Annotated in this window: 47 protein-coding genes and 1 pseudogene (1 of these 48 running past the window's edge); 17 read left to right on the forward strand and 31 right to left on the reverse strand. The window is 69.8% G+C overall.

Going from position 1 to position 57,671, the window contains the following annotated elements:
• Nucleotides 1-798: molybdopterin oxidoreductase family protein (locus tag ACRDSK_RS00005; RefSeq protein ID WP_431437705.1), on the reverse strand; the 798-nt coding region annotated here is incomplete at its 3' end.
• Nucleotides 799-982: 184 nt separating this feature from the next.
• Between ACRDSK_RS00005 and ACRDSK_RS00010 the strand changes: the two are divergent.
• A pseudogene (locus ACRDSK_RS00010) lies at nucleotides 983-1,198 on the forward strand (transposase); the annotation flags it as partial.
• Nucleotides 1,199-1,502: 304 nt separating this feature from the next.
• On the opposite strand, the gene ACRDSK_RS00015 reads toward ACRDSK_RS00010, so the two are convergent.
• Nucleotides 1,503-2,528 (reverse strand): LacI family DNA-binding transcriptional regulator, encoded by a 1,026-nt coding sequence (locus ACRDSK_RS00015; RefSeq protein WP_431437706.1) that lies wholly within the window; start codon nucleotides 2,526-2,528, stop codon nucleotides 1,503-1,505.
• 301 nt (nucleotides 2,529-2,829) lie between these two features.
• On the opposite strand from ACRDSK_RS00015, the gene ACRDSK_RS00020 reads away from it, so the two are divergent.
• Nucleotides 2,830-6,012: a family 78 glycoside hydrolase catalytic domain gene (locus tag ACRDSK_RS00020; RefSeq protein ID WP_431437707.1), complete on the forward strand. Its 3,183-nt coding sequence runs from the start codon at nucleotides 2,830-2,832 to the stop codon at nucleotides 6,010-6,012.
• A gap of 341 nt (nucleotides 6,013-6,353) precedes the next feature.
• On the opposite strand, the gene ACRDSK_RS00025 is transcribed toward ACRDSK_RS00020, so the two are convergent.
• The gene (locus tag ACRDSK_RS00025; RefSeq protein ID WP_431437708.1) at nucleotides 6,354-7,253 is read right to left on the reverse strand and encodes a proteasome assembly chaperone family protein; all 900 of its coding nucleotides are present in this window, start codon (nucleotides 7,251-7,253) and stop codon (nucleotides 6,354-6,356) included.
• Between the two features lie 195 nt (nucleotides 7,254-7,448).
• On the opposite strand from ACRDSK_RS00025, the gene ACRDSK_RS00030 reads away from it, so the two are divergent.
• Both ACRDSK_RS00030 and ACRDSK_RS00035 read left to right on the forward strand, forming a co-directional pair.
• On the forward strand, nucleotides 7,449-9,194 hold the full coding sequence (locus ACRDSK_RS00030) for a substrate-binding and VWA domain-containing protein (RefSeq protein WP_431437710.1): 1,746 nt from the start codon (nucleotides 7,449-7,451) through the stop codon (nucleotides 9,192-9,194).
• Nucleotides 9,195-9,284: 90 nt separating this feature from the next.
• Nucleotides 9,285-9,476: a hypothetical protein gene (locus ACRDSK_RS00035; RefSeq protein ID WP_431437711.1), complete on the forward strand. Its 192-nt coding sequence runs from the start codon at nucleotides 9,285-9,287 to the stop codon at nucleotides 9,474-9,476.
• Nucleotides 9,477-10,254: 778 nt separating this feature from the next.
• Here the strand turns inward: ACRDSK_RS00035 and ACRDSK_RS00040 are convergent.
• Nucleotides 10,255-10,914 (reverse strand): SRPBCC domain-containing protein, encoded by a 660-nt coding sequence (locus ACRDSK_RS00040; protein ID WP_431437712.1) that lies wholly within the window; start codon nucleotides 10,912-10,914, stop codon nucleotides 10,255-10,257.
• Nucleotides 10,911-11,267 (reverse strand): ArsR/SmtB family transcription factor, encoded by a 357-nt coding sequence (locus ACRDSK_RS00045; protein ID WP_431437713.1) that lies wholly within the window; start codon nucleotides 11,265-11,267, stop codon nucleotides 10,911-10,913. The genes ACRDSK_RS00040 and ACRDSK_RS00045 overlap by 4 nt, the downstream gene beginning before the upstream one ends.
• 74 nt (nucleotides 11,268-11,341) lie before the next feature.
• On the opposite strand from ACRDSK_RS00045, the gene ACRDSK_RS00050 reads away from it, so the two are divergent.
• Both ACRDSK_RS00050 and ACRDSK_RS00055 read left to right on the forward strand, forming a co-directional pair.
• On the forward strand, nucleotides 11,342-11,518 hold the full coding sequence (locus ACRDSK_RS00050) for a hypothetical protein (protein WP_431437714.1): 177 nt from the start codon (nucleotides 11,342-11,344) through the stop codon (nucleotides 11,516-11,518).
• A complete protein-coding gene (locus ACRDSK_RS00055; protein ID WP_431437715.1) occupies nucleotides 11,506-12,057 on the forward strand; it encodes a hypothetical protein in 552 nt (183 codons plus the stop codon). Before ACRDSK_RS00050 ends, ACRDSK_RS00055 begins: the two co-directional genes overlap by 13 nt.
• Nucleotides 12,058-12,670: 613 nt before the next feature.
• Here the strand turns inward: ACRDSK_RS00055 and ACRDSK_RS00060 are convergent.
• Nucleotides 12,671-14,041: an alpha/beta fold hydrolase gene (locus ACRDSK_RS00060; RefSeq protein ID WP_431437716.1), complete on the reverse strand. Its 1,371-nt coding sequence runs from the start codon at nucleotides 14,039-14,041 to the stop codon at nucleotides 12,671-12,673.
• A 103-nt stretch (nucleotides 14,042-14,144) separates the two neighbouring features.
• Nucleotides 14,145-14,960 (reverse strand): helix-turn-helix transcriptional regulator, encoded by an 816-nt coding sequence (locus ACRDSK_RS00065; RefSeq protein ID WP_431437718.1) that lies wholly within the window; start codon nucleotides 14,958-14,960, stop codon nucleotides 14,145-14,147.
• A gap of 279 nt (nucleotides 14,961-15,239) precedes the next feature.
• On the opposite strand from ACRDSK_RS00065, the gene ACRDSK_RS00070 reads away from it, so the two are divergent.
• The 3 genes from ACRDSK_RS00070 (at nucleotide 15,240) to ACRDSK_RS00080 (ending at nucleotide 16,538) form a co-directional block, all read left to right on the forward strand.
• A complete protein-coding gene (locus ACRDSK_RS00070) occupies nucleotides 15,240-15,701 on the forward strand; it encodes an FCD domain-containing protein (protein WP_431437719.1) in 462 nt (153 codons plus the stop codon).
• A 103-nt stretch (nucleotides 15,702-15,804) separates the two neighbouring features.
• Complete coding sequence (locus tag ACRDSK_RS00075; protein WP_431437720.1) at nucleotides 15,805-15,927, forward strand: hypothetical protein; 123 nt, start codon at nucleotides 15,805-15,807, stop codon at nucleotides 15,925-15,927.
• A 161-nt stretch (nucleotides 15,928-16,088) separates the two neighbouring features.
• Nucleotides 16,089-16,538: a hypothetical protein gene (locus ACRDSK_RS00080; RefSeq protein ID WP_431437721.1), complete on the forward strand. Its 450-nt coding sequence runs from the start codon at nucleotides 16,089-16,091 to the stop codon at nucleotides 16,536-16,538.
• A 61-nt stretch (nucleotides 16,539-16,599) separates the two neighbouring features.
• Here the strand turns inward: ACRDSK_RS00080 and ACRDSK_RS00085 are convergent, their stop codons facing one another.
• Nucleotides 16,600-18,198 (reverse strand): hypothetical protein, encoded by a 1,599-nt coding sequence (locus ACRDSK_RS00085; RefSeq protein ID WP_431437722.1) that lies wholly within the window; start codon nucleotides 18,196-18,198, stop codon nucleotides 16,600-16,602.
• Between the two features lie 200 nt (nucleotides 18,199-18,398).
• On the opposite strand from ACRDSK_RS00085, the gene ACRDSK_RS00090 reads away from it, so the two are divergent.
• Entirely contained in the window at nucleotides 18,399-18,677 is a 279-nt protein-coding gene (locus tag ACRDSK_RS00090; RefSeq protein ID WP_431437831.1) for a hypothetical protein, read from the forward strand.
• A gap of 21 nt (nucleotides 18,678-18,698) precedes the next feature.
• Here ACRDSK_RS00090 and qcrB read toward each other — a convergent pair whose 3' ends face one another.
• The gene (gene qcrB / locus ACRDSK_RS00095; protein ID WP_431437723.1) at nucleotides 18,699-20,264 is read right to left on the reverse strand and encodes a cytochrome bc1 complex cytochrome b subunit; all 1,566 of its coding nucleotides are present in this window, start codon (nucleotides 20,262-20,264) and stop codon (nucleotides 18,699-18,701) included.
• Between the two features lie 255 nt (nucleotides 20,265-20,519).
• Here qcrB and ACRDSK_RS00100 point away from each other — a divergent pair, with 255 nt between their 5' ends.
• On the forward strand, nucleotides 20,520-21,257 hold the full coding sequence (locus tag ACRDSK_RS00100) for an MBL fold metallo-hydrolase (protein ID WP_431437724.1): 738 nt from the start codon (nucleotides 20,520-20,522) through the stop codon (nucleotides 21,255-21,257).
• Between the two features lie 170 nt (nucleotides 21,258-21,427).
• Here ACRDSK_RS00100 and ACRDSK_RS00105 read toward each other — a convergent pair whose 3' ends face one another.
• From ACRDSK_RS00105 to ACRDSK_RS00115, 3 genes are read right to left on the reverse strand one after another with little or no spacing between them, the layout of a single operon-like run.
• Nucleotides 21,428-22,228, reverse strand: a complete 801-nt coding sequence (locus ACRDSK_RS00105) for an ABC transporter permease (protein ID WP_431437725.1) — start codon at nucleotides 22,226-22,228, stop codon at nucleotides 21,428-21,430.
• The gene (locus tag ACRDSK_RS00110; RefSeq protein ID WP_431437726.1) at nucleotides 22,225-23,598 is read right to left on the reverse strand and encodes an ABC transporter permease subunit; all 1,374 of its coding nucleotides are present in this window, start codon (nucleotides 23,596-23,598) and stop codon (nucleotides 22,225-22,227) included. Before ACRDSK_RS00110 ends, ACRDSK_RS00105 begins: the two co-directional genes overlap by 4 nt.
• Nucleotides 23,595-24,509, reverse strand: coding sequence for an ABC transporter ATP-binding protein (locus tag ACRDSK_RS00115; protein WP_431437727.1), 915 nt, complete (start codon nucleotides 24,507-24,509; stop codon nucleotides 23,595-23,597). The genes ACRDSK_RS00110 and ACRDSK_RS00115 overlap by 4 nt, the downstream gene beginning before the upstream one ends.
• A gap of 145 nt (nucleotides 24,510-24,654) precedes the next feature.
• On the opposite strand from ACRDSK_RS00115, the gene ACRDSK_RS00120 reads away from it, so the two are divergent.
• Together ACRDSK_RS00120 and ACRDSK_RS00125 are read left to right on the forward strand one after the other, a co-directional pair.
• Nucleotides 24,655-25,611, forward strand: coding sequence for a sensor histidine kinase (locus ACRDSK_RS00120; protein ID WP_431437728.1), 957 nt, complete (start codon nucleotides 24,655-24,657; stop codon nucleotides 25,609-25,611).
• Entirely contained in the window at nucleotides 25,608-26,267 is a 660-nt protein-coding gene (locus ACRDSK_RS00125; protein ID WP_431437729.1) for a response regulator, read from the forward strand. Before ACRDSK_RS00120 ends, ACRDSK_RS00125 begins: the two co-directional genes overlap by 4 nt.
• A 417-nt stretch (nucleotides 26,268-26,684) precedes the next feature.
• Here ACRDSK_RS00125 and ACRDSK_RS00130 read toward each other — a convergent pair whose 3' ends face one another.
• The 3 genes from ACRDSK_RS00130 to ACRDSK_RS00140 are packed head-to-tail and all read right to left on the reverse strand — an operon-like array spanning nucleotide 26,685 to nucleotide 28,355.
• Nucleotides 26,685-27,458 carry a WXG100 family type VII secretion target gene (locus ACRDSK_RS00130; protein WP_431437730.1) on the reverse strand — a complete coding sequence of 258 codons (774 nt, stop codon included), beginning with the start codon at nucleotides 27,456-27,458 and terminating at the stop codon, nucleotides 26,685-26,687.
• On the reverse strand, nucleotides 27,458-27,775 hold the full coding sequence (locus tag ACRDSK_RS00135) for a hypothetical protein (protein WP_431437731.1): 318 nt from the start codon (nucleotides 27,773-27,775) through the stop codon (nucleotides 27,458-27,460). The genes ACRDSK_RS00130 and ACRDSK_RS00135 overlap by 1 nt, the downstream gene beginning before the upstream one ends.
• Before the next feature lie 19 nt (nucleotides 27,776-27,794).
• Nucleotides 27,795-28,355, reverse strand: a complete 561-nt coding sequence (locus tag ACRDSK_RS00140; protein ID WP_431437732.1) for a hypothetical protein — start codon at nucleotides 28,353-28,355, stop codon at nucleotides 27,795-27,797.
• A gap of 389 nt (nucleotides 28,356-28,744) precedes the next feature.
• On the opposite strand from ACRDSK_RS00140, the gene ACRDSK_RS00145 reads away from it, so the two are divergent.
• On the forward strand, nucleotides 28,745-31,516 hold the full coding sequence (locus ACRDSK_RS00145) for a BTAD domain-containing putative transcriptional regulator (RefSeq protein WP_431437733.1): 2,772 nt from the start codon (nucleotides 28,745-28,747) through the stop codon (nucleotides 31,514-31,516).
• Nucleotides 31,517-31,712: 196 nt separating this feature from the next.
• Here the strand turns inward: ACRDSK_RS00145 and ACRDSK_RS00150 are convergent, their stop codons facing one another.
• From ACRDSK_RS00150 to sbnA, 7 genes are all read right to left on the reverse strand, one after another.
• Nucleotides 31,713-32,720 (reverse strand): pyridoxal-phosphate dependent enzyme, encoded by a 1,008-nt coding sequence (locus ACRDSK_RS00150; RefSeq protein ID WP_431437734.1) that lies wholly within the window; start codon nucleotides 32,718-32,720, stop codon nucleotides 31,713-31,715.
• A 198-nt stretch (nucleotides 32,721-32,918) separates the two neighbouring features.
• Nucleotides 32,919-33,905: an enolase C-terminal domain-like protein gene (locus tag ACRDSK_RS00155; RefSeq protein WP_431437735.1), complete on the reverse strand. Its 987-nt coding sequence runs from the start codon at nucleotides 33,903-33,905 to the stop codon at nucleotides 32,919-32,921.
• The gene (locus ACRDSK_RS00160) at nucleotides 33,883-34,668 is read right to left on the reverse strand and encodes an AzlC family ABC transporter permease (RefSeq protein WP_431437736.1); all 786 of its coding nucleotides are present in this window, start codon (nucleotides 34,666-34,668) and stop codon (nucleotides 33,883-33,885) included. The genes ACRDSK_RS00155 and ACRDSK_RS00160 overlap by 23 nt, the downstream gene beginning before the upstream one ends.
• The gene (locus tag ACRDSK_RS00165) at nucleotides 34,665-34,988 is read right to left on the reverse strand and encodes an AzlD domain-containing protein (protein WP_431437737.1); all 324 of its coding nucleotides are present in this window, start codon (nucleotides 34,986-34,988) and stop codon (nucleotides 34,665-34,667) included. Before ACRDSK_RS00165 ends, ACRDSK_RS00160 begins: the two co-directional genes overlap by 4 nt.
• Nucleotides 34,989-35,015: 27 nt before the next feature.
• Nucleotides 35,016-41,522: an amino acid adenylation domain-containing protein gene (locus tag ACRDSK_RS00170; protein WP_431437738.1), complete on the reverse strand. Its 6,507-nt coding sequence runs from the start codon at nucleotides 41,520-41,522 to the stop codon at nucleotides 35,016-35,018.
• Nucleotides 41,523-41,532: 10 nt separating this feature from the next.
• On the reverse strand, nucleotides 41,533-44,580 hold the full coding sequence (locus ACRDSK_RS00175) for an amino acid adenylation domain-containing protein (RefSeq protein WP_431437739.1): 3,048 nt from the start codon (nucleotides 44,578-44,580) through the stop codon (nucleotides 41,533-41,535).
• Nucleotides 44,577-45,587 carry a 2,3-diaminopropionate biosynthesis protein SbnA gene (gene sbnA / locus ACRDSK_RS00180; RefSeq protein WP_431437833.1) on the reverse strand — a complete coding sequence of 337 codons (1,011 nt, stop codon included), beginning with the start codon at nucleotides 45,585-45,587 and terminating at the stop codon, nucleotides 44,577-44,579. Before sbnA ends, ACRDSK_RS00175 begins: the two co-directional genes overlap by 4 nt.
• A gap of 242 nt (nucleotides 45,588-45,829) precedes the next feature.
• Here sbnA and sbnB point away from each other — a divergent pair, with 242 nt between their 5' ends.
• On the forward strand, nucleotides 45,830-46,849 hold the full coding sequence (gene sbnB, locus ACRDSK_RS00185; RefSeq protein ID WP_431437740.1) for a 2,3-diaminopropionate biosynthesis protein SbnB: 1,020 nt from the start codon (nucleotides 45,830-45,832) through the stop codon (nucleotides 46,847-46,849).
• A gap of 19 nt (nucleotides 46,850-46,868) precedes the next feature.
• Here sbnB and ACRDSK_RS00190 read toward each other — a convergent pair whose 3' ends face one another.
• Genes ACRDSK_RS00190 through ACRDSK_RS00210 form a run of 5 tightly spaced genes read right to left on the reverse strand, consistent with a single transcriptional unit; the run spans nucleotide 46,869 to nucleotide 52,005 of the window.
• A complete protein-coding gene (locus ACRDSK_RS00190) occupies nucleotides 46,869-48,224 on the reverse strand; it encodes a cytochrome P450 (RefSeq protein ID WP_431437741.1) in 1,356 nt (451 codons plus the stop codon).
• A gap of 51 nt (nucleotides 48,225-48,275) precedes the next feature.
• Complete coding sequence (locus ACRDSK_RS00195; RefSeq protein ID WP_431437743.1) at nucleotides 48,276-49,607, reverse strand: MFS transporter; 1,332 nt, start codon at nucleotides 49,605-49,607, stop codon at nucleotides 48,276-48,278.
• Nucleotides 49,608-49,623: 16 nt separating this feature from the next.
• Nucleotides 49,624-50,106: a hypothetical protein gene (locus ACRDSK_RS00200; protein WP_431437744.1), complete on the reverse strand. Its 483-nt coding sequence runs from the start codon at nucleotides 50,104-50,106 to the stop codon at nucleotides 49,624-49,626.
• A gap of 1 nt (nucleotide 50,107) precedes the next feature.
• Nucleotides 50,108-51,001, reverse strand: coding sequence for a 3-hydroxybutyryl-CoA dehydrogenase (locus ACRDSK_RS00205; RefSeq protein WP_431437745.1), 894 nt, complete (start codon nucleotides 50,999-51,001; stop codon nucleotides 50,108-50,110).
• A 5-nt stretch (nucleotides 51,002-51,006) separates the two neighbouring features.
• Nucleotides 51,007-52,005, reverse strand: a complete 999-nt coding sequence (locus ACRDSK_RS00210; RefSeq protein WP_431437746.1) for a 3-oxoacyl-ACP synthase III family protein — start codon at nucleotides 52,003-52,005, stop codon at nucleotides 51,007-51,009.
• Between the two features lie 204 nt (nucleotides 52,006-52,209).
• Between ACRDSK_RS00210 and ACRDSK_RS00215 the strand changes: the two genes are divergently transcribed.
• The gene (locus ACRDSK_RS00215) at nucleotides 52,210-53,163 is read left to right on the forward strand and encodes an MBL fold metallo-hydrolase (protein WP_431437748.1); all 954 of its coding nucleotides are present in this window, start codon (nucleotides 52,210-52,212) and stop codon (nucleotides 53,161-53,163) included.
• 36 nt (nucleotides 53,164-53,199) lie between these two features.
• Here ACRDSK_RS00215 and ACRDSK_RS00220 read toward each other — a convergent pair whose 3' ends face one another.
• From ACRDSK_RS00220 to ACRDSK_RS00235, 4 genes are read right to left on the reverse strand one after another with little or no spacing between them, the layout of a single operon-like run.
• Nucleotides 53,200-53,805, reverse strand: a complete 606-nt coding sequence (locus tag ACRDSK_RS00220; protein ID WP_431437749.1) for a response regulator transcription factor — start codon at nucleotides 53,803-53,805, stop codon at nucleotides 53,200-53,202.
• Entirely contained in the window at nucleotides 53,802-54,995 is a 1,194-nt protein-coding gene (locus ACRDSK_RS00225; protein WP_431437750.1) for a sensor histidine kinase, read from the reverse strand. The genes ACRDSK_RS00220 and ACRDSK_RS00225 overlap by 4 nt, the downstream gene beginning before the upstream one ends.
• On the reverse strand, nucleotides 54,992-55,804 hold the full coding sequence (locus ACRDSK_RS00230; protein ID WP_431437751.1) for an ABC transporter permease: 813 nt from the start codon (nucleotides 55,802-55,804) through the stop codon (nucleotides 54,992-54,994). Before ACRDSK_RS00230 ends, ACRDSK_RS00225 begins: the two co-directional genes overlap by 4 nt.
• A complete protein-coding gene (locus ACRDSK_RS00235) occupies nucleotides 55,801-56,736 on the reverse strand; it encodes an ABC transporter ATP-binding protein (protein ID WP_431437752.1) in 936 nt (311 codons plus the stop codon). Before ACRDSK_RS00235 ends, ACRDSK_RS00230 begins: the two co-directional genes overlap by 4 nt.
• Nucleotides 56,737-56,994: 258 nt before the next feature.
• Here ACRDSK_RS00235 and ACRDSK_RS00240 point away from each other — a divergent pair, with 258 nt between their 5' ends.
• Nucleotides 56,995-57,671, forward strand: the 5' portion of a protein-coding gene (locus ACRDSK_RS00240) for a cytochrome P450 family protein (RefSeq protein ID WP_431437753.1). The gene runs 514 nt beyond the window's last position; only the first 677 of its 1,191 coding nucleotides appear in the window; its start codon is at nucleotides 56,995-56,997; its stop codon lies off the right edge, out of view.

Raw genomic sequence — 57,671 nt, forward strand, 5'->3', positions numbered from 1 at the left:
GCGCTGGTCGGCCGCGGCGACGCCGGTGACGCGCTCGACCCGCTCCGGCCACCAACCGGCCGCGACCCGCCAGGCGGCGGCGAACCCGGCGGTCCGCCGATCGAGGTAGTCGTGGTCGAGGTGGCCGTCGGCGACGACCGCGTGCAGGATCCCCAGCGCCAGTGCGAGGTCCGTCCCGGGCGCGGGTTGGAGATGCAACGCGGCGGCTTCGGCGGTGGCCGAGCGGCGCGGGTCCACGACGACCAACTCGGCGTCCGCGAGGTGCTGCATCAACGGCGGCATGGTCTCGGCCGGGTTCGCGCCGGCCAGCAGCACGACGTCCGCGCCGGCAAGGTCAGACACCGGGAACGGCAGGCCCCGGTCCAGGCCGAACGCTCGGTTGCCCGCCGCCGCGGCCGAGGACATGCAGAACCGGCCGTTGTAGTCGATCCGCGAGGTGCGCAGCGCCACCCGGGCGAACTTGCCGAGGAGGTAGGCCTTCTCGTTGGTCAGCCCGCCACCGCCGAACACCGCGACGGCGTCGGGGCCGTGGCCGACCCGTAGCTCGGCGACGCGGGCGGCGATCAGATCGAGCGCGTCGTCCCAGGTCGCCTCGCGCAGCTCCCCGTCCGTGCGGACCAGCGGGGTCGTCAGCCGGCCCGGCGAGTCGAGCAGCGTGGCGGCGGTCCAGCCCTTCTGGCAAAGCCTGCCGCGGCTGGTCGGGAACTCCCGCGGCGCGACCCGGGCCTGGTCGGACCGCGTGTCGAGTCGCATCGCGCACTGCAGCGCGCAGTACGGGCAATGGGTGTCCACCGGCATGCGCCCGACCGTATGGAGCGTGTGTTACCGCGTGATGCGGCTATGTTTCCGGCGCGCGACATTGCCTGCGCAGCGATGCGGGACCGGCGGTGAGACACGCGGGAAGGGCGGTCGATGAGCCTGGTGGGGCGGCAGCTGGCGGGGACGTGGCTGGCGGCACCGAGCTGCTGCGCACGGGCCGCCACCGGGCAGCCCCTGGCAACGCGGCACGAACGGCCTGCTGCGCCAATACTTCCCTAAGGGCACCGACCTGTCCCGATGGGACATCGACGAGATCGAGGCCGTCGCCGCGGCACTGAACAGCAGGCCCCGCAAGACACTCGGCTGGAAGACACCCACCGAAGCATTCGTCGAACACCTACGATCAATCCAACAATCCGGTGTTGCGACAACCGATTGAATCCAGCTTGGGTGCCGTGATCGGAATGAATGATCGTGCCGCTGGGGTTCGGGAGGCTATCGCCGCGCGGACGTCGTTGGGCGTGCGCGTAGCGAGCGCGCCGGAGGTCGTCGCGGCACGCCTTGCGGAGAATGACAGCGCCCTCGAGATGCAGGTTGTCGCCCGTGCGTACCTGGGCGGGGGAGACGGTAGGCCCGTTGTCATTGCTCGCCGGGATGGGTCCGGGCTCGTGCTGGCCTGGAGGTTTCTCGGCCGCGTTTGCGGTCTCCGAGTGTTGCGAGGTCTGCCTGTGCCGGGCGGGCACTCACGGCCGTGGTGGGGTGGTGGTGCGGCGCGCTACCAGGGTGGGAGAGAGCTTGATCTGTGCGGATGGTCGTCGCCGGTCGGTGATGCGGTCCAGGAGCAGTCGCGCGGCGTTGGCGCCGATCTGGTGGCCGGCCTGGTCGACGCTGGTCAGCGAGATGGGGCCGAGGGCGGCGAAGGCGGTGTTGTCGTATCCGGCCACCGAGATGTCGTGCGGAACGGAGACGCCGGCCTCGGCGAGGGCCTCGAGCACGCCCATGGCGACCACGTCCGCACCCGCGAAGACGGCCGTGGGTCGGTCGGGACGGTCCAGCAGCTGCCGTGCGCCGAGGTAGCCGCCTTCCTGGGTGTAGGTGGTGGACACAATGTCGATCTCGAGGCCGCGGGCCCGCATCGCCTCCCGGTAGCCCGCGGCGCGGATGGCGTTGGGCATCTCCGCGAGGCGGGTCGGGTTGGTCTCGTGGTGTTCGATGTGGGCGATCCGGCGGTGTCCGAGATCGGCGAGGTGGTTGACGACGAGTGTGGCGCCCGCGGTGTCGTCGTCGGTCACCGTGTCGTAGACGGGGGAGCGACCGTGGCGGCCGATCACGACGGTCGGCACGAGGCCGGCGATGTGCTCGAGGCGAGCCGCTGGTGAGATCGGGGCGATCAGGGCCATGGCGTCCATGCCGCGATCGATCATCGCCTCGGTGACCCGGGCCTCCGCGTCCTCGCCGTTGCAGCCCGGTCCCAGCAGGACTTGGTAGTCGGTGTCGCGCAGCGATTCGGTCAGCCCGTCGAGGATCTCGGGAAAGAAGGGGTTGCGGATGTCGGGCAGCATCACGCCGATGGTGTAGGTCTGCCCGCGCATTCCCCTGGCCGCAGCGCGCGGCCGGTAGCCAAGTTCGGCGATCGCCTTCCGCACCTTCGCTTGCATGGTGGGGCTGGTCCCATACGCGTTTCGCAGCACCTTGGACACGGCAGTCGTGGAGACCTGGGCTTGCCTGGCGACGTCGATAATCGTGATCCGCCGAGACGCTGGCTGCACCTTCGGTCCTCCAACGCGCGGGGAACGTTTTCCGCAGTCTACGGCGCATCATCTTGACGCTGCGCCGAATCGGCTCCTAGAGTCGTACAACACGGTGTAAAACGTTACCCACTCCTCCCATCTCAACGAGCCCGCACTCTAAGCCGTCCTCGAAGTGAAACGTTTCAGGTCCAGCAAACGATGCTGACCTGCATCCAGGAGATCTTCAGCGGACAGTCCACTCCCGACAAGGTGCTCGCCGCGATGGACGCCGAGTACCGAGCCGGCGCCTGATCGCCGGCCACGGAAGGCAGGAGTACCGATGCTGCCCACCAAGCGTTTCCTTCGTGCCCTGGCCGGTGCGAGCCTCGTCCTCGCCGTGGCCGTGCCCATCTCGGCGGTCGACGCCCAGGCCGCTCCCGCCTCGCACGGCCGCACTGGTGACGTGGCCGTCGTCCAACTGCGCGTGGACGGTCGCGAGGACTCGCCGCAAGGCCTCGGCGACCCACAACCGACACTGAGCTGGCAGCTGGCCGAGACGAAGCAGGCCAGGTCACACCCGTGCTACCGGCCAGGCGTCCGCATGGCATGCCCGGCCGACCGGCAAACGGGCTACGAGGTGGAGGCGGCGCGGACGGCGCGCGAGCTGGCGACCGGCCACCTGATCTGGGACACAGGCCGCATCCACGGCGCCGAGCAGCAGGTGACCTTCGGCTCGCGGCTCGGATCGCGGGCCATGGTCGCCTGGCGGGTGCGGGTGTGGGATGCGCACTCCCAACCATCCCGCTGGTCCAGCCCGGCCACGTGGTCGGTCGGACTGCTCGAGCAAAGCGACTGGGGCGACGCCCGGTGGATCGACTACCCGGACCGGGCCGAGAACCAGCCGCTGCCCATCTTCGCCCGCCAGTTCGCCGTCCCGCGTGGCAAGCGAGTGGCTGACGCCCGCCTCTACCTGTCCGGCGTCGGACTGCACCACGCCACGATCAACGGCACAGAGCTGACCGACGAGGTCCTGGCACCCGGGAACTCGAATTACCAGCTCTCCAGCGAGTACCGCACCTACGACCTCACGCGCGTGGTGCGCAGCGGCGGCAACACGATCGGTGTCGAGCTCGGCAACGGCACCGCGTACGTGCGGCGCAGCGTGACGAACCCCGCCATCGGACGCACCGCGCCGTACTCGTGGTGGCAGAGTCAGCTCAAGGGGAACGGCACGCTGGCGGCCGACACTGCCGCCGGCGCGACCGCCGCCACCCTCGACACCGTGACCGGCTACCACATCGGCGGCAGCATCAACGTCGACACCGGTGGTGGCGGTGACCGTCTGGAGTCCCGGGTGATCACCGCGATCGATGTACCCGCCAACACGGTTACCTTCACCCCGGGGCTGTCGGGCCCGCACGCGGCCGGTGCGAAGGTCACCGGCTCCGGCAACAACATCGCGGCCAGCGATCCCTCCGCCGGCGCGGCGGTGACCCCGCGGTTCATCGGCCGCGCCGAGATCCGCTACACCGATGGCACCCGCGACGTCATCACCACCGACCGGTCCTGGCGAACCGCTCTCGGACCGCTGGTCACCGACGCCTGGTACTCCGGAGCCGACTACGACGCCCGGCGTGAACAACCGGGATGGAACAAACCCGGCTCGGACCTCGGCCCGACCGCCCAGCGACGTGACGGTTCCACAATGGACTGGGACGATGCGGGCATCGCCCCGCCACCCAACCTCGCCACCAGGCTCGTGGCCAGGGCCGCGGAGCCGGTTCGGGCACAGGAGGAGCTGAGGCCCCTCTCCATGACCAACCCGATACCGGGTACGTGGGTGTTCGACCTCGGCCAGAACATCACCGGCTGGCCACGGCTCAAGCTCGACCAGGTGCCTGCCGGCACCACGATCAGAATGGCGCCGGCCGAGTCGCTCAACCCCGACGGCACGGTGAACCAGGCCTCCCTCATGGGCGGCGGCGGTTCCCGCGGCGTTGACCTGTTCAACACCTACACCGCCTACGGGGCGCCGAACGGTGAGTTCTGGCACCCGACGTTCAACTACTTCGGCATGCAATGGGTTCAGGTCACCGGCCTGCCCGAGGGATACACCCCGCCTCGGGACCTCATCACCGGAGTCCGGCTCCAGGCCGACACCCCGGCAGCGGGGGCGTTCGACAGCTCGAACCCACGCATCGATCGCATCCACACGATGGCGCGCTACTCCTTCGCCAGCAACATGATGTCGGTGTTCACCGACTGCCCCGGCCGCGAGAAGCTCTCCTACCCGGCCGACTACACGATGCCGATGGGAGCGATCCACCGCAACTACGACCTCGACGCGTACCTACGGACCACCGCGCACCACCTCGTCGAGGGACAGTCCATTGCCGACACCCCGATGTTCGGCAACGTGGCACTGAAGACCCCGGTGTACGACTGGGGCTACACCGGCCGCTTCGGCGACGAGATCAACTGGGGCAGCGGGATCGTCCTCGTGCCGTGGCAGCTCTACCAGCTGTACGGCGACACCCAGACGATGTCGACGTACTACGACCGGATGGTGGACTACATCGACTACATCCGGCGCGAGAAGGTCACCGGGAACATCGTCGACGCCGCCCTTGCGGACTGGGTCGCAGCAGACCAGACGTCCGGCCGGATCACCGGGACGTGGGGGTACTACGTCATGATCCGCGAGATGAGCCGGATGGCGGACCTGACCGGGCACCCCGCGGACGCCACGGCGTATCGGAACCTCGCCGCAGCCATCAAGCAGTCGTTCAACGACGAGTTCTTCAACGACACGTTCGACCGCTACACCACGAACGGCAACGGCGGCCCGGAGGGCGCCACCCAGACCGCACAGGCACTCGCACTCGACGCCGGCCTCGTCCCCGACGACCACCGCGACGCCGTCCTGAACGCCTTGGTCGAGCTGGTCAACGCCTACCACCCGAACGGAGACGGCCCACACTTCAGCGGCGGCACCATCGGAATGGGGCCCATCGTCCGGGCCCTGGCCGCGGGCAACCGCGACGACGTCCTTTGGGCCCTCGTTCAGGAGAACGACCAACCGAGCTACGGCTACTTCATGGAGTCCACCCCGGCCAACCCGGGCGGCATGACCACGATCGGCGAACGCTGGACCCGAGGCGACTCCAAGAACCACATGATCCTCGCCCAAATCGACGAATGGTTCCAGACCAGTCTCGGCGGAATTCGCCCCGCCACCAACGCATACCGCGCACTGGTCGTCCAACCCAAGCCCGTCGGCGACCTGCGGTATGTCCGCAGCAGCTACGACACGCCGCAGGGGACCGCCCGGAGTTCGTGGACCAGCCACGACCACGAGTTCACGCTGAAGGTGACCATTCCCGCCAACACCACCGCGCAGGTGTGGGTCCCCGCGGGCGGCAGTCACGTCACCGCACCCCCACGGGCGACCTTCGAGCGGGTGGACGGCCTGTACGCCGTCTACGCCGTCCCCTCCGGACAGTTCACCTTCGTCGCCACGTAGGGATGACGGCGGCCCTGCCGCCTGCGGACGGGGTCCATCCCATGATCGGTGTTTCCGGCGGTTCGGTTAGTAGGTCTCGGCGGCCGGCCAGCGGTCACCGAAGGTGATGGCGAAGGAGTTGATCACTGGCTTCCACCGCATCGTCCATCGGGCGCGGCCGGTCCCTGTCGGGTCCAGGCCGCGGGTCACAAGACCGGTAGTCGGAGCGATCCACTCCGACCGCGACGCCGAGATCACCTGCACCCACACATGATCAACTACCAAAGTTCCGGCCAGTCAAGCGCGCCGCGGGTACTGGGCAGACGTCAGGGTCGGGCGGGTCGCGAGCAGCTGGCCGTTGGTTAGTGGTCGGGCTGTTGTTTGGCGAGGAAGCGCTCGAGTTCGGCTCCTAGTTCGTCCGCGCTCGGTAGTGGCTCGCCTTCCGACACCAGCAGATTCTCGGATGTGTCGGTGACAGCGTCGTGCTGTCGTTCGAGCTCTTCGACCAGTTGGGTGGCTTCTGTCGATTCGGCTACTTGGCGGTTGATCTCGGCATCGGTCCTCTTCGCGGACTTGTGCAGGCTGGCTGCCGGGATCACCAGTCCTGTCGATGTCGTCAGTGCCTCGAGCAGCGCGAGTGCGGCGGTGGGGTAGGTCGCCTGGGCGAGGTAGTGCGGGACGCAGGCGGCGAAGCCCATGGCGTCGTGGCCGGCCTCGCCGAGGCGCAGCTCCAGCAGCGCGGACAGGTGGCCCGGGACTTGCACCCGGTTGAACGGTGACTTCTCGGTGACCAGCTCGGGCCTGGTGGCGTGGGAGATCACCGAGAGTTTGCGAGTGTGTGGGACGCCCATCGGGATGCCGTGGAAGCCGGCGGTGAGCCGCACGCCCCACCGTTCGACCAGAGCGCGCACGGCCGCGACGACGGCTTCCCATCGTCGGTCCGGCTCTGGTCCGGTCATCAGGAGGAACGGTGTGCCGTCGGTGTCGTGTAGGAGGTGAACCACCAGCTCGGGCGTGTCGTAGGCTTCCCAGCGGTCGGTGGCAAAGGTCATCGTGGGGCGGCGCGCTCGGTAGTCGAGCAGGTCGTCGATGTCGAACCGAGCGACTATCCGGTGCTCGGTGGTCTCCAGCAGGTGGGTGACCAGCGTCGAACCGGCGGAACCGGCATCCATGAAACCGTCGAAGTGGTGCAACAACACCGCTCCGCTCAGATCAGGGACGTCGGAGTCGACCTCGAACAGCCTCTCCGGAACCAATCCCACCTCAAACCTCCCATGCGATGCGTCTCCACACCGGCCAACAACGCTGGACGACCACCGAGCATTCCCGGTGGTGGAGCTGACCGTGGCACGCCGGTGCGAAGACCGACCGACGGCTCTACTGCCACGTGCGGTGTCGGGTCTTCAATGGCTCCTTGGTGAAGCACTCGGTGCTTCGAGCGATCGGAGGCAGCAACAGTGGGGCGGCACTACCCGACCGAATCAAAGGGGCGGCACTACCCGACCGAGCGGCGGCGCGGGCGATCTTCGGTGGTGCTGTTCAGCATGCTGCTGGTGGTCGTGCTGGTCGCCTGGTTCATCTTCGACATCCTTCGAGACCAGCTCAACACCGCCGGGTGCGATTCGAGGACCGTCGTCACTGTGACCGCGGCACCGGACATCGCCCCGGTTGTGACCCAGGTCGGTCGGCGGGTGTCCGAAGAGGGTGGCGAGGGCTGCTACCAGGTTCGGGTGTCCAGTCGTGAGTCGGCCGAGGTGGCGGAGTCAGTCGCGGTCTCCGATGGCACTGAGCGGCCGGATGTGTGGGTTCCGGAGTCCACGCTGTCGTTGCGGCGCGGGCAGGAGGCGGGCGGGTGGAACACTGCGGTGACCGGGACGTCGATCGCGAGCTCGCCGGCGGTTCTCGCGGTCGCCGAATCCGAGGCGTCTGAGCTGGGTTGGCCGGACAAGTCGCTGGCCTGGGAGCAGGTGATCGGGCCGGGCTCCGCCTCGGACAAGGGGGCGCTCACCGTCGGTTTCCCGGACCCGGTCCGGGATCCGGTCGGTGCCGCGACGCTGTTCGGGCTCCAGGAGCTGGTCAAGACGGCTCCGAAGTCGGCCAGCACTGTGGCCCTGCGCGCGCTGTCGGCGAACACAGTGGCCAAGCGGTCGGAGCTGGTCGCCCGGCTACCGGGCGCGGCGCGCTCGGACAAGCCCCTGGCGGCGTTCCCCACATCCGAGCACGACGTGCTGCGGCACAACGAGCGCCCAAAAGGCTCACCGCTGGTCGCGGTCTATCCCGACCCGCAGGTCGAGTCAGTAGTGCCCGCGCTGGACTACCCCTACGTGGTGCTACCCGAGACCCCCAACGATGAGCGTGAGGCCGCGGAGAAGTTCCTCGACCGGCTCCTCGACCGCGACACCACGAAGGCCCTCGGCGACGCCGGGTTCCGCTCCCCGGACGGCAAGGCGCTGCGCGACGAGCCCCGGGACCGCCGCACCATCGCCGACTCGATCACCTCGGCGCCGATCCCGAAGGCGCAGGACGTGGAAGGGGTGCTCAACACTTGGGCGGCGATCAACCTGACCGGTCGGCTCCAGGTGCTACTGGACGTGTCGGGATCGATGAACGAGCAGGTCCCGGGCACCGGGAAGACCCGGATGCAGGCCACCATCGAGGCGGCGGTCGCCGGCATCGGATTGTTCGGCCCCAACACCAAAATGGGCCTGTGGCTCTACTCCACACACCTCGACGGCGACCGGGACTATCGAGAACTGCTGCCGGTGCTACCACTGGGCGAGCACCTCGCCACTGGTGTGGTGGAGAAGTTGCGTGCGGTGCGGGCCGAAGCGGCCAACACCGCGCTCTACGACGCGATACTGGCCGCCTACCGCGACAGCACCCAGGACTGGGAAGCCGGGCGGATGAACACCGTGGTCGTGATGACCGACGGGCAGGACGACAACGACAGCGACATCACCCGCGCCCAACTGCTCGATGAGCTCCGCAAACTGCAGAACCCTCGCCGCCCGTTGAAGCTCATCGGCATCGGTATCGGCCCCGACGTCAACGCCGCCGAACTGACCGCCCTCACCAAGGTCACCGGCGGGCAGGCCTTCGTCGCGCCGGACCCCAGCAAGATCGGTGATGTGTTCTACTCAGCGCTCTCGCTCATGCTCTGCCAACCCCCCACCTGCCAACCCGACACAACCGGCGGCGGCTGACCCGGCGACGGACCGGGGGCCAGACCAGCAGGGAGACTCCGCAGCGCCCCACATTCGGGCTCGCAGCGGGAGGGACGACCGTGCTCGGCCGTGTCGAGCAGGTTGAGCCGTTCATTGGCCCAGCAACTCCCCATCCAACTCGAGCTCGGCATCCCAACCGACCTCGTCCCGATCGCCGCCCGCGCGGGGAACGACCTCGCACGGCAGGACTACCTCAACGCAGCCGTCGAGGCACAGGAGATCCCGGACTTCGCCGACGTCCTCCCCGCCGCCACCGACTAGCACACGCGGCACGATCGGGCCGTCCACGTCGATCAAGCGCTGGCGTTGCTGGCCGGGTTCCGGCCGACAGGCGAGCGCTGACTGCCCGACATCTCGTGTGGACAGTCGCGTTCGAGGACGCGCCCTTGCGTTGCCTCGGCGTGCACCCTCGGCTGCACGGCATCGGCAGGCCGGCGGCAGAGGCTACCCGGACCCCGCGCGGCGGTGTCGCCGAACGACGAGCGTCGCTATGAGGGCGATCGCGGCGGTGGTTCCGAGGCCGGAGAGCGTGTCGCTGGCTGCTGGTCGTGTGTGGGCTGTGCCCGGCGTGGTCGCGGCGGTGGGAGGGTTGACCAGGTGTGTCCGGGTGGGGGGCGGCACCTACGAACAGCCCCCGGCGCTCAACGCTGCGACGCCGAACAGTCGACACACGAATCGCATGTCGGCTGGACGGCGTGACAGCGGTTCGCGGTTGCATCGTCGGATTTCTCCGCTGGCAAACCACCATCTGGCAACAACTCATCACCGCCGGAATCACCTGATACCCCAGATACGCCCCCAGCACACGACCAAGACCCGCACACAAGAAAAGCGGTCTACAGGCAATGGTGAGATCACGCGAAGCGTGCGATCTCACCAACAGTGGTGTCCGAGGAGCGATGCAAGGCCATGGGCGTCGTAGGCAGCGTCAGCCCGAGCGCAGGCCGGACGGCCGGCACTGCGGCGACCATTGTGGACTCGCCCAGTGATCGTCGTGGCGGTGCCGCGCTCTCGGCCTCCTGTCCGTCGCTACGGGGATTCACGGAACGTCGCCTCGGTCCGTCGAGTCCGGTACGTAGTACTTCGTCGTGGCCTCTACCGCGGCCGTGACCTGCTCCGGGTCGCCACCGGCGGCGAGATGAGCCTCGCCCCACGCCGCGGCGCTGCGCCGGATGAACTCGCGCCCCTCGGGCGATTTGTCGTCCTCGGCCATGTTCTCGATCTCGGCGCCGGCCAGGAGCCGGGCCAGGGCGAGTAGGCCCAGGTCCCAGCCGACGCCCCCGGCGCCGGGGCCGTACGTCGGGAAGTAGTGCGGGTCGACGACCGCGTGGATCAGCTCGAACTCGGTGTCGCCGGTCGGGCCGGGGGTCAGGCGCACCTCGACCTCGCTCGTGCCTTCCCAGGCGTCGGCGTCCGGGCCGTAGAGCCAGGACACCTTCAGCAGCCGCGGCGGCTCGCACCGGAGGATCTCGCCGTGCCCCATGCCCTCCAGCTCGTACTTCCCGCCCAGCCGGAGATCCCCGGTGACCGGCTTCAACCAGCGGGGCAGCCGCTCGGCGCTGGTGATGGCGTCCCAGACGTCCTCGATCTCCGCGTCGTACTGGCGCCGGAGCTCCACCGTGTACGCCTCCCCGGCGGGCACGCTGCCCTTGCCCATCACCCGGTGCACGGCGGCCAGCTCGTCCAGTACGTCCTTCATGTCATGTCCTCTCGATTGGTGGATCGGTCCTGGCGTGCACGCCTGCCACGGGCCAGCTCGGTGTCCAAGATGTCGAGGCGTTGTTCCCAAAACCGGCGAAACCGGTCCAGCCACGCGTCGATCTCGCGCAGCGGCGCGGGCTCGACCGTGTAGAACCGGCGGGTGCCCTCGGCCCGGACCGACGCGAACCCGCTGTCGCGCAGCACGCGCAGATGCTGGGAGACAGCGGGCTGCGAGATGCCGAACTCGGCCCGAATGACGTCTGTGACCGCTCCGGAGGTCTGCTCACCGTCGGCCAGCAGTTCCAGAACACGCCAGCGCACGGGATCGCCGAGAACGTCGAACGCGTGCACCGGCGAGACTGTACCGGCGTCTACTTATATAAGTCAACGCTTTTGTTCGATGGTACGTCGAGTTGTGCAACGGAGTGCCCGAGCCGCGATCGCCGGGGCGCGCCGGACCGGCCGCGCGGGCCTACGCGCTGCTGGGCGCCGGCATCGCCGCGAACGAGAACGGCGACCACCAGGCGGCCGTCGAGCTGGGCGACCGGGCGGCGGCACGCTTCGCGGAGCTGCCCGGGCACGCCGGCCGGTGCGCGCGCTGACCCTCGTCGGCAACGCGCACAAGCTCGCCGGCTACTACCCCCAGGCGCACACCGCGTACACCACCGCCCGGGACCGGTACGCGCAGAGCCTGCGGATCAAACGGGAGCTCGGCGACGAGACCGGCGCGGCGGTCACCCTGATCAGCCTCGCCGACCTCGACCTCGCCGGGGACCGCCTCCCGGAGGCGCGGGAGGCCGGCGAGCAGGCCGCCGCGATCTTCCGGGCGCACGGCGAGCGCCGGAGCCTCGCCCACTCGCTCGCCGTCCTGGCCGGCGTCGCGATCGCTGCACACCGGCCCGACGACGCGGCGGCGCTGGCCGGCGAGGCACTCGAGATCGCACGCGCGATGGAGTACCCGCCCGGCGATCGGGCTGGCCCTCGCCCTGCTCGGCAACCTGTCCGCGGCGGCCGGGCCGGCGCCGCCCGCCGGTACCGCGACGCCCTGGGCCACCTCTACGACGCCGAGGTGACCGCCGCCGTGCTGCACGCCCTGTCCGCCCTCGAGACGGCCGACCACGCCGGGCCGGCCGGCGACTGACAAGCAGGACGCTCCCCGCCGCGGCCCCCACCGCCGGGCGAACACGAACCGGACTTCTCACCGGTGTTTCCGCCGGTGTCACGAGGGTGACACCAAGGCAAAGCTGGTCGAGCTGGGCAAGGCCGCCGCCGGCCACATGTAGGTTGTGGCCCCGTCCGAGATCGTGAAAATCTTGGCCCGGGAGGCCTCCGACGTCGTGCTGGTGCCGGGTGGTCGGCCTCGCGACCGCGACGAACCTGGTTGGCTTCCTCGCCGCCGGGTGAGGAATCTTCCGACCGAATTCCGACGAGCGGGTTGGTTTCATATGAACCTGCTGAGGGCACGAAATTGGCGCAGGTTATCCCGTGGTTGCGAGCCGAGCAGCGGATCACGCAAATTGAGGCGAAGTCCGCCGCGGCAACAACCACCACCAGGCCGTTGCCGGACACCCTTCTCAAAGGGCCGTTCGTGCCGCATCCGCTGCCCGACACGGCGAGGGAGACCCGGCTACGTCGAACGCGTCTCGCGCTCGATCGCAAATGCGCTGCCGGGCTGTCGCTCGTCGCGATCCGCCCGACCCCTGCGCGGTTTCGTCGCGATCTCGTCGTTGGCAGTCTTGTCGGTCATGATGTGGTCAGGAAAGGAGGAATCGCACGGCTTCGTGAGCGCCTTCGGTCGACCGGCTCTGGAGCGAATGCCCGCCGCCGCGTACCACGACGAGTTTCCCGTTGCTCATTCTGGCCTCCTGCTCCCGGGCCCACTCGACCGGAGTGGACAGATCTCGATCGCCGCTGAGCAGCAGGGCAGGCATGGTCAGTCGGTCGAACCGGGCGGGTGGTGTAGGTCGGGATGGTGGCCAGTGCCGGCAGTTGGCGACGATGCCCTGTTGCCCGGCCACCTGTTTGGGAAACGGCCAGGCGGCACGGGTTGGCACGCGCGCGATCGCCCGCTGTATGGCCTGGTCCCGTCCGGCGAGCGGGGCCGACGAGTCGCCCCACGGCATGCCTGGTATGTCGGCGCACAGCGTGGCCAGATGCAGGCCGGCGCTGAACAGTTCGGGTGGTGTGGTGTCCGGCCCACTGAACCAGTCGAGCAACTCGTTGATCGGGTCGAGGTCGCCGGCAGCGGCAGCGCGCATACGGTCGAGCAGCGCGAACTGTGGGTCGGTCAGGGCGGGGTCGATGATGCTGAAAATGATCAGTGTGTCGAGCATGTCGATGGTGCGCCCGGTGCGACGTAGCGCCTCGGCGAGGTCGCGGGCCGGGTCGGACGGGCAGCCTTGTTCGCGGCACGCGGTGCGCAGCACCCGGCCGGACGCGCCCAGTGCGGCGACGTAGAGGGGGTCGCCGTTGTCTTGCAGCACAACGGAATCGAGGACAAGCCTGCGAACCCGGTGCGGATGGGTAAGCCCATAGTGTGCGGCGGTGAAGGTGCCGTAGGAGACGCCGTCCAGTGTCCAGGAGCGCACACCCAGCGCCACCCGCAGATCTTCCAGGTCGGCAACGGTCTCCGCGGTGGTATAGAAGTTCCGCCGATCGCCGAGGCCATTCGCGCACTCGCGCACTGCCTCGGGGGAGGCAACCCGCACGTCCGAGCTGCCCACCTGCTGCTGCAGTTGTGGACAACGTAGCGCGCTCTCCCCGGTACCCCGCTGGTCGATCATGACCAGCCGGTAGTCGGTCAGCGCGCCGGCCAGCGCCTGCCGGAGTCGCTCGAAGAACGGCACTCCGGGCTGGCCGGGTCCACCAGCGAGCAGCAGCAGCACGCCGCGCGGCGCGTCTGCGTTGTCGGCCATGGCCACCTTCAGCCGCAGCTGGTCGGGCACCGAGCCGCCGCGGTCGAGCGGCACCTCGAGATAGCCGCAGGTTGTGCGCTCGAGATCGGCGCAGGGCCGCAGGTCGACCAGCGCTGGAGGCCGATCCCGGGCGGGCGCGGCGTCGGCGTCGGTGTCGGTGCCGAACGGAGCGCACAGCGTGGCGGTCAACACCGCGACCAGGACGCTCATCAGTGACACCCGGGATGCGGTTCGTGCAGGTCTGCCAACCGGTCTGCGCACCGCACCACCCTCACACACCCGTGTGGCGAAGGCCTTGAAGGTTCTTGTTCAGTTAGCCCTCCGCCGACTGGCCCTTCGCCGACGGCGCGGACAGCATCGTGCGGGCACGGCTGGGCGCCATGCCCAGTGACTTCTTGGCCACCCGGCTCAGGTGCGCCTGGTCAGCAAAGCCGTAGGTGGCGGCGAGGGTACGCAGCGATGTCGCACCGTCGGTGAGATCACGGAGCACGGCCCGCACCCGCAGCTCGTTGCGGTAGCTGGTCATGCTACGGCCCGTGGTCCGCCGAAACACCCGGCTCAGATGCGCGGCTGAGCAGCCGACGTGGCCAGCCACCGCACCAAGGGAGAGTGAGTAGTTCCCGGTTGCCAGGACCTCCCGGGCCGCAGACACGAGCCGTCGGTGGGCGAGCTCGGTCCCCGGCCGGATACCGTGCACCACGGGTTGTTCTCGTTGGCTGGGCAACAGGTCCAGCAGCGCCCACGCCCGCTCGGCCACTTCGAACGCATCGACACCCCGCCGGCACGCCGCCACCAGCGCCCAGTGCCACAGTTCGAACCGTCCGGTCCGCGGCACCGCGCCGGCTACCCGGTTGGCCAGCTCACCGGCACCGACATCCTCCGGCACGCTGATCAAGGTCGCCACAGCGCACGGACCGAGCGGATGGGCGACATAGAGCTCCTGGCCCGGCCATTCGAAGCTCGCCACCGTCGGATCGAGAAAGTGCTCCCGGCCATCGACACGGACTTCGAACCCGCCAGTGCGCGGCAGGTTCAGCGCGTAACCAGGCCGGTGACCGGGACCGACCCAGCACGCGCGGTGCTCGTCACATTGCTGCTCGCACACCGCGAACCCGTCCGCCTCGACCACCAGCCGACAGCCCCGCCGCCCACCAAAGTTCGGTTCACCCATGCCGCCCTACCGTGCCGTGGGTGCCTGATCGCAGGATGCGCCCAACCCATGATGCCCGATTGCTCGCGACAGCAAACCAGCGCACCGTGCCGCGCTGGCACCAGCCGGGAACGCTCTGGCGAAGACACGCGCACCAAACAGGAGCATCCTGCCCCACACCGGCCACGCCCGAACACCGCCACGCGCCGAGTGGCTTTGGCCTGTGGAACCTGATGGACCGCGAGGTCATCGACTGGCATGGCCAGGCCTGCCACCACCGAGTTCCTGACCGACCTGCTCGAGCTGCGCCTGATGGTCGAGCCGGGTGCGGCGTCGCTGGCTGCCGAGCCCGCCAGCGCCGTCCAGCACGCGACTCTGGAGGCCGTCTACGCGGACATGGCCGAGCACGCGCCGCGGCTGCCTGAGGACGAGCTCGCGTTCGTGCGGGCCGACCTGAGCCGTCGCTTGTGGATGCGCCATCCGGACGAGGTCTTCCGCGCTGTTGTCCCGGTATCGCCCGCCTGGTCCACATGCGAGCACATCGCGGAATGGTCGGATGCCCATACTCGCGGTAGCGCGACACGGTCGTCATGGGCCTGGCGAAGGAGTCGTGCATCACCTGCCGGGCTCGGCCGTGTTCGACGGTCGCCCGATCACGTCATGGCTGGGCGGGTGCGTCGTCTCGACTGCGCGGTCCGAAAGCTGGAGGCGGTCGAATGACAGGTCAGCTGGACAGTGAACATCGAGACTCGCTGACGATCTGGGACACCAGCCCGGCCGAAGAAGCACACGGCGGCGGCTCGCGGGGGTCGAGGAGCGGCAGGTGTTGCGGTTCGCGTTCTACGGCCGGACGTCGACCAAGGACTACCAGGACCCGGCCTCGTCCCAATGTTGGCAACGTGATGTCGCGGAGAACATCATCGCCGGCCGGGGTGTGCGTTGTTGATTCGGCCATCGGTCGAAAGTCCGGACGGGTGATCCTCTGACCGGGAACCTCCATCCGGCTACCTCCAGATCACCTCCAGAGTGTTGGCGTGTCTGGTCTGTCGCTGGCCACGATCGGGAGGCATGACTGACCGACAGTCAGCTCACAGAGGGAGTGATTTCGTGTTGCGTCAACGCAAATCGGTAGTCACGGTACTGGGCTTGCTCGTGGTCGCCGTGGTAGCCCTCACCGGCTCGGCGACCGCGTCGCCGGCCGCGTCGCCTGAGAGAGCACCGACCGCGTCTTCTGCCAAGTCGGTGCCGTCGGAGCGAGGCGATCTCGGGGTTCAGGCCTGTCGGGACGTGACGAGCCCCGGGGGTGCGCACGTGACGTTCTGCTGGCTCTACGGTGAGGGGACCGACCTGTACGGGAACCGCTTGCCGATGTGGAACATCTGGGGAACGGTTCACGGCGCGAGCTTTGCGCAGGTGCTGTGGGTGTCGAGGCACGGCCAGGCCGTCTGGCAGGCAACGGCAAGGCCGTCCTTCGACGAGTACTTCACCTGGGCGGCCGCGCGGCCAAAGATTCAAGCGTGCAACGCAAACGGCTGCAGCGGATGGGTTTCCGTCTGACATGAGTGCACGACCCGGATGCCCCGAGGACCTCCCTCGGGGCATCCGGCACGCCAACATCTCAGTTGCGGCCGGAGGCTTCTGCGATGCGCTGGGCGTGGCGTTGAAGTGCTTCAGCGTGAACGTGTCGTCCGCGGGCGCGGTGGGCTTGCGCTGTGAGGGTGTACGCGTCGACCTCGACCGCGGAGTTCGCCGAGCGGTGGGCGTAGTCGGCGGCCTGCTCCGCGAAGTCGATCGCGGCGTCGTAGTGGTGCCTGTACATGCACACGGTCGCGCGGCCTAGGAGGGCGATGGCGGTGCGGGAGTCGAAGGTGACACCGCCGGACACTGCTTGCTGCTCGATGAACGCCAGCTCCGCTTGCTGGTCTCGGCCTTGGCCGAGCAGCGCCCGGCCAAGTGAGCCGAGGGCGCCTGCTGATCCCGCTGAGTAGCCGGTGCGCGTCGACAGGTCTGCGGCCCGGCCGGCGTGGGCTTCCGCGGCATCGAACTCGCTCAGTCCGAGACAGGCGTCGGCCAGGTAGATCAGTGTGCTGGCCTCGGCGCGCGGTTCGCCCAGCTGCCGGCGCAGCCGCAACGCACCTGCGCTGTTCGCTTTCGCCTCAGCCCAGTGGCCGGCCGCGTGCTTGGCGGCGCCCAGCATGTGCAGGATGGCCGCCTGTTCGCGCGGGCGCTTCATCGCCCGCCACCGACGGCCCGCGGAGGCGAACACCGATGCTGCGGAGGCAAGTTCGCCGCGCCCCCAGAGAGCGAGACCGGTCGCGTACTCCATCGCTGCCAGCTGCGTGTTGCCGTCGGCGCCGCGCCGGGCGGCCTCGGCCACCGGGGTCCAGTCCACCGCGAAGGGACGCACCTGCTGTGCAGCCCGCAGCGCGTCGGCCACGCGCACCGCCTGCGCGGGGTCGTGCTCAGCGACCGCCTCGGCGGCCACGACGGAGTTGTCCCGCTCGGCGGCCAGCCAGTCCGAGGCCGCCTGGTCGCTGCCGAAGCGAGCCGAGCCACGCGCAGCGACGAGTTCCAGCATTTCGGGGAAGAGTCTGCGCGCCGCGGCCATCATCGTCCGCGCGTAGTACTCGGCCAGCCGGATGTCGGCCGAGCGGATGTCAGCCGCACTGGCCGTGGCCGAGGACATCCGAACAGCGTCCGGGACCGCGAACCGACGGCCTGTCTGCTCCACCACGCACCCGAGAGTGGTCAGTTCGCCCAGCAGCGACCGGCAGCGCCCGAGCGACAGGCCGGCCAGCGCGCTGACAGCGTCCTCGGAGAGGGCTCGGCAGCGGTTCGCGGCCAGGAGCACGAGCAGCCATCGGGCCTGCCCGTCGAGCAGTTCCGCCAATCCGGGAGGCACTTGCGTGGTGAGCATCGGCCGGACCCGGCCGACCTGATGTTTGGCCTGCTGCGCGGCCCGCCATGCCCGCCGGGCGAGGTCGAATACCTGGGCAGCGTGGCCATGGTCGTCAGCGACCGATTGCAGGAAGGCGCGGAATGCGGGGTTGTCTTCGGGAACTCGCGGCAGATGCACACCGGTTCGCCAACTGCGCAGGGTCGAGTAGCCGATGCCGTGTTCGCGCGCCAGCAAAGTGATCCGTGCGGTGGACAGCCGTGAGCCGTTGAGCAGCGCATCGAACTCGCGCGCGAACGCGCCTTTGACCAGATCCGCCACGAAACCCCCAGGCCCAGCCGATCTTTTAGCTCACGTCGAGGCTACTCGCCGCCGAGTGCCGCCGACGACGGATATTCCGCGTTTCGCGTATCTCCTCGACGGCTGACCACTCCTACTAGCCGGACGGCTGGCGCCGGTCTAACTCGAGCCGAGGCGAACGAACAACGCCGTTGAAGTCCTCTGGCGTTCATTCCGGCGTTGTGGCGGACGTCCAACGTGAGGGCAAGACGGATACGCCGCACCATCGGATCGAGCTTGTCGATGACGCCGGTGTGCATTACCGCATCGCGGTGAACGTACCGTCCCAGCAGACGCCTTCCGAACTGCTCTCTTTGTGTGGTCGAGGACTTCCGACACCCGATCACAGAGGCCCCCCACCGCGGGATCCGGGTGGACGCCGCTGCCGCAGGGTCCGGGCGGCGCGAACTCAGCGGCCCGGCCTTGAACGGCGGCCCGTTCGTCATCCGGTAGTCCAGTGACGTCTTGCTTTTCGAGTCAACCTAGCGAGCAGGTTCTCCGTTGCGACCCGAGTTTCGGTCTGGCTCAGTCGGGTGGGTCCGGGCGGAGGAGGAGCCGACTACCGGGCGGCCGGCGGCGCCGACCTTGTTCGCTTTCTTCGGGACCGGGGTGCCGTGGTACTCCAGTGCGGCTGGGCTGGCGAGGGGTTGGTGCGCCTCGACGAACTCGCCGTGGGGCAGCCGTTTGATGATCCCGGTCGGGATGCCGTGCTCGAGAACTTCACGGTCGTGCAGGCGTAGTCCGAGGCAGAGTCGGTAGGTCGTCAGGAAGGCCAGCGGTGGCAGTGTTAGCAGCCCGACCCGCGCGGTCCAGAGCATTGTGTCGGCCGAGAGGTCGAAGTGGAATGCCAGCACGTCGATGGCGGCGGCTAATTGTAGGCAGCCGTAGCAGGCCACCACCGCTACGCCGAGCGCGGTTCGCCACGGCACATCGCGCGGCCGCTGCAGCAGATTGTGCGGGACGTGGTCGTGGGTGAACCGCTGCTCGAGTCGCGGATACAGCGCCAGCGCCAGGAAACTCAACGGCAGGAACACCATCGACGGCCAGAACGACGGCGGTATTACGTAGTCGCCCAGGTGGACCTCCCACGCCGGGAACAGCCGCACCGCACCGTCGACCCAGCCGAAATACCACGGCGGCGCCGAGCCTGCCGACACGTGCGCCGGGTTGCCCGGCCCGTAGTTCCAGCTCGGGTTGATCTGGAACAACCCTCCCATGAGGGCAAGCACGCCGATCGTGGCCAGGAATATGGCCGTCAGCCGGGCCGCGAAGCCGGGCACCATCCGGACGCCGACGATGTTGCGTTCGGTCCGCCCGCGTCCCCGGAACTGCGCCGGCCCGACGCGGCGCTGCAGGGCCGCGCGCAGCACCAGCAGCCCGACCAAGATCGCGATCAACACCCAGTGCGCCGCGTAGACGCGCGGGATGACCTCGGTGCCGGGGAACTCGCCGCCGAACACCGTCCAGTGCAGCCAGATGCCCACCACCGGAACCGACAGGATGTACCCGGAGATCATTCGCAGGCTGGTGTCGGAGAGCATATCGGCGCCCAGCAACACGCCGGTGAAGGCTGTGAAGATCCCAACGATCAGCAGCAGCACGGTTACCGTCCACAGTAGATGGTGCGATCGACGGAACCCGCCGGTGAAGAACAGCACGGCGAGGTGCACCAGCAGCGAGGCGACCAACAGCGACGCCGCCCAGTCGTGGATCTGCCGGATCAGCAGTCCGCCGCGAACCTCGAAGCAGATGTGCAGCACGCTGGCGTAGGCGCGCGTCATCTCCACGCCGCGCAGGTTGTCGTACGGGCCGTCATACCTGACGCTGGCCATCGACGGGTCGAAGTACAGAGCCAGATACCCGCCCGTCAGGATCAGGACCACCAGACTGGCCGTCGTGATCCCGGCAATCAGCTGCGACCAGTGCGTCGGGAAGACCTGGTTGAACCGCCGGCGCAGACCTCCAGTCAAGTACACCCGCCACGCCGGCCGCTTGGCACGGCCCTGCGCTTCCGAATCGCCGGCACGGATCACCGTCGCGCCTGCCATCACCGCCACCTTCGTCGAGAACGAGAGTCACCCAGAAGACACGACGGCGCACCGCGATGTGACAGGTTGGCGATGGGATGCCGATCACAGCGACGTCAGGTCTTGACTTGGCAAGTGACCAGTCGCGGTTTCCGGGTGAGAAAATTGCCGTTTGCTAGCAACGCGAGCGATTAGTCCGTGGCTGAGCTCAGGCGGCGGTGGAGTTCGTAGATCATCACCGTCGCGGCATGTGTGTGGGCTGAGTACTGTCGGCGCATGCGGGTGACGGTGCTCGGTGGGGGTGGGGTCTGGCCGGAGGCGGGGCGGGCCTGCGGGGGCTTTCTGGTCGAGTACGACGGTTTTCGGTTGCTGGTCGATCCGGGGTTCGCCGTCGTGCCGGAGTTGTTGCGGTGGGTTGGGCCGGGCGAGGTCGACGCCGTCTTTGTCACGCACGGGCATCCGGACCACTGTGCCGACCTCAACCCGTTGCTGCGCGCCCGGGCGCTGTCCGGGAAGCCGGACGTCCCCTTGCCGGTGTACGCGCCGGCGGGCGCCGTCGACGCGGTGCTCGCGTTGGATCGCGTCGGGATGCTGGCCTTCGAGCTGTGTGAGCTTCGGGACCGGTTCGCGGTCGGGCCGTTCGCGTTGGAGACGCGGTTGCTGCCGCACTCGGTGACCAACGCAGGAGTTCGGCTCGAGGCCGGGGGTCGCGTGCTCGCCTACACCGGGGACTGCGGGCCCGATCCGGAGGTTGTCGCGCTCGCGCGAGGCGTCGACCTGTTCCTCGCCGAGGCCACATTCGTCGACCAGGTGCCCGCGGGGGCGAGCGGCGTCCTGTCCAGCGCGCGGCTCGCCGGCCGGCAGTGCGCCGACGCCGCGGCCGGACGGCTGGTGCTGACGCATCTGCACCCCGGCACGGATCCGGCCGCGTCGCGGGCCGTGGCGGGGGAGGAATACGGAGGTCCGGTCGAGGTGGCCACCGAATTGATCGGCAACGGACCGATCGATTTGTAGACCGTCGCAGCGAGGTCGCCTACACGCCCGCAGCGCCGAAGAGACCGAGTACGGCGCCGATCAGGACCGGTCCACATGAACTGACGATGCGAACCGGCAACCGGACGACCGCTCGATGGGACAAGATCACCGTTCCCCGGACCCCGCGCTCGTGGTGAGCGGAGGGCCGGCTACTGGTCACGGGTGGCCAGCAGCACGCCGCCGGCGACGAGCGCGGCGGCCGTCCATGCGGCGAGCACGGCGAGCCCGGCCCAGGGCCCGATCGGCAGCTGCTCGTAGTTCCGGGTGGCTTGGATCGCGAGACCGGCCGTCATCGGCGCGAGCCGCTCCAGCCGGTCGTGCCACAACGGGTCGCCCACCAGCCCGACGAGCACCGGCGCGACGTAGAGCAGCGACAGCACCGTGGTGACGGCCGCCGCGGTGCCGCGCACCAGCGTCGCCAGCCCGAGGGCGAGCAGGCCGACGAGAACCAGGTAGAGCACCGTGCCCGCGGCGGCGCGCAGCGTCGCCGCGTCGGCGAGCGAGAGCGGCGGGTAGCCGTTGGCGGCGCTGAACCCGTTGCGCGGCAGGATGAACCGGCCGGCGAGCAGCGCTCCGAGGACCCCGAGCGCGCCGGCCGCCGCCACGGTCGCGGCCAGCACCGCGGCCTTCGCGGCGAGGACCGCGTGCCGCCGGGGGGTCGCGGCCAGCGTGGCCCGGATGAGCCCGGTGCCGTACTCGCCGCCGATCATGCCGACGGCGAGCAGGACGACCGACACCTGACCCAACCACACGCCCCCGAGGCTGAGCTTCGTGGTGTCCTCGAAACACGCCGCGGGCGACGGACACCGTGAGGTGTCGACGGTCCACGTCACCGCCACGCTCGCGGCCACCGTGAACCCCGCGGTCGCTAGCGCCAGCCAGGCGTTGGCCCGCAGCGTGCGCAGCTTGGTCCACTCCGCGTGCAGCACGCGCCGCACCGGGTACCTCATGCGTCCCGCCGCAGTCGCCGATCGGCGAGCACGAGCACGACCGCCGTGTAGGCGCACAGCACGGCGAACCCAGCCCACGGGCCGATGGCCGTGTCATAGGTGCGGACCGTCTGCTGGATCTCGAACCCGGCCGCCGGGGTGACCCGCTCGAGCCACATCGCCGCCTCCACCGGCAGCCCGGTGGCGACGATCTGTGGCACGAGCAGCAGCAGGAGGACCACGGTGATCGAGGCGGCGCTGCGGCGCAGGATCGTGGCCACGCCCAGGCTGAACACCGCGATCACCGCGAGCAGCGCCGCCGTCCCCACCACGGCCCGCAGCACCGCTGTGTCCGACAGCGACCCGGGGTGTATCCCGTTCGAGCGCAGGATCGGCGCCGCCAGCAGGTACGCTCCGAAGCTCGCCACCAGCCCGGCGCCGAACGTGGCCGTGCCGAGCACGAACGCCTTGGCCGCCAGTACCCGGCCGCGCCGCGGGCTGGCCGCGAACGTCAGGTGGATCATGCCCCGCTTGTACTCGGACGTGACGAACAGGACCGCGAGGGTGACGATCGCCAGCAGCCCGATCAGGACGCCGCTGAGCGTCATCCGGGGCGTGTCAGGGCCGGATTGCTGCACCGGCCCGACGTCGCCGGACCCGGCCAGCGTGATCGTGCCGCCGGCGTCGGTGAACCGCGCGTGCTCCGTCGCGTACGACCGGTCGGTGTCCCGCCACGGCCCAGCGGCGGCCGGGTCCGCCCGAACGCCGTCGAACGTCGCCTCGCCGATCGTCGGCGCCTCGTCGACGTTCTCGCCGCCGAACTGGCGCTCGATTCGGATGGCGTTGGGCGAGGCGACGAACAGACCCAGCTCGGCGGAGCCGGTCAGCCCGTCGAGCCGGACCGAGCCGATCCGGGACCACTCGTCGCCGTCGGCGGACTCGTAGCCGGTGACCGTGGTGCCGTCGCGGTCGAGCCGCAGCCAGCGCGGCGCGTCGCTCGCGCTTCCGGCGAGGTCGACGGCGCCGTGCTCGGCCTGCAGCCTGACGCCGTGTCCCGGCGTGACGAGGACGGCCGCGTACGCCGCGCCTCGGTCCGCGTCGGTCGTGATCATGAGGCCCGCCTTGGCCGACTCGTGGCTCGCGGTCTGACTCGCAACGCGGGCGACCATGCTGCCGTCGCCGGCGAGCGTGCGGTGCACGAAGTGGCCGGCGTTCTCGACGGTCGGCGGCGCGACGGGCCCGCCCCCGCCTCCACCGGCCGACGTGGAGCCGGACGCGGCCGCGGAGAACACGGCGACGAGCACCGTCAGCACGACCGCCGCGGTCATCGTCGCCACCCAGCGCGGCACCGTGCGCAGCTTCGTCCACTCCGACAGCAGCAGCGCGGTCATCGCGACTCCCCGAACTCGACCGCGCCACGGGTCAGCTCCATGTATGCCTCCTCGAGCGAGGCCTGGTGCCCGCTGATCCCGAAGAACGACACGCCCCCGGCGGTGAGCAGCTCGACGACGCGGTCCGCCGGCAGCCCGGCCACGGTGACCGTGTCGCTGTCCGTGGCCGCGGCCGTGGCGCCCGCGTTCGCGAGCACCGTCATCGCGTCGCGCCGCCGCGTGGTGCGCAGCACGACCCGGTCCTCGGACGCCGCGGCGAGCAGGTCGGCCACGCTGCGATCGGCGAGCAGCCGCCCCCGGCCGATCACCACGAGGTGGTCCGCACTGTCCTCCAGCTCGCTCATCAGATGACTGGACACCAGCACCGCGCGGCCCTCGCCGGCGAGCGAGCGCAGGAGCCCGCGGATCCAGTGCACGCCCTCCGGGTCGAGGCCGTTGACCGGCTCGTCGAACAGCAGCACCGGCGGGTCCCCGATGAGCGCGGCGGCGATGCCGAGCCGCTGGCGCATGCCCAGGGAGAACCCGCCCGCCGGACGTCGGGCCACACCCGCCAGGCCGACCTGGTCGAGCACCTCGTCGACCCGCCCGACCGGCAGGCCACCCGCGTGGGCGAGCCACAACAGGTGGTTTCGCGCGCCGCGGGCCGGGTGCAGCGCGGCCGCGTCGAGCATCGCGCCGACCTCGCGCAGCGGGCTGCGCAGCTGGTGGTACGGCCTGCCGCCGACGAGCGCGCTGCCCGAGTCCGGCCGGTCCAGTCCGAGGATCACCCGCAGCGTCGTGGACTTGCCGGCGCCGTTCGGGCCGACGAACCCGGTGACCTGTCCGGGGTGGACGGTGAACGAGAGCCCGTCGACCGCCACGGTGTGCCCGTAGCGCTTGTGCAGCTCGCGCACCTCGATCGTTGCCTTCATGTCGGTAGACGCTACGAACGCGGGCTCGCGGAGTCGTCCCGCCGCGGAACCGTCTTCTCACCCGGCCGCGTCCCTCCCCAGGGGGACGCGCCGCGCCGGCCCGCGGGGGACGCCCAGGCGGCGCCGGTCCGGCCACAATGGGCCCGTGTGGCGATTGGAGTGGGCGGGGGCTGGGCTGGCGGCGGTGTCGGTCGTCGAGGCCGTGCTGCGGGCCGGGTCGCTGTTGCCGGTGGCGCTGCTGCTCGGCGTGTTCGCCACCGCGCCGCTGGCGTTCGCACGCGGCCACGCCCTCCCGGCGGCCGCGGTGATCACGCCCGCCGCGGCGTTGTCCATCGTGCTCTACCGCGGTCCGACCACCGGCCTGGTCGCGCTCGCGGCCGTGTGGCTGCTGATCGCCGGGCGGCGGCTGCGGCGGGCGCGGGCGGCGGCCACCGAGCGGACCGCGTCGGCCCGGGCTGTCGAGTCGACGCTGCTGGAGCTCACCGCGCGCGGCGAGCGGGCCCGCATCGCACGCGAGCTGCACGACGTGGTGGCCCACCACATCTCGATGATCTCCGTGCAGGCCGAGACCGCGCGGCTGGCGACGCCCGGGATGCCGGCCGAGGGCGCCCGCCGGCTCTCAGAGATCGGCGACACCGCACGCACGGCGCTCACCGAGATGCGCCGGCTGCTCGGCGTGCTGCGCGAGGACGCCGGTGCCGAGCCGACCCGGACGCCCCAGCCCGGGCTGGACCAGCTCCTCGGGCTGATCGACGAGATGCGGACGTCCGCGAGCGCCCGGCTGATCGTCAGCGGCCCGGTCACGTCGCTCGACCCGGGCGTGGAACTCGTCGCGTACCGGGTCGTCCAGGAGGCGCTGACCAACGCCCGCCGGCACGCCCCGGGCGCGGCGGTGGACGTGTCGATCGCCTACTCGCCGGACGATCTCCTGGTGAGCGTGCGCGACAACGGACCCGGTCCGGCGCCCGAACACGGCGGCGCCGGGCACGGGCTGCTCGGCATGCGCGAACGGGTGGCCACGGTCGGCGGCGTGCTGCGCACCGGTCCGGCGCCGGTCACCGGCTTCCTCGTCGAGGCCCGGCTCCCGGTGGCACGCCCATGAGCACCGTGCGCGTCGTCGTGGTCGACGACCAGGAGGTGGTCCGCGCCGGGTTCGCCGCGCTGCTGGCCACCCAGCCGGACCTGACCGTCACCGGCACCGCGGCCGACGGCGTCGAGGCGGTGTCCGTGTGCCGCGCGGAACGCCCGGACGTGGTGCTCATGGACGTCCGGATGCCGGGGATGGACGGGATCGAGGCCACCCGGCGGATCACCGCCGCGCAGGACCCGCCGCGGGTGCTGATGCTGACCACGTTCGACCTCGACGAGCACGTGTACGACGCGCTCGTGGCGGGCGCGAGCGGGTTCCTCCTCAAGGACGTCACCGCCGAGCGGCTGTTCGACGCGGTCCGGGTGGTCGCCGCCGGCGAGGCGTTGCTGGCGCCGACCGTCACGCGGCGGCTCATCGCACAGTTCGCCCGGCTGCGCCCGCGCCCGGCCGCGCCGGAGCTGGCCGCGCTGACCCCGCGGGAGACCGACGTACTGCGGCTGATCGCACAAGGCCTGTCCAACAGCGAGATCGCGGCCCGGCTGGTGGTGGGCGAGGAGACCGTGAAGACCCACGTGAGCCGGGTGCTGCGCAAGCTCGACCTACGCGACCGAGCGCAGGCCGTGGTGTGCGCCTACGAGTCCGGGCTCGTCGTCCCGCGCACCGGCTGAAGGACCGAAGACCCGATCACCCCGGCTAGACGGCCGTCGGGGCTCCCGACGTGTCCGGGCCGTCGGCGTCGCACGGCAGGCGGCTGGGCGTTGCGCCGGCCGGTTTGCTGCGTAACCTTCACCGCGCTTGTCGACATGGATGCGTTGATCCGGGCCGGACGGGCGCATCGCCGATCGACATCCGGCCCAAGGTAGCGGCGTCGGCTCGCCTACCAAGGCTCGGAGATGTGTCGTACTCGCAAGAGTATTCCGGCTGAGCAGCGGCGAGTTCTACCTGGCCGCCGAGGCGCGGCACCACGCAAACTGAGAACCCCGCTGTGCCTGAGCTACCACCCACGCAGCCCGCTCACCAAGGAGGAGATCATCACCCGCTCCGTAGCGGGGAGCTGATCAAGACGCCGGAGAAGGGCCCCTCGGTCAGAGATTGGGCTCCCAATCGCTCGTTTCGTCACCGTCGAGTACCGAGGCGTCGCTGATGTCGGCGGCGGCCACCGGCCAAGTGCCATCTTGGTGGAACTTTGTAACAAGCCCCTCCAACTTGGCCTTGTGGCCGTCCAAGGCGCCGTGGATCATGGAATACGCAGTGAACGTCGTACCAAAGAATGCGGCGACTCCTCCGATGGCCGTCACGATCGCGGCCTCGGCCGTGACGATTCCGAGTACCTCGAGGGCACACACCACCAGCGCTGCTGCCAACAGGAGGACGGCACCCGCGATCGCGACCCAGAAGTTCCTCACCGCGTCGGCGATGTCGTTCAGCGTGGTGTTCAGCTTGCCGAGTTCCTCTCGGAAGTCCGAGAGCGCCTTGGTCTGCTGGTCGATGACAGACCGGTACGCCAGTTGTGCGGGGCCTTTCCATTTGTTGTTGCTCGGCATCGACGCGAACCCGAGGTCGTTGGCGTAGTTGCCCGCCACCGCCTCGACCTGTTTGTTCCACACCTCGGCCGCGTGGCGCAGCGCGGCGGGTGAGCCACGTTCGACCAGTTCGGTGAGGAGCCAGCCGTCCGCCTTGTGGTATTCGCCGCCGAGCTTCTGCGTTGCCTTCTTGACCTGGTCGGCGACGGAGTCGGGGAGGAACTTGACGGCCCAGTTGACGTGGTTGACGATGGCGTCCCAGGTCTTGTCCATCTTCTTGCGGGCGGATTCGATCGACGAGATGGCCTCGTCGAACGCGCCGTCGATGCCGCCCATCAGAGTCGATCCTCGAGTCGGCGCATGGCGTGCTCGCCCGCCTGGTCTTCCCTCAGGTAGGTCTCTGCGACGAGGGTCAGCGTGTCGGCGATCTTGGCGAACTCGGTCGCCGCGCCCGAAGCCAGGGTCGTGAAGGTCTGCTGGAGCGGCGCATATGCGGACACGACCCCACGCTCATCGGCGATCTTGCCGAACTGTTCCGCACCCATCGCCAGACCGCCGGCCGCGTCAGCCGCCTTGCTCATCCCGTCGGCGGCCGCCCGCCATTTGTCCGCGTCCTCCACCAGTTTGGAACACACGACCTCGACCGTGTCCATGTGACGATGCCTCCGCCTTTCAGCTCAGGTCGCGCGGGCCGTGCGCGATCCGGTCGACCAGTTCTTGGAGCCGCACCAGTGAGGCAGGCTTCTGGAATGTGGAGATGTCCGTGTCGCCGAGCTGCCGCCTGGCCGCACGAAAGGCACCGAGGGCCTCGGACCGGATCTCGGTGTAGCGGACGTGGGAGGCCCACCGCGGATCGGCGGTCACCTCGGCCACCCGCCCCCGCGCCAGACTGACCGTCACCTTGTTGTTCGGCCCAGCCGCGGTGGCGGTCGCGGTGAGCACGGATTCGGCCTGGGCCTGGAAGGTTTCGAGATCGCGGCCGGCCCGGTTCAGCAAGTCGGCCATCTCGTTCAGCGTCGACTCGTCCATGGCCGGTATCGCCGGGGGAGCGGTGGGCATCTCGATGACGACGGAGTCGAGATCCAGGTGCTCGGCCAGGCCGGCGACGAGTGCGCGGATCGCGTTGTCGGCGGCGGTGAGCAGGGCGTGTCCCAGCTCCGGCGGCGTGATGAAGTCCCGCCAGTTCCTCGCGACCGTGACATCGGCAACCAGGCCCGCGCGGTCCACCGCCACCGTGATGGTTCCGCTGTCGTCTGCTCCGTTGAACGCGCCAGGCCCCGGTTCAGGAGCGTGGTTCCCGGTCCCATCTGACGCGTCGCGCTTCGACGCCGGCCTCCGGGCGGGCGGGTCCTCGTCCTCGTCCTCGGGATCGGCGAAGCCACGACGCCAGCCGTCGGCCGTCGGGTTCGCACGGCCGGAGGAGTGGGGACTGGTTGCGGACATCGTTGGGTTCCGCCTCTCGAGCGGGTTCGGATGAAGCGGCGGGTCCCCCTGGTCACCCTTGGCCCGCCGCGGGTGTCACCATGCACGGCCGGTCGTGTTGGTTGCTTGCCAACTTTCTGCATTACCCTGGTCGCCGCGCTGTTCTGGGTGCGGCGCGGTCGTGGTGGGAGGGGCGGACGATGCTGAGGATCGCCCTGTTGGGTGAGGTGACCGCGGAGGTCGACGGGCGGTCGGTGGATCTGGGTCCTGCCCGGCAGCGGTGTGTGCTGGCTGCGTTGGCGGTGGATGCCGGCCGGCTGGTGCCCGCGGACCGGTTGGTGGAGCGGGTCTGGGGGACCGACACGCCACGGCGGGGTCGGGCGACGTTGCACAGCCACATCTCCCGGCTGCGCGGGGCATTCTCCGGTGCGGTGGCGATCGTGCACCGGTCCGGCGGCTACCTGTTGGTGTTGGATCGGCCGGACCAGGTGGATCTGCTCCGGTTCCGCGCTCTGTGTGCCGAGGCCCGGGGCGAGGGGCCGCGCGCGGTGGCGTTGCTGACCGAGGCGTTGGCGTTGTGGCAAGGGGACCCGCTGACCGGCCTGCGTGGCGAATGGGTGGACGGCGAGCGCGAGCGGTGGCTGCGGGAACGGCTGGCCGCCGAGCACCAACTGGTCGACGCGCGGCTGCTGGCCGGTCAGGGTGAAGAGCTCGTGGCGCAGCTGGCGGTGCGCAGCACCCAGGATCCGTTCGACGAGCGGGTGGCCGGCCAGTACATGCTTGCGCTGCACCGCGCCGGTCGTTCGGCGGACGCGCTGGACTACTACCGGCAGCTGCGGGAACGGTTGGTCGAGGAGCTGGGCACCGACCCCGGCAGCGCATTGCAGGACCTACACAGGCAGATCCTGGCCGCCGACCCCCAACTGCTCGTGGCTCCCAGGACCGCCGCGACCGCGTCCATCGTGGTTCCCAGGCAGCTGCTTGCAGTGCCCGCGCCGTTCGTGGGTCGCCGCGACGAGCTGGATCGGCTCGACGCGACCCTGTCCACCGGTCCGGGCGGCGGGACGGCGCTGATCTCGTCGATCGGTGGGGCCGGTGGAATCGGCAAGACCTGGCTCGCCTTGACCTGGGGGCACCGGAACCTGGCCCGGTTCGCCGACGGGCAGTTGTTCGTGGACCTCCGCGGCTTCAGTCCGACCGAGCAGCCCGCGCACCCGGTCGACGTGCTCGGCGGGTTCCTTGCCGCGTTGGGCATCGACCGTGACCGCCAGCCCGCCGACCTCGACGGCCGCGCCGAGCTGTACCGGAGCCTGGTCGCCGACAAGCGGATGCTCGTCGTGCTGGACAACGCCACCGGCACCGACCAGGTCACCCCGCTCCTGCCCGGCGGCCACCACTGCACCGTGCTCGTCACCAGCCGCAACCAGCTGCGCGGGCTCATCGCCCGCCACGGCGCGCGCCCGGTCCCGCTGGACGTGCTGACCGACACCGATGCGCACACCCTGCTGGTCGACGCCCTGGGTCCGGACCGCACCGCGGCCGACGAGGGAGCGATCGCGGAGCTGATCGAGCTGTGCGGCGGGTTTCCGTTGGCACTGGGGCTGATCGCCGCCCGCGCCGCCGCCGACCCGCACCTGCCACTGCGGGACATCGTCGCCGAGCTCCGCACCCTCGGCCTGAACGCCCTGGACTCCGACGACCCCACCGCGAGCCTGCCCACCGTGCTGTCCTGGTCTCTGCGCCACCTCACCGACCAGCAACGCGAGGTGTTCGCACTGCTGGGCATCGCCCCCGGACCTGACATCGGCCCGCCTGCCGCGGCAAGCGTCGCCGACCTGCCCGAACGTGAGACGCACGCGGTGTTGGCCGTCCTGGCCGACGCCTCCCTCATCGACCGCACCCCGGGCGGCCGGTACGGCATGCACGACCTCCTGCGCGCCTACGCCACCACCCGCGCCGACGAGCTCTCCAACGAGGTGCGGGAGGCGGCGCTGGAGCGGGTCCTCGACTACCACGCCCAGACCGCCTACGCCGCCGACCGGATCCTGAACCCCCACCGCAGCGTCGCCGAGCTCGACCCGCCCAAGGCCGGCGCCCATCAACCGCCCGATGCCCAGGCGGCGTGGGCGTGGTTCGACGCCGAGTACGCCTGCCTGCTGGCCGCCCAGCACCTTGCCGCTGACTTCTCCTGGCACGTCACCGTCTGGTGGCTGGCCTGGGCCATGGACACCTACGTCTTCCGGCGCGGGCATCGTAGCGACCGGCTGGACGCGTGGCTGGCCGCCGCCGATGCCGCCACCCACGTGCCCAACCCCATTGCCCGCATCACCGCTCACCGGGCCCTCGGCCGCTGCTACGCCGACCTGGTCCGGCACGAGGACGCCATCGATCACCTGCAGCAGGCGCTTGCCCTCGCCGAAGACCACCGCGACCCGATCCAGCAAGCCCATACCCACCACGCGCTCGCGCGGGCGTGGGAGCTGCGCGGGGACGACCGGCAGGCGCTGGGCCACGCCCGCAGCGCGCTGGACATCCACCGCAGCCTCGACCAGCCGGTGTGGGAGGCCGACGCGCTCAACGGGGTCGGCTGGTACGCCGCCCGCCTGGGCGACTACGACTCCGCCCGCGACCACTGCCGGGCCGCGCTCACCCTGCACCGGGACCACGACAACCCCGACGGCGAGGCGAACACATTGGACAGCCTCGGCTTCATCGACCACGAGAGCGGCAACCACCGCCAGGCCATCGACCACTACGACCAGGCCCTCACCGTGTACCGCGACCTCGGCAACGCGTTCCAGGTCGCCGACACCCTCGATCGCATCGGCCATCCGCACGCCGCCATCGGCCAGACCGAGCAGGCCCGTACCGCGTGGTGGGCAGCCGTGAAGCTGTACCACGAACAAGGTCGCCACGACGACGCCACTCGTGTGCAACGACAACTCGAAACCGTCGCGGCGGGTCGCAAGTAGTCCCTGGGGAGCCTGTGGGCGAGTCCGCGGCGCATCTGGGCACGGCGAGCCCACGCCCGGCAAGGCAAACGCGTCCAGCATCTTGACCAGGCGTGATCGAACCGGTCATCGATTCCGCTTCGGACCGACACTCGCTCGCCGCGGCCGACATTTGGCATCGGTCGCCGGCGGCGTCAGCAGGGATACCGCAGGTGGCTCAGCGCGTCGTGGTCAGAGCATCCAGGTTCGGCGGGGAGATTTGTACCTGTCGCAGCTCGTCGCCGGTGAGGTCTTTCAGGCCGCTGCCGGTCGCCAGTGCCACCACGCGACGGGCGTTGCCCAGTACGCGACGGGCGGCGACCACGGATACAGCCGACGACGATTCGAGGTGGAACCCGGTCGTTGCGGGCAGCGTGGTGCGCTCTGTCATGTAGTCATCGACATCCACTGCGATCGCCTCGCCGTTCGTGCGCCACAACGCGTTGAGTCCCTGCCAGGTGGGGTTCGTGCTGCCGATGGAGAACGCGGGCGAACCGGTGTCCTCGACCGTGACCCTCTCCTGCGCGGCGCGGTCGGCGTGGCTCAGTGCGGCCGTGAACGGTGCTCCGGTCGCCGTCTCCGCGGCGACCATTCTCGGTACCCGGTCGACCAGGCCCGCGGCGAGCAGCTCACGGTAACCGCGTTCGATGCCGGCGAGCACGTCGGCGCCACTGGTGGGAACGACCACGGCGTCCACATCGGACCCGAGATCGCGGGCCAGCTCGTAGGCGATGCTCTTGTAGCCCTCGTTGGCATAGGGATTGTCGCCCGAGCACGGCAGCTCGTAGTTGGTCAACGGATACCAACCCAGCTCGCGGACGGCCTCGGTCATCATCCTGTTGCGGGTCGTCCGGTCGGGATAGGCCGCGAGAGTAGCTCCCAGTGCCGTGATCTGAGCCGCGACCACTCTCGGAATCGTCGCCATCGTCAGCACCACGCATCGCAGGCCGGCTCGTGCCGCATACGCGGCCGCGCTGGCGCCCGCGTTGCCTGTCGATGCAGCGACCACGGTCGACGCACCGGCCTCGACAGCTGCGGCGACGCCGACCGACATCGCGCGGTCCTTGTGGGTCCCGGTGGGGTTACGCGTCTCATCCTTGATCCACAGGATGCGGTCGTCCTCGTTCACGAGCTCGATGCACGGGGTGTCGCCTTCGGCCATCGAGCCGCGCTCGGGCACCGGCATCGCCTGCGGAATTCCCCAGGGTCCACCCGGATATCCGCGCAGGTCGACACCACCCAGGTCGGCGGGCGGTGGTACCAGGTTGACCGGCACTCCCTCCGCGCGGCAGCGCGGACAGCCGGCGTAGCCGTCGCCGGCGCGGCGACAGCGGGGACAGGACAGCGGCGGCAAGGATGGTTTCGACATCGACAGGTTCGCCTCTCAGTCGAGAAGTCGCGGGATGCCAGGGGCCTGGGTGTTGAGCCGCAGAGTCCCTCCTCGATCGTCGGACCCGAGGACCAGGTGTCCATCCAGATCGGTCCAGTCGGCGAGTCCGGCGAGTTGTGCGGCGAACGCGATCGCCCGTGGTGGCTCGATGAAGCAGCCGAGCATCGCACGCTTTCCCGTCGCACGGAGAAATTCCAACGCGCGCCTGGACTCCATCAGGCCACCAAGTCTGGCGACCTTGATGTTCGCGCCGTCGGCATCGCGGGCCGCCCGCTCGACCGCGTCGAGGTCGGCGACTTCCTCGTCGAGCAGGACCGGAGTGTCCGGCAGCGCTGCCCGGACCTCGCGGAGCAGTTCCGGATCCGCGACCGGGTCCTCGACCGCGGTCGGGCGGGCGGCCCGGAGCGGTTCGCGCACCGTCTGCCACGAGGCGCGGTCCCAGCCGCGGTTGACGTCCACGATGACCTCGGTGCCGGGGTCGAGGCTCCGCAGCCGTCTCAGGAACTCCGCGTCCCGCGGCCCTCCCAGCTTGACCTTCAACCGACTGCCGCCATCCGGCACCGGGTCGCCGAGCGAGACCGTTCGCCACAACCGGATCGGCGTCGGCGGAGGCAGCGCCAGCAGCTCCCACAGCGGTCGACGGGCCCGCATGGCCAGCAGATCCAAACAGGACATCTCCACGAGCATGAGTGCCACGGGTGGGCAACCGTCCGCGCGTGCGACGGCCAGCTCGACAGCCAGGTCCTGCGGCGAGGCAGGCCCACCTGATTCGGCCAGCCGTCCCGCCAGCCGTCGTGCCTGGGCGACTACCTCTTCGGGGTCCTCGTGGGCGAGACCGGGTCCCGCCGTGACCTCGCCGAGGCCGCTGTGGTCCCCGTCCCGGACGAGCAACCGGACGACGCTCGCGGTGCGAATGGTGGTGTGGGACACCCGGAAGGGTTGCGCGAGGGTCTGTTCGTCAACGCTGAACGCGAATCGCATCCGTGCCCCTCTCGGCATCGGCCTCGCGTTGCTCGCATCCGTCGTTCTTGGGTCGGAGCCATCGTTCGGACAGCACACCGACGGTGACTCCGGCGAGGATCGCGACGAACAGGCCGCCCTGGAACGGTATCGGAGTGAGGACCAGGGCGACCAGGCCGGCGGTCACGCCGACGATGATCGAGCGCGGGTTGTCCATCGACGGCGCGGCGAGGGCGACGAGCGTGGCGTAGATCGCGAAGTCCAGGCCGAGTCCGTCGAAATCCTTGAGTACATCGCCGAACGCGAACCCGACGTAGGTGCTGGCGAACCAGGCCACGAACAGCGTTGCGGAGGTTGCGAGCATGTACCAGTGCTTGTCGGTGCTGCCGTCCCGCGCGCTGTATCGTCGCTCGGCCAGCGCGTAGATCTGGTCGGTCATCCCGTAGGAGAGCAGCACCCGCCACCACACCGGGAGCTGGCGGACGTACGGGGTGAGCGCCGCGCTGTAGAAGACGTGCCGGGAGTTCACGATGACGCTCGCGAGGGCGATCAGCGGCAGCGGCGTCGCGGCGGCGATCATGTTGAGGCCGATGAGTTGGATCGTGCCGGAGTAGACGATCAGCGACATCAGGAGTGTGTTGGTGGCGCTGAAGTCCGCCTGTGCGGCAAGAGCGCCGAACAACACTCCGAACGGCACGGCGCCGATGACGATCGGCACCACGTCCCGTGTGCCCGCGCCGAACTCGGCCATCCTGGTTCGTTGCCGGCAGACGTGCTCGCTCATTGGGCGAACACCACCTTCGCCACCGCGAACGCCAGGACGCTCGAGCCGAACACGAGGAAGAAGTTGTCCTTCTTGACCGCGCCGACAGCGAAGCCGGCGACGACGCCGATCAGGTACGGACCGTAGATCGGGTCCCTCAGTGGGCCTTCGTCGGTCAGGAAGACGCCCGGGACGAGCATCGCCAGCAGAACGGCGGGCAGCACGTACGGCAGGGATCGCTCGACCAGCTTGGGCATGGTCCAGTCACGGGGGATGGCGAAGAAGGAGAACCGCATGACGAAGACGATCACGCCCATGAGGAGGATCGTGAGCAGAACCATGACATCCTCTCGCTCTCGTGTGGACGGTCAGTGACGTTGTCGCGCGCTGGGCTCCCCGTCGGCGCACGCTTCGCCGTCGACGGATCGCAGGACGCAGGCGGCGAGCAGTTCCGGTCGCGTCATGTTGAGGTAGTGGCCACCTTCCGGGCTGACCACGACGTCCAGGGGACCGAACCGCTCCCAGGTTCCGACAAGGTCCTCGTGTCCGCTGGCCAGGGAGTCGTCCGCGGCCAGTACGGCGACGACCGGGACGCTCAGCGGGTCGGAGTCGCGCAGGGCGAGAGCGAAGGCGCGTGTGGCCTCTGCCGTGTCGTAGCGGAACGCCCGCGCGAGGTCGGAGCGGTCCGCGTCGCGCATACCGTGCGGCTCTGTGAAGCCGGTGTTGGTCGCCAGCCATCGCAGAATCTCCTCATCGGACATGTGGGTGACCTCGTTGTGGTCGTGGTCGGCCGGTTTCGTCGACCTGAGCAGCTTCGCCACGACGAACAGACGTCGAACTTCGATGCCCTTGTCCCGCAGGGCGTACGCCGTGGTGAGCGCCGGGCCGGTGCCGGCGCAGTGCCCGAGCAGCGCCACCGGGGTGTCCACGCGGGCGGCGATCTCGCCGGCCAGTTCGCCGCCCAGCCGGTCGGCGGGAACGGGCGCACGCCGGTCGGTCCGCGAACGCCCGGGCAGCTCCACGCCGAGTACCCGCACCTTGGCGTCGGCGGCGTGCACGCGCCGGGCGAACTCGATGTAGCTGACCGCGCCGCCCCCGGCGAACGGGACACAGACGATGGTGAGCTTCGGCTCGACCACGTCGAGTCCGGCCGCCGCGGTCAGGTCGACGAGCAGGTCGCGGCGCGTCTCCCGCTGCTCGCGCATGCCGGCGGCCAGCGCGCGGACGGTGGGTCCGGCCAGCAGGTCGTGTAGGCCGATCGCGCCGTCGAGTCGGACCGCGACCTTCATCGCGGCGATCGAGTGACCACCGAGGTCGAAGAAGTTGTCGGTCACGCCGACCTCGGCGGCCTCGAGCCCGAGCACCTCGGCGAACAGCTCGGCGAGCTCACCCTCGAGCTCGTCACGCGGCGCCTCACGGACCCGCGTGGTCTCTTCGACGGGCAGCCGCTCCAGCGCGGCACGGTCGACCTTTCCGTTGCCGGTCAATGGGAACGCGTCCAGCCGCCGCACCGAGTCTGGATGTAGGTAGCTCGGCAGACGGGCGGTCAGCGCCTCGCGCACCGCGGCGAGGTCGTGCTGGGCCGGGCCGGTGTAGAAGGCGGCGAGCAGCTTTTCGCCACCGCTGTTCCTGACGACCACGACGGCGTGGTCCACGCCGGGCAGCTGGCCGAGGGCTCCTTCGACCTCGGAGAGCTCGATGCGGAACCCACGCACCTTGACCTGGTGATCGAGCCGGCCCGCGCAGTCCAGCACGCCGCCGAGCAGCCATCGCCCGACGTCCCCGGTGCGGTACATCGTCGCGGAGCGATCGTCCAAGACGTTGGGCTGGAAGGCCGCCGCCGTCCGGCCGGGATCATGGACATAGCCCAGGCCGACTCCGACGCCGGTCACGACGATCTCCCCGTAGCTGCCGATCGGCCGCGGCCGGTCGTCGGGGCCGACGACGTGCAGTCCGGTATTGAGGACCGCCCGGCCGACCGGGACCCGCTCGCCGTCGACCGGACCGGTCAGTACGTGGTGGGTCACGTCGTCGGAGGCCTCGGTCGGACCGTAGGCGTTGACCAGCGGGACGCGGTAGAGCGAGAACCAGCGCCGGGTCAGCGCTGGTGGCAGCGCCTCACCCGTGACAAGCAGATGTCGCAGTGCGGGCAGATCCACCGGCCGCAGCTCGGCTTCGGCGAGCAGGGCGTCCAGATAGGACGGTACGACCTCGAGGACGCTGATGTCGCCGTCGGCCACCGTGTTCCGCAGCAGCGCCGGAACATCCGTGACTACGTCCTGGGGGACGACGACAGTGGTTCCGCCGACAAGCCACGCGGCGAGAAGCTGCCACACCGAGATGTCGAAGCACTGGGTTGCGAGCTGGGCGATCCGGTCGGTCCCGGTGAGCTCCAGGTCCACGACCTTCGCCCACAGATGGTTGAGCATGCCCCGGTGGTGGATCATCGCCCCTTTGGGCTCGCCGGTCGACCCCGACGTGAAGATGATGTACGCGGGGTCGTCGGGCCGCGGCGCCACCACGGATCCGCGCGGTGCGCCGTCCGCCGTCGCGGTGAGGACCGTCGGCGGCTCGTCGAGCACCTTGGCCAGCGTGTCTCGCAGCGGCGCGGCGAACACGTCATCGGTGACCACGTGGCGGCATCCGCTGCGGCGCAACACCGCACCGATACGCTCGGCCGGGTAGGACGGGTCCTGCGGCAGGTACACCGCGCCGAGCTTGAGGACTGCCAGGACGGTGAGCGCCCAGTCGACGCCGCGCTCCTGCACGGTGGTCACCACCGTGCTGCGCCCGACCCCGTGGGCGCTCAGGCTCGCAGCCACCCGGTCAGCGGCCGCGTCGAGATCGCGATAGCTCAGCCGCGCCTCACCGTGCACCAGCGCGGTGTTCGCCGGCGTGCGCTCGACCTGCTCGGCGAACAGGTCGACGAACGTGGCGTCCGGCAGTACATGCGGCGGGCCGGCGCCGATCTCGGCGAGCAGCGCACGCTCGGTGTGACCGAGCAGGGGCTCCGCCCGGACGTCCCGGTCGGGTTGGGAGGTGAGCAGTTCCAGTGCGCGGGCGTAGTAGCCGCCGATCCGCTCGATCTGCTGAGGGTCGAAGGCGGCCGCGTGGTAGTGCAACGCGAGCTCGACCCGGTCGGTGATCGCGTCCTGGGCGAACTCCGCGCGGAACGGGAACTCGGTCTGCGCGTTGACGACCGAGCGGACCATGCCGAACCCGTCGCGGGCGCTGAGCTCCTTGAGGACGTGGAAGTGCGTGAAGTTGAACACTGTCTCGAACAGCGGCTCCCGGGTACCCGCCGCCCGCTTCATCTCCTGCATGGGGTAGCGGCGGAACGGCAGCAGCTCGGTCTCGGTCTGGTACACCTCGCGCACGAGTTGCGACCAGGTTCCGTCCGCGCATCGCGCGCCGAAGGGAACGGTGTTGAGGAACAGGCCGGGTAGTCGCTCGCCGTCGGCCACCTCGGGGCGGCCGCTGTGCTCGTACCCGGTGCGCACGGTGTCCGTGCCGGCCACGAATCCGAGCACGGCGACATGTGCTGCCAGCAGTACGGACTTCACCGGTACGCGCAGCGACGCGGCGGTGCGCACCACGTCTGCGGTGACGTTCGCGGAGAGGTTCACGTCGTGGATGACCACACCGGTGGCGCCGGTGGGCCCCAGCCTGGGCAACCGGGTCTCGTCGTACGTGGCGAGCACGTCCAGCCAATGGTCACGCTGGTGCCCGGAGGCTTGCGCGTCCCGCTCCAGCCGGACGAAGTCGCCGTAGCCGACCGCTGGCGGCGCGGGGTCCGGGGCGTGCCCGTCGAGCAGGGCGAAGTAGGTGTCGAAGATGTCGCGGTGGATCGTGTTGACGCTCCAACCGTCGAGGGCGGCGTCGTGGTAGCTCAGGGTGTACCGGAAGCCGCGCTCGCCGAGCAGGTGCAGGTAGACCCGCACCATGTCCGGCTCGCCCGGCCGGAACCCGTGGGTCAGCTCGAGCGCCGCGAACTCCCGTAGCCGCTCGTCCTGTTCGGACTCCGGCCGGCCGCTGAGGTCGAACACGCCGAGGGGACATGGAATCCGGTCGTGGACTAGCTGAAGGGGTTCGCTGAATCCGTCGAGGTGGAAGGAGGTTCGGAAGACTTGGTGGCGGGCCGCGACTGTGGTCGCCGCGCGGCGGAAGGTCTCGACGTCGACCGTTCCGTCGATGTGGTAGCTCAGAATGTCGTGATACAGCCCGCTTCCCGGCTCGGCGCGCGCCGCCTCGTAGAGCAGGCCGGTTTGCAGCGACGACATCGGGTAGGCGTCCTCGACCCCGTGCGGCAGCCGCCGCCGGTCGGCGTCGTCGAGCAGCGCGAACCGGTGCGCCTGGGACCTGGCAGCGGAACCTGTGTGCCGCTCGGACACGAACGCGGCCAGCTCGGCGACCGACGGGTGAGCGAACAGGTTCTGGAAGCTGAACTCCAGCCCGGCGGCGTGCGCGCTGGACAGGACGGCGATGCCCTTGATCGAGTCGCCGCCGAGCGCGAAGAAGTTGTCCCGCACGCCGACCCGGTCCGCGCCGAGCACGTCAGCCCAGATGTCGCAGAGCCGCCGTTCGACCGCGGTACGCGGTGGCGCGTACGCGGATCGGGCGGCGACGTCGGGCCGGGGGAGCCGGCCGAGGTCACGTTTGCCGTTGTGGTTGGTGGGGATCGCGGGCACCGGCATCGTCCACTGTGGAACCATGTAGGACGGCAGCTCGGCCGCCAACGCTGCTCGGAACTCGTCGTGGTCGAAGTCCTCACCCGCGACCACGTACGCGCACAGCACCCGGTCGTCGTCCGTGTCCTCACCGCCGAGCGCGAGCGGTGCGACCGCGCAGTCGGCGACTCCCGGGACGCGGCAGGCCACGTGCTCGATCTCGCCCGGTTCGATGCGATGTCCGCGGATCTTGACCTGGGTGTCGATACGACCGAGAAACTCGATGGTGCCGTCGGGCAGCCAGCGGGCCAGGTCGCCGGTTCGGTACATGCGCTCGCCCGGCCGGAACGGGTCGGCGACGAACCGCTGGCCGGTCAGGTCCGGAGCGTTGAGATAGCCACGAGCCAGACCCACCCCGGCGATGCACAGCTCGCCCGGCGTGCCGATGGGTGCGACAGTGCCGGCCTTCGTCAGCACGTGCAGCACGATGTTGTCGATGGGCTGGCCGATCGGGACCGGGCGGCGCGGGTCGAGCTCCGCGCAGTCGAAACAGGTGACGTCGACGGCGGCTTCCGTGGGGCCGTAGAGGTTCACCAGCCCGGCGTGCCCGAGAAGTTCGCGGAACCGCAGCGCCTGGGCGGTGGTCAGCGCCTCGCCACTGGCGAACACCCGGCGAAGCGAGGGCAGGCAGCACGCCGTGCCGGTTGCCGCCACGTACCGCAGGAACGCTTGCAGCATCGAGGGAACGAAGTGCATGGTGGTGATCCCGTGTCCGGCGATGTGCTCGACGATGCGCCGCGGGTCGCGCTCGTCGCCGCTCGGCAGGGTCGCGACGGCGGCGCCGGCGAGAGACCACCAGAAGATCTCCCACACCGACACGTCGAAGGTGAACGGTGTCTTGTGGAGGATCACGTCGTCCCCGGCGAGCGGGTAGGCCCGTTGCATCCACGCGAGCCTGTTGACGATCGCCGTGTGCTCGACCATGACGCCCTTGGGACGGCCGGTCGAGCCCGAGGTGTAGATCACGTAGCACAGGTCGCGCGGACCGGCGACGGTCTCGGGATCGGACTCGGCATCGGCGAAGCTGCGTTCGTCGTCGAGGTCGACGAAGATCGTCGCCTCGGTCACGGCGGGACGCGTCAGGTGATCGCCGAGCACGATCCGAGTGCCGCTGTGTTCCAGCAGGTAGTCGATCCGGTTGCGCGGCAAGGCCGGGTCGACGGGCAGGTAGGCGCCGCCGGCCTTGAGGACCGCGTAGATCGCGGTCAGTTCGCGAGGCGAACGCGGCAGGCACACGCCGACGATGTCGCCACGGCCGACGCCGAGCTCACGCAGTCGATGAGCGAGCCGGTTCGCGCGGGCGTTGAGCCGCGCGTAGGTCAGACCGTCGCTGGTGCCCGATCCGGCGATGGCGATCCGGTCGGGGTGTTTCGCGGCTCCGCGTTCGAGGAACTGGTGGAGCAGCGTGGTGGCGGGGAACTCGGCCCCGGTGTCGTTGAACGCGCCCAGGCGGCGCTGTGCATCCGGGCCGGCGTCGAGCAACGGGCCGATCGGGGCGTCCATGGCGTTCGTGGTCTTCTCCAGCAACGCGGCGAAGTCGGCCGCGAGGCGTTCGGCCGTGGACGAGGTGAACGAATCGGACCTGTAGGTCACGTCGACCCGGTCGTCGAGTACGGCGAAGTACAGCGTGCATCCGACCGCGGCGGCGTCCGGCGGGGACAGGTCGCCCTCGACGGCGAGCGCGACATCACTCGGCGCCGCCGCGGCCTGGTCGTAGAACAGCCAGTACGGTGCGGCGGTGTGCGAGGCCGCGTCGAGGTAGGCGGTCCTGGCCGCCATCAGGAGGTCGCGGAACGTGTCCTCGCGCTTCACCGGGACGCTTAGCGGGAGAGCGGAACCCGCGGCTCCCGACGGCGCCGCGACGACCGTGGTGACGTGCTCGGCGTCGGTGGCGCGGGCGGCGACGAGCGCGACCACGGCGCCGTGGAGAACGCGGAGCAGGGCCGGGTCCTCCCGAGTGACGCGCCGAGCCCGCGCGAGAGCGGGAGTGGCGAGTCTCGCGGTCGCCGTGGCCGTCGGCGCGTCGGTGTCCTGGCCGAGGTGGTCGCGCACCAGGGTGGTCGGTTCGGACTCGACAGCACGGCGCCAGTAACCGACGTGGTCCTGGTCGGCATGTGCCCGACGGTTCTGCTCGAGGATCGTGGTCACCGGGCACCTCTCAGAACGCGAAATCGGCAGCGAAGGCGGACATGGCGGCGCCGGGCGAGGAGAAGACCGGCGTGCCGGGGTCGTCGCACAGCTCGTCGAGTGCCACCAGGTACTCGTCGAGCAGGTAGTCGGCGGAGGTGGGATCGAACAGCTCCGTGGCGTACTCGAGGTCGAGCACGAGCCGGTCGGGCCGCCGGTAGACCTGCAGGTTGAGATCGAACCGCGTCGTGCCGGGGTTGAGCAGTTCCACCGAGATCGCGAGGTCGGCTGTGGCCAGCTCGTAGACGTCGAGATCCTGGTAGGCGAACAGGGCGTCGAACACCGGGTTGCGCGCGGGGTCGCGTGGCACGTCGAGCCGGTCCACGAGCCGCTCGAACGGGAAGTCCTGATGGGTGAGTGCCTGCCACTGCCGCGCGCCGAGCTGCCGGGCCAGCCCGGCGAGGTCGGTATCGCCGGCCAGTTCGGCACGCAGGCAGACCGTGCCGACGAACATTCCGACGACCGACTCCAGAGCCGGGTGTGTCCGTCCGCTCGCCGGCGTGCCGATCACGAGATCGTGCTGGCCGGACAGCCGTGCGAGGGTCGCGGTGTACGCGGTCGCCAGCACCGCGAACGGGGTCGCGCCCAGGCGGCGGGCGGTCTGGTCGACCACTGCGAGCCGGGGCGCCGGCAAGGTGCGCCTGACCACCGCGCCGCGCGTCGCGCGGGAACGGCCGCGTGGCCGGTCGGTCGGCAGCTCCAGCCCTGCCGGCGCGCCGGTCAGTTCGGCGCGCCAGAACTCCTCGTCGACATCGGTTACCTGCCGGGCACGGCACCACTTCGCGGCCGCGGCGAACGTCGTGGCGGCCGCGGCCGGCTCGGTACCGGCGTACAGGTCGAACAGGTCGCGCACGAGAACCCGCAGCGACACCCCGTCCAGCACGATGTGGTGCCCGTCGAGGTACAGCTCGTTCTCGTCCGGTCCGCGGTGGACGAGACGCGCGCGAAGCAGCGGCGGCCGATCGAGCCGGAACGGTCGCACGAACCCCGCGAGCGGGTCGGCCACGGGCCCGGACAGGTACTCGAACTCCGGCGTGAGGTCTTCGAGGGCCACCTGACGGACGGCACCGTCAACCGGCGTCAACCGCATGCGCAGTGCGTCGTGGCGCTGCAGCAACACGGTGAACGCCGAACGCAACCGCGCCACGTCGAGCGGGCCGCGCAACGTCAGTCGGACCGGGATGTTGTACGCCAGCGAGTCCGGATCGGCCTGCCACAACGCGTAGAGCCCCACCTGCTGCGGGTGCAGGTCGACCGCCGCACCGGCGGACGGAGGGATCGGTTCGACCAGCTCGCGCCTCACGGATGCGGTGGCGATGGCACGAGTCATCGTGGCGAGTGTCGGCGCCGCGGCCGCGTCGGCGAACGACAGGTGGCGGCCCCATCGGCGGTGGATGCGACCGAGCAGCGCTCCCAGGGCGATCGAGTTCCCGCCGATCTCGAGGAACCTGTCGTTCGGTCCGATCGCCCCCGGATCGATGCTCAGCACGTCGCCCCACAGCTCGGCGAGCTGGTGCTGGTCCGCGGTCTGGTCGGCCCGGTCCGCCTGTCCGGTGCGGGGCAGCGCAGCCACATCGACTTTTCCGTTGCCGTTCAACGGAAGTCTCGTCAGCCACACATACTGGTCCGGCAGCGTGTAGCGGGGAAGTTTCGCGGCGACTGCGGTACGCACCGTCCGCTCGGATGTCTTCGGCGCGACCAGATATGCCACCAGGTGCTTGTGGTGGGCTGGTCCGGCCACGCTCACGTGGCAGTCGGCGACGCCGGGCACCGAGCGCAGCGCCGCGGTCACCTCGCCGAGTTCGATGCGATGGCCACGGATCTTCACCTGACCGTCGGTTCGGCCGTGGAAGTGCAGCACTCCGTCGGCATCGACGTGCACCCGGTCGCCGGTGCGGTAGTAGCGCTCACCCCCGATGAGGACGAAACGTTTCCTGGTCAGCTCCTCGTTGTTGAGATAGCCGCGGGCGACGCCGGTGCCGCCGGCGTACAGCTCGCCGACGACTCCCGGGGGCAGCGGTCGACGTTCGTCGTCCAGCACCAGTGCGGTCGTGCCGCGGATCGGCCGCCCGATCGGGATCGGGCGGTCACAGCGCTCACGGATCCGGTGCACCGTGGTGAAGGTTGTGTTCTCGGTCGGCCCGTAGCCGTTGTACAACGCGAGGTCGGGGTGGCGGGCGCGGACCAGCTCCACGTGCCGTGGCGAGAGGACGTCCCCGCCCGTGAACAGGCACCGCAGCGGGGCGAACATCCCCGGGTCCTCGTCGGCGAGCTGGTTGAACAACGCCGACGTCAGCCATGCGACGGTGATCTCGTTTGTACGCAGTGCCTCCGCCAGGCGCCACGGTACGACCGCCGTCTCGGTGTCCACGATGTACAACCGTGCGCCGTTGAGCAGCGCGCCCCAGATCTCCAGGGTCGAGGCGTCGAACTCCAAGGCGGACAGTTGGGCGAACCGGTCCGCCACGCCGAACTCGGCGTAGTCCGGGTCTCGTACCAGCCGCACGATGCCGCGATGCTCGACCAGTACGCCCTTGGGACGTCCGGTGCTGCCCGAAGTGAACATGACGTAGGCCAACGGGGAGCGATCCGGCGGGGCGGGCGGCGTCACGTAACCCGGCCGGCGGGGCACCTCGTACAGGTCCATCACCCGCACGCCGTCGGACGCAGCGTCGGCGACCTTGGCACATCCGGCCGGATCGCCCACCACGAGCCGCACACCGCTGTCTGCGAGCAGCTCCTTGACACGGCTGGCGGGGAACGCTGGATTCAGGGGAACGTAGGCGCCGCCGGCCAGTGTCACGGCCAGGATCGCGACGATGGCGTCGGGGGAGCGGTCGAAGGCGATCCCGACCAGGCTCTCACGCCGAACACCGAGATCGGCGAGGCCGCCGGCGATCGCGGTCGCACGCTCGGCAAGTTGCCCAAACGTGATGGAGGTGGAGCCGGAGGTCACGGCGATGTCGTCGGGCCGCCGCCGGGCCTGTGCCAGGAAAAGCTCGTCCACACGTGGGTTCATCGAGAGCTCCTGGGGATCGCGCCGGGGAGATCGAGCGAGCCGGCCCGCGTGCACGAGTCGAGCAGATCGGTGCCATAGTGCTCGGCCACCCACGCGTCGTCGTACACCGTGTCGAGGTAGCGTTCGCCGAGGTCAGGGGCAATCGCGATCGTGTTGGCGTCCTCCCGCCCGGCCGCCTCGAGCCACGCCGTGGCGCCGGCCAGGACCGTGCCGGTCGACCCACCGAACAGGAATCCGGCTCGGGCCAGCGTGCGGCACATCCGGATGGTGTCGGCCTCGTCGACGTGGATGACGCCGTCGAGCACCGACGTGTCGACCATTTCGGGCCGTCGGCTCGTGCCGAGCCCCGGGATGAACCGCGGGCCCGCCGTCCCGCCGAACGTGATCGACCCGACGCTGTCGACGGCGATGACTTGGGCAGGGTGATCGACGTCCCGCAGGTAGTAGGCACACCCCATCAACGTTCCGGTAGTGCCGGCACCGACGAAGAGCACCTCGAGATCGGGGCAGGTCTTCACGATGGCAGGCGCGGTGCACTGGTAGTGCGCACGCCAGTTGTTCTCGTTCGTGTACTGGTCGAGCCAGACGAAACGCGGGTTCGTCGCGCACAGCTCGCGCACGACCCGGATGCGACTCGCGAGGAATCCGTGGTTGGCGTCGGGTTCGGTCACGACCACGACCCGTCCGCCGGTCGCCTCGATCTGCCTGCGGTTGTGCACGCTGGAGCGAGGGTCGGTGACGCAGACGAAGTCGTAGCCCTTGCTCGCGGCCACGATGCTCAGGGCCACCCCGAGATTGCCGGACGAGGACTCGACGATCGCCGAGCCGGGCTCGAGCTCGCCCGAATCCTCGGCGGCGGCGATCATCGAGACGGCCGCCTTGAGCTTCACGGAACCGGCGAGGTTGAACGACTCGCACTTCACGGCGATCGGCACGTCGAGCACCTCGCTCAGGTCGACGTACACGTCGTCGATGAGCAGCTCGTGCGGATGGCGTGCGCCTAACACGCTTCTACGTTTTCTCTTCGCATGGCTGCTGCCCCAGTGCGATAGAAGAAGTTTCGGTACTTCAAAGCTAGCAGGATTGCCGCGACGAGGGCTATCATTGATATTCTTTGATGAATTCACTGTCGTGGATATGAATAATTCATAATGCGGACGGGAATTCTTCACGGCCGGTTGCGAGCTACCCCCGATGTGGCGTTTTCGCGGGTAGCATCCGGCAGGTCTGCTCAGTAGGCAGGGAGGCGATGGTGACCGGTCCAGAATTCGCCGTCATCGGTGGAGAAACCGTTCAGGATGTCCTGTCCGGGCGGCACGCCGAAGTGATGTCGGTCGTCGAAGATGCTTATCGGACCCACGCGGCCGGCGAAACCGTCAACCCGCCCAGCTATTTCCTCCGGTTTCCCGACCGGCCAAGGTCGCGAATCATCGCACTGCCCGCTTCGCTCGGCGGCGAGGCCGCCGTCGACGGCATGAAATGGATCTCGAGCTTCCCGGACAACCTCGAGGCGGGACTGCCACGCGCGTCCGCCGTGCTGATTCTCAACGACCCGCGGACCGGCTTTCCACTGGCCTGTCTGGAGAGCTCCGTCATCAGCGCCACACGCACCGCGGCCTCGGCGGTCCTGGCCGCGGCGAAGCTCCACGAGGGACGCTCGCGGCCACGCCGCGTGGCGTTCGTCGGTTCGGGCCTGATCGCGCGCTACATCCACACCTTCCTGCGGGCCACCGAGTGGGAGTTCGAGGAAGTCGGCGTGTTCGACCTGGCCGACGAGTACGCGGCGGCGTTCGAGAGGTACCTCAGCGCCAACGGGGTGGGCCAGACGCGGATTCACCCGTCCGCGGAGTCCGCGATCCGCGAGTCGGACCTCATCGTCTTCGCGACGACGGCGGCCAGGCCGCACGTCCACGACCTGTCCTGGTTCGCGCACAACCCGACCGTGCTGCACGTGTCACTGCGAGACCTCGCGCCGGAGATCATTCTCGGCTCGACCAACGTGCTCGACGATGTCGACCACTGCCTCAAGGCGGACACCTCGCCGCACCTGGCCGAGCAGCTCACCGGCTCGCGAGACTTCGTACACGGCGTGCTGGCCGACGTGCTGCGCGGCGACTTCGTACCGGCGGTCGACCGGCCGCTGGTCTTCTCGCCGTTCGGCCTCGGCGTGCTCGACCTAGCCGTCGGCCGCTTCGTCTACGACTCGGCCGTCGCCGCAGGCCGACTGCACACCGTGCCGGGGTTCTTCCACGAACTGAGCCGCTACTGACACAGCGACGTCCCGAGACTCATGCGAGCACGTCGGCCACGCGCGGCGCGCGGGCACGCCGGCTGACCGTGGCCAGCACGGGTCCGGCGGGGCGCAGCGTCAGCAGTGGTGCGAGCGTCATGTCGTGCTGGGTGGTGTCCACCTGGAAGCGGGACAGCAACGCCTTGAGCAGCACGGTCGACTCCAGTAGCGCGAACTGCATCCCCACGCACGCCCGGGCACCACCGCCGAACGGGAAGTACGCGTAGCGCGGGCGCCGGTCCTCACGGACGAACCGCGACGGGTCGAAACGGTGCGCATCGGGCCAGAACTCCGGGTGCCGGTGGGTGACCCACGGGGAGATCAGGATCTGCGAACCGACAGGCACCGGACAACCTGCGATCTCGGTGTTCTCGAGGGTGACCCGCTCGGTGCTGTGTGCCGGTGGGTAGAGCCGCATGCCCTCCTGCACGGCCGCACGGGCGAGAACGTCGGCCGCCGGCCCACCTTCGTGCACCGCTGCGACGATCTGGTCCTGGAGGTCCGGCCGCCGACCGAGCTCGTGCAAGGTGAACGTCAGCGCGCCCGCGGTCGTCTCGTGACCGGCCAGCAGGAAGCCGAGCACCTCGTCGCGAATCTCCTGCTCGGACAGCGTCTCCCCGGTCTGGGGATCACGCGCACCGCGCAGCCGGGAGAGCAGATCGTCCGCGACCGGCGAGGATTCTCGCGACCAGCCGTTAAGCACACGTTCGGCGACCGCGAACAGCCGGCGGCGAACGTCGCGGAGCGGGCGGTTGCACGGCGTCGGCACGGTCAACGGGATGGTGAACAGCTGCAGCCGGCGGGCCGTGCTGGCCTCACCCAGCAGAGGCACCAGCTCGTGCAGCTCGGCGACGACGTTGTCGATGTCGTCGCCGAACAGCGCCCTGCCGACCACGCGCAGCGTAAATCGCTGCATGAGGTGATGCAGGTCAAGGATGCCTGGCCGCATCGCCGGGCCATCGACGATCTTCTCGGCCTCGGCGGCCATGAGAGCCGCGTAGCCGGTGACTCGCCGGCGGGAGAACAACGGCTGCACCGTCCTGCGGTGCCGCCGCCACGTGTCGCCGTCCCGGGTGAGCAGACCGTCGCCGATGCTCTCGCGGATGACCGTGAAACCGGTCGTGTCTCGCCCGAACACCGTGCCGTCGTTCATCGCCCGCGCTACGTCGTCCGGGTGGTAGGCGGCGATCACGTCGCGGCCGAGCCAACGGGGCCTGGCCGGACCCAATCGGTACGCGACGCAGTCACCATGCTCCCGAAACGTCCGCTCGAGCGTGCCGAGCAGATCGTGCCGAAACGCGGGCACCATGCCCAGCAGCGGGTGACCGGCTGGTCGGGGTATCGCTCGAGTCACTGCCTCTCCTCCCTGGGACACGCCGTGGCATCGCGACCCTGGCGGCGGATCTCATGCTGGCCAACGGGTGTGGAGGTCGTCGATCCGGTACGGGTGCGCGTGACGCCACCGGCCGTGCGCGTGGGTCGCGTCGTGGAGGTGTTCGTGGTCGGCGTCGAGATCGTGGTCGTGTTCCAGGGACTCCGGGTCGTGGGCGGTCCACAGGCGTGTCGCCGCGGCGGTCGCCGTGACGGTGAGTGCCCCGAGTACGCCGAGGGCGGTGGCCATGCCGGCTTGGGTGGCCAGCCAGCCCGCGAACGGATAGCACAGCAACCAGCACGCGTGGGACAGCGAGAAATCCGCCGCGAAGACGGCCGGCAGGTCCGCCGGATGCGCCGACAGCCGCAAGAGCCGGCCGCCTGGAGTGAGAATCAGCGACGTGCCGGCGCCGACGGCCGCCCACAGAGTGAGCAGCACCAGCCAGCGCTCCGCGTCCAGCAGCGCGGTCGACGGGACGCCGAGGAACAACGCGACCGCGAGTACGGTGGCGCCGCGGAGCATCACCGTCCGGTCGGGGAACCGCTCCAACAGTCGCGGCACCGTGAGGGCCGCGACCAGCGAGCCCAGGCCGTTGGCGGCCAGAGCGAACGCGACCGCGGTGTCGTCACGGCCGAGGACGTCGCGTACGTAGACCACCGTGTTGACCAGCACCATCGATCCCGCGGCGGCTACAGCGAGGTGCGCGGCGAAATACCCGCGCAGCCTGGGCGTGGCCAGGTAGATCCGCAGGCCCAGCGTCGTGGCCCGCAACCCCCGGCTGGACGGCCTGGCGCGGGTCGTGGGCAGCAGCGCGGACACGACCAGGAAGCCGGACGCGGCGAAGCCGATCGCCGTGCCGACGAACAGGAAGTCGTAGCCGACGAGAGCGAGCGCTGCGGCGGCGACCAGCGGGCTGAGCAGGTTCTCCAGGTCGTAAGCCATCCGGGAGAGGCTGAGTGCGCTGGTGTAGTCCCGTTCGTCGGTCAGGACGTCGGGGATGGTGGCCTGAAAGGTCGGCGTGAACGCGGCCGACGACGCCTGCAGGAGGAAGATCAGCAGGTAGACCTGCCAGACCTGGTCCACCCAGGGCAACATGACCGCGATCGCGGCGCGGACCGCGTCCAGGGTGACCAGCAACCTCTTTCGCGGCAACCGTGCGGCGATCGCGCCCGCCACTGGTGCGACGCCGACGTAGGCGATCATCTTGATCGCGAGTGCGGTGCCCAGCACGGCGGCGGCGTCGTTACCGGCGATGTCGTAGGCGAGCAGGCCCAACGCGACGGTGGCCAGACCCGTGCCGGTCAGCGCGACCACCTGTGCCGTGAACAACCGGCGGTAGGTGGGATTGGACAACGCCGTGGGCATTCCATCTCCCAACGCATCACGCGGCGCGAGAACGCCGTACGAGGTGGGGCTGTCCGGCGAGCCACTCGCCGAACGCCGGAAGGTCCGGCAGGATCACCGATGCGAACGCTCGCACCAGGAGATCGTCGCGATGCTCGGTGATCGCCACGACCGTGCTCCCACCACGGTGTGCGGCCTGCAACTCCGCGCCCGCCTCCGAGATCCCCTGCCGGTCGGGCAACCACGCGACGCACATCGTGCTGGCGGCGGCCAGCGCGGTGTGCCGGTGCAACTCGGCGACCGGGTTCAACTCGTCGAACGACGTCACCGCGCGATGCAGCACCGCCGCCGAGTCGTGCTCGTGGATCGTCCGGGCCAGCGCGTCGTGGTCGGCCGCATGACCGCCGCGTCGTACTCCCTGGACGAACCCGACCAGGTAGTACGACGCGACCGGCGCTCGTGCCGGTCGGACGCCGGCGCGCATCATCAACCGGTACTCGGCGAACTCCAGCTCTGACATGTCACGCGGCCTTGCTCATCGAGCCGGCAGTCGCGACGGGATGGGGGTAGAAGCCGCGCCCGGTCTTCTTGCCGAGCAGGCCGCCCGCGACCATCCGCGCCAGCAGCGGCGGGGGAGAGTAGTGCGGCTCCCTGAACTCCGCGTACAGCGACTCGCTGATCGCGGCGACCGTGTCCAGCCCGATCAGGTCGATCAGGCGCAGCGGGCCCATCGGGTGCGCGCAGCCGAGCACCATCGCCATGTCGATGTCCTCTATCGACGCCATCCCCGACTCCAGCATCCGCACGGCGGACAGCAGATACGGGATGAGCAGCGCGTTGACCACGAACCCGGCACGGTCCTTTGTGCACACCACCTGCTTGCCGAGCACCTCGGAAACGAACCGGTGGGCACGGTCCATCGACGCCTCGTCGGTGAGCAGGGAGCCGACCAGCTCCACCAAGGGCAGCACCGGCGCCGGGTTGAAGAAGTGCACCCCGAGCACGCGGCCCGGCCGGTCGGTGACCCCGCCCAGCGCGATGATCGGCAGCGACGAGGTGTTGGAACCGAGGATCGCGTCCGGGTCCACCACGACCTTGTCCAATGTGGAGAACACGGCTCGCTTCACCGACTCCTGCTCGGCGACCGCCTCGACCACGAACTGGCGGTCGGCGAAGTCGGTGAGGTTCGCGGTGAACGACACGCGCGCCAGCGCCGCGTCCCGCTCGCCCTCGGTGATCTTTCCCTTGCGCACTGCGCGTTCCAGCGACCCGGTCAGCCGTTTGCGACCCGCGGCGATCGAAGACGGTTTCGACACCGCGACGAGCACGTCCAGACCGGCGCGCGCGGAGATCTCCGCCACGCCGGCGCCCATGACCCCGCAACCGACGACGCCTACCCGTCGAATCTCGTTCATATCCCCTACTTTCCTGCCGGCGCGGCCCACCGCAGCAAGCACGCGCCAATGGATATTCCGCCGCCGAACCCGGCGAGCAGTACCAGGTCCCCGTCCGCCAGCCGGCCCGACCGGTTCGCTTCGTCGAGCGTCACCGGTACGGCCGCACTGCCGACGTTTCCGTACTTCTCGACGGTGCGATGTGTCTGCGCACCGGTGAGTCCGCACCGCCGAACCAGTTCGCCGAGCAGCACGCCGTTCGCCTGGTGGGGTACGAAGTGTGCGACCTGCCCGAGGCTCGTGCCGGCGCGCGTCACCAGCTTCTCCAGGATCGGGGGGATCTCGTGCATCACGATGTCCGTGACGCCACGGCCCTGCATCCGAAAGTAGTGGCGTCCGTCCGCCACGGTCCGATCGGTCGACGGCTCGCGGCTGCCGCCCGCCTCCACTCGGATGAGCTCGTGCGCGTCGCCGCGGCTGGCGAGCTCGAAGTCGACGATGCCGCGGTCGTCGGGTACTTCGCCGACGACCACGGCGCCGGCGCCGTCTCCGAAGAGCACGGCGGTGCCACGGTCCTCGAAGTCGAGAATCCTCGAGTAGACGTCGGCGCCGACGACGAGGGCATGGCTGCCCGGTCGCAGCGCGACAAGGCTCTGGGCCAGGACGAGGCCGTGCACGAAACCGGCGCACACCGCGTTGACGTCGAAGCATGCCGCACCGAACGCGCCGACGAGGTTCTGCACCAGGCACGCCGTCGGCGGCTGGGGATGGTCGCCGGTCGATGTCGAGACGATGAGGTAGTCCACCCGCTCGACCGGGAGATTCGCGTTCGCCAGCGCGTCGCGTGCCGCGCCGGCGGCGAGGTCGGAGGTCGCCTCGTGGGCCGCCGCGTATCGCCGGGTGCGTATCGCGGTCTTCCGAAGGATCCAATCGGAATCGACGTCCGGAATGCGCCCGGCGATTTCGTCGTTGGTTCTCACGTCGGCAGGCAGCTGGGATCCGGTTCCGAGAATTCCGATGGACATTGGCGCCCTCACCGTCGGGTTTACATTGCCCCGACGCTAAGCAGCCGTCGTCGCGAGACGCAACGCGTCATGCGAATATCTAGTCCGGCTCATGCCTGAGTGCGAGCGTGGAAATACCGTGGAATGGATGCCAGATGACCGCAGGGAAACGCCGCGCGAGTCAGATTCGACCGGATCGTGGACAGGCGACGTTACGGTGAGCAGATGACGAGCACGCATGACATCACGACGCATGACGTCACCACACCCGGCCCGCCACGGGTCGAGGAGGTCAGCGACGGGATCTACGCCTACATTCAGCCCGACGGCACCTGGTGGATCAACAACGCCGGGTTCCTGGTCGGCCGGCGCGGCGTCGTCAGTGTCGACTCGTGTTCGACGGTGCGCCGGACCCGCGCCTACCTCGACGCGATCCGGGGCGTTTCCGACCAGCCCGTGCGCATGCTGATCAACACCCATCACCACGGGGACCACACGTTCGGCAACTTCCTGTTCGACCAGGCGACGATCGTCGCGCACGAGGCGATCCGCGAGGGCATCGCGACCTACGGCATGCCTCGCTCGGCGCCGTTCTGGACCGATGTGGACTGGGGCGATGTCCAGCTGGAGCCACCATTCCTCACCTACACCGAGGGCGTGACCGTGTGGGTCGACGACCTGCGGTGCGAGGTCGCACACGTCGGCTCAGCGGCACACACGACCAACGACTCGATCGTGTGGGTGCCGGACCGGGAGCTGTTGTTCTGCGGCGACCTGCTGTTCAACGGAATCACGCCGTTCCTGGTGCAGGGCTCGATCTCGGGTGCGATCAACGTCCTGTCGGACGTCCTCGCGCCACTTGGCGCGAAGACGATCGTGCCTGGCCACGGCCCGGTGACCGGTCCGGGACTGATCGACGACACGATCGCCTACCTGCGGTTCGTGCAGCAGGCGGCGCGCGACGGCCGGGCGGCCGGGCTTCGCCCGCTCGAGGCGGCCCGAGAGCTGGATCTCGGTGAGTTCGCCGGCCTCAAGGACTCCGAGCGCATCGTCGGCAACCTGCACCGCGCGTACGCCGAGGAGGACGGCGTCGCGCCGGGTGGGCCGATCGACGTGCCGGCCGCGCTCCAGGACATGGTGGCGTTCAACGGTGGCCGGCCGATGACCTGCCACGCCTGACCGTCCATCCTGTTCGGACGGACGAGCCCGAAGGGGTCAGAGCCAGCCGTTCTCGTGGGCCAGTCGGAAGGCCTCGGACCGCGAGTTCACGCCGAGCTTGTTGACCGCCGCCGTGAGGTAGTTGCGCACCGTGCCGGCGGAGAGATGGGTGCGCGCGGCGATCGTGGCCACCGGCGTGTCGTACTCGGCGAGCCGCAGCACCTCCACCTCGCGCGGCGTCAGCGGGCACTCGGGCGCGGTCAGCGCGTCCGCGGCCAGTGCGGGGTCGACATAGCGTCCGCCGCCGTGCACCCGGCGGATCACATCGGCGAGCGTGCCGCCCGGCGACCCCTTCGACAGGAAGGCCTTGGCGCCGGTGTTCAGCGCCCGTTGCAGGTGTGTGGGGCGGGCGTGGCCGGTGAGGATCACCACGGCGCAGGTCGGCAGCGTCCTGGTCAGCTCGGCCGTGACCTCCAGCCCGTCCAGCTCGGGCATCTCGAGGTCCACCACGGCGACGTCCGGACGGTGCGCCAGTGCCTCCTCGACAGCGGCCCGCCCGTCCGCCGCGTGACCCACGATCTCGAGATCCTCCTCGAGGTCGAGCAACGCGGCGACCGCGGTCCGGATCAGGTCCTCGTCGTCGACGAGCAGAATCCGGATCACGTGGTGGACCGAACGGTGGCCTCGAGGGTGAACATCCCGTCCCGCTCCCAGGTGTGCAGTTCGCCGCCGGCATCCCTCAGCCGGTCGGACAGCCCACGCAGACCGTAGCTGTATCGGTCCGGCCGCCCACCCCCGACACCATCGTTCACGATCGTCATCCGCGCCTCACCTCCTTCGTGGACGACGTCGATCGTGCACCACTGCGCGTGACTGTGCCGCATGACATTGGTACTACCTTCGCGCAGCACCGCGACGAGCGAGGCAGCGGCATCGGCGGAAAGGCCGGCGTCGGGCCGAGACACCGTGCAGCGCACGCCGGAGGACCGCAGAACCTGTGCCACGGCATCGACCTGGTCACCCAGGTCGACCTCGCGATAGCCGTGCACGACTTCACGCATCTCGGTCAGCGTGGACGCCGCGAGGCGGCGAACCTCGTCGGCCTCGCGGCCGGCCCGCTGGGCGTCGAGTGGCGCCAGCCGCGACGCGAGCTCGGCCTTCAGGGCGATCGCCGACAGGTTGTGGCCGAGCAGATCGTGGATGTCCCTGGCGAACCGCAGCCGCTCCTCGGTGGTGGCGAGCTTGGTCAGCGCCTCGCGACCTTCCTGCACCCGTACCAGGAACCGCCACCCCCACAGGTGCAGCCCGTTCCAGACGGCCACAGAGAGCCCGAGCCCCGCGGTGATCACGACGTAGCCGCCGACCGAGCCACCGAACCACCACGCCGCGGCGGCGGACACGGCGGTCGTCGCGACCATGACGATCACGGCGGCGCCCACCCTGCGCAGCAGCAGCGGTGCCCAACCGACGATCGCGGAGCTGAGGAACGCCCACGTCTGCCACTGGTCGGCGCCCACCGGCCCGACCAACGGCAGCGAGAGCACCGACGCGGCGGCGAAACCGGCCAGCAACCGCCTGTCGGTGCTCGCGCCCAGGCCCGGGGTGATCGCGCGGTACAGCGCACCGGCAAGGCCGGCGGCGAAGCCCAGCACGCCGACCGAGCCGAGTACAATCCACAGTGGACCGTCGGCGAAAGTCAGTCCGACTCCGGTCATCACCAGGCTGAACAGCACACCACCGACGATCGCGAGGATCGTGACCAGTCGCGCCCGCGCCATGCGACGGCTCGACGGACCCGTGTCCGGGGCATCGGTCACCGCGGTGAGGCTGACGAACCGGTCTCCGGTGATCATGAGTGCCGAGGCTCCCACCGGAAGCAGCGCCTGGTGAGGTCGGCGGCGATGAGCAGCCACATGGCCAGGCCGGCGAGCCAGGGCAGCGCGCTGAGGGTGCTCTCGACGAAGCTCGGGTCCGAGCCGCCAAGCTCATGCCCGAGCCAGCCGGTTCGCAGCACCTCGGTGAACGGCCCCATCGGCAGGTACGCCGCGACGCTCTCGACGCTCTCGGGCAGTACGCCCAGTGGAAGTAGTACTCCCGGCGACAGCAGGAAGATCGTCACGGTCGGCAGCGTGGTCAGCATCGCCGCCTCGGCGCTGCGGGTGACGGCGGACAGCGCCGCGGCGAGTGCCGCGAGCACCGCGGCGCCGAGCAGCATGGCCAGCAGCATCGTCAGCGGGTTGACGGGCACCGGCATGTCGAGTACCAGCACCCCGTAGCCGATCAGCAGCACCGCCTGCGCGAGGAAGATGAGCACCGCGGCGCTGGCCGCGCCCGCGAGGATCGTCGGACCGGACGGCAGGCCCGCGCGGAGTCGCTTGAGGACCATCTCCTGCCGCCGGGAGGCGTAGGACGTCGTCAGGTGGTGGTGCACGCAGAAGACCGCGATCATCCCGATCACCCCGGACACACGGGCGACTCTGCCCTCGGTGTCGTAGTCGCCGCTGATGAGCAACACCGCCACCACCAGCGGGGTCACCACCGACATCACGGTGGCGGCCAGGTTTCGCCGCAGCAGCAGCAGTTCCATGCGGACCAGCGCGGTGAGCTGTCGCCCCACGCCGGGCACGCCTTCCGTCCGCTTGTCCATGGTCGCCGGGGTCATCGGGTGGCCTCCGTTCGTTCCTGGTCGTGGTCGGCGGCGTCGTCGTCTGTCGCGATCTCCATGAAGACGTCCTCGAGGGACGCGGGCCGTGCAGCGAGGCCGTGCAGCGTGATCGCGTTGCCGTTCGCCCATGCGAGCAGCTCCGTGAGATCGGCCTGCAGGTCGTGGGACTCGTAGGTGACCTGGTCGCCGGCGGTCTGGGCGCCCCGGCCGAGGTCGGGGAGCTGTGGCACGTCCGCCGGAACCTTGAAGGTGATCCTGGCCGGCAGCGTCCGCACCACCGTGTCCGGAGCTCCGACCGTGACGATCTCGCCGGTCTTCATGATCGCCACCCGGTCGGCCAGGCTCTCGGCTTCCTCCAGGTAGTGCGTCGTGAGCACGACCGTGGAGCCCTCCTCCTGCAGTCGGCGGATGACAGTCCAGGTCTGGCGTCGCGAGGCCGGGTCCATCCCGGTGGTCGGCTCGTCGAGGAACAGCAGCTCCGGACGGCCGAGCACGGCGAGCGCCAGCTCGAGCCGGCGGCCCTCGCCGCCGGAGAGCTGTGAGACGGCGACCTTGTCCTTACCGGTCAACGACACCAGCTCGAGGGCTTCGGCGGCGGGACGGGGACGGGCGGTGAACGAGCGCCAGAGCTCGAGGGTCTCGCGCACGGTCAGCGCGTCGCTGAACCCGCCCTTCTGCAGCATCACGCCCGTGCGCGGCCGCAGGGCGGCGCGGTCACGGACCGGGTCAAGGCCCAGAACACGGACCCGACCCGAGGCCGGCCGGTGAAGGCCCTCCAGCGCCTCGACGGTCGTGGTCTTGCCCGCGCCGTTGGTGCCGAGCAACGCGAACAGCTCACCTTGTCCTACCTGCAACGATATTCCACGCACCGCCTCGAAGGTGCCATAGATACATCGCAGATCGTCGATGTCGATCACGTTGGCAGTCATGAACTCAGCATGGCGGTGGCCGCCGACAACACCTACCCCCGCGATGTCATGAGTCGACCGGGACGAATTCATGGTTTGGCCGTGTACCTGCCGCAACGCCGGCCGGGCCGGAAACCGCGAGCCCAGCACAAGTGAAATGCAACCGCACGCGGCCATCGTGGGGCGCGTCCTGTCCGGCATCCGTCGTTCTGGAGGCGCTACGTGATCGGCTTCAGCTCAACGCCCGACACCAGCCTGGACAGCCAGGGTGGCCGGTGCATGTACGAACAGTTGGATCGACTTCGGGCGGCGGGACCGGCGGTGCCGGTGGAACTGCCGGAGGGCTTCCGCGCGTGGTCGGTGACCCGGGGCGAGGTGGTGAGGTTCCTGCTGTCGCATCCGGGCGTCTCACGAAACCTCGTGAAGAACGTTCCGGGATACGTTCCCGGAGAGGTGGCGTGGCTGTCGCCGTGGGTGGACGTCGAGTCGATGTCCACGGCGGAGGGCCGTGAGCACCAGCGGCTGCGCAAGCTGGTCGCGCCGGCGTTGACGCCCAAGCGCATCGACGCGATGCGGCCGCGGCTGGAGGTCATCGCCGGGAACCTGCTGGACGGCCTGTCGGCCAGCCCGCCCGATGAGCCCGTCGACCTGCACACGGCGTACTCACAGCAGCTGCCGACCAGGATGATCTGCGATCTGTTCGGGGTTCCGGACGGGCTGCGACCGGAGGTGCTGCGGATCCTGCGGGTCGTGTTGAACACCGACAACGTGCCGGAGGAGGAGTCGGCAGCGGTGTTCACGGACATGAACGTGGCGATGCGAGAGCTGATCGACACCAAGCGGCGTGCACCGGAGGACGACCTGACGAGCTTCCTGCTGGCTGCTCGCGTGGAGGGTGAGGCGCCGCTGTCGGAGCAGGAGCTGGTGGACATGCTGCTGCTGCTGATCGGCGGCGG

The organism is Actinophytocola sp., assembly GCF_050699915.1.
Taxonomy (GTDB): domain Bacteria; phylum Actinomycetota; class Actinomycetes; order Mycobacteriales; family Pseudonocardiaceae; genus Actinophytocola.

Bases quoted from the DNA above. Each gene is read 5' to 3' on its own strand.
- ACRDSK_RS00125 (WP_431437729.1), top strand. From the start codon at position 25,608: ATGAGCACCGTGCGCGTCGTCGTGGTCGACGACCAGGAGGTGGTCCGC.
- ACRDSK_RS00225 (WP_431437750.1), bottom strand. From the start codon at position 54,995: ATGATCACCGGAGACCGGTTCGTCAGCCTCACCGCGGTGACCGATGCC.
- ACRDSK_RS00200 (WP_431437744.1), bottom strand. From the start codon at position 50,106: ATGTCAGAGCTGGAGTTCGCCGAGTACCGGTTGATGATGCGCGCCGGC.
- ACRDSK_RS00210 (WP_431437746.1), bottom strand. From the start codon at position 52,005: ATGTCCATCGGAATTCTCGGAACCGGATCCCAGCTGCCTGCCGACGTG.
- ACRDSK_RS00040 (WP_431437712.1), bottom strand. From the start codon at position 10,914: ATGAAGGACGTACTGGACGAGCTGGCCGCCGTGCACCGGGTGATGGGC.
- ACRDSK_RS00195 (WP_431437743.1), bottom strand. From the start codon at position 49,607: ATGCCCACGGCGTTGTCCAATCCCACCTACCGCCGGTTGTTCACGGCA.
- ACRDSK_RS00105 (WP_431437725.1), bottom strand. From the start codon at position 22,228: ATGAGGTACCCGGTGCGGCGCGTGCTGCACGCGGAGTGGACCAAGCTG.
- ACRDSK_RS00150 (WP_431437734.1), bottom strand. From the start codon at position 32,720: ATGCCGGTGCCCGAGCGCGGCTCGATGGCCGAAGGCGACACCCCGTGC.
- ACRDSK_RS00135 (WP_431437731.1), bottom strand. From the start codon at position 27,775: ATGGACACGGTCGAGGTCGTGTGTTCCAAACTGGTGGAGGACGCGGAC.
- sbnB (WP_431437740.1), top strand. From the start codon at position 45,830: ATGGTGACCGGTCCAGAATTCGCCGTCATCGGTGGAGAAACCGTTCAG.
- ACRDSK_RS00235 (WP_431437752.1), bottom strand. From the start codon at position 56,736: ATGACTGCCAACGTGATCGACATCGACGATCTGCGATGTATCTATGGC.
- ACRDSK_RS00155 (WP_431437735.1), bottom strand. From the start codon at position 33,905: ATGCGATTCGCGTTCAGCGTTGACGAACAGACCCTCGCGCAACCCTTC.
- ACRDSK_RS00215 (WP_431437748.1), top strand. From the start codon at position 52,210: ATGACGAGCACGCATGACATCACGACGCATGACGTCACCACACCCGGC.
- qcrB (WP_431437723.1), bottom strand. From the start codon at position 20,264: ATGGCAGGCGCGACGGTGATCCGTGCCGGCGATTCGGAAGCGCAGGGC.
- ACRDSK_RS00110 (WP_431437726.1), bottom strand. From the start codon at position 23,598: ATGACCGCGCTGCTGCTGTCGGAGTGGACGAAGCTGCGCACGGTGCCG.
- ACRDSK_RS00060 (WP_431437716.1), bottom strand. From the start codon at position 14,041: ATGAGCGTCCTGGTCGCGGTGTTGACCGCCACGCTGTGCGCTCCGTTC.
- ACRDSK_RS00100 (WP_431437724.1), top strand. From the start codon at position 20,520: ATGCGGGTGACGGTGCTCGGTGGGGGTGGGGTCTGGCCGGAGGCGGGG.
- ACRDSK_RS00020 (WP_431437707.1), top strand. From the start codon at position 2,830: ATGCTGCCCACCAAGCGTTTCCTTCGTGCCCTGGCCGGTGCGAGCCTC.
- ACRDSK_RS00145 (WP_431437733.1), top strand. From the start codon at position 28,745: ATGCTGAGGATCGCCCTGTTGGGTGAGGTGACCGCGGAGGTCGACGGG.
- ACRDSK_RS00130 (WP_431437730.1), bottom strand. From the start codon at position 27,458: ATGGGCGGCATCGACGGCGCGTTCGACGAGGCCATCTCGTCGATCGAA.
- ACRDSK_RS00205 (WP_431437745.1), bottom strand. From the start codon at position 51,001: ATGAACGAGATTCGACGGGTAGGCGTCGTCGGTTGCGGGGTCATGGGC.
- ACRDSK_RS00175 (WP_431437739.1), bottom strand. From the start codon at position 44,580: ATGAACCCACGTGTGGACGAGCTTTTCCTGGCACAGGCCCGGCGGCGG.
- ACRDSK_RS00115 (WP_431437727.1), bottom strand. From the start codon at position 24,509: ATGAAGGCAACGATCGAGGTGCGCGAGCTGCACAAGCGCTACGGGCAC.
- ACRDSK_RS00230 (WP_431437751.1), bottom strand. From the start codon at position 55,804: ATGACCCCGGCGACCATGGACAAGCGGACGGAAGGCGTGCCCGGCGTG.
- ACRDSK_RS00070 (WP_431437719.1), top strand. From the start codon at position 15,240: ATGGCCAGGCCTGCCACCACCGAGTTCCTGACCGACCTGCTCGAGCTG.
- ACRDSK_RS00165 (WP_431437737.1), bottom strand. From the start codon at position 34,988: ATGGTTCTGCTCACGATCCTCCTCATGGGCGTGATCGTCTTCGTCATG.
- ACRDSK_RS00160 (WP_431437736.1), bottom strand. From the start codon at position 34,668: ATGAGCGAGCACGTCTGCCGGCAACGAACCAGGATGGCCGAGTTCGGC.